The 57,206-nt window shown below is 61.2% G+C and carries 54 protein-coding genes; 2 read left to right on the forward strand and 52 right to left on the reverse strand.

The window, feature by feature from the left end; translation table 11 throughout:
* On the forward strand, positions 1 to 234 hold a 234-nt coding region (locus ACTJK7_RS15575; RefSeq protein WP_440780653.1), incomplete at its 5' end, for a DUF6124 family protein.
* 18 nt (positions 235 to 252) lie between these two features.
* Positions 253 to 456 (forward strand): hypothetical protein, encoded by a 204-nt coding sequence (locus tag ACTJK7_RS15580; RefSeq protein ID WP_108560270.1) that lies wholly within the window; start codon positions 253 to 255, stop codon positions 454 to 456.
* A gap of 7 nt (positions 457 to 463) precedes the next feature.
* Here ACTJK7_RS15580 and flhB read toward each other — a convergent pair whose 3' ends face one another.
* The 52 genes from flhB to ACTJK7_RS15840 form a co-directional block, all read right to left on the reverse strand.
* Positions 464 to 1,603, reverse strand: a complete 1,140-nt coding sequence (gene flhB / locus ACTJK7_RS15585; RefSeq protein ID WP_064378621.1) for a flagellar biosynthesis protein FlhB — start codon at positions 1,601 to 1,603, stop codon at positions 464 to 466.
* Between the two features lie 3 nt (positions 1,604 to 1,606).
* Positions 1,607 to 2,392, reverse strand: a complete 786-nt coding sequence (gene fliR, locus ACTJK7_RS15590; protein WP_440780652.1) for a flagellar biosynthetic protein FliR — start codon at positions 2,390 to 2,392, stop codon at positions 1,607 to 1,609.
* A gap of 3 nt (positions 2,393 to 2,395) precedes the next feature.
* Positions 2,396 to 2,665 carry a flagellar biosynthesis protein FliQ gene (gene fliQ, locus ACTJK7_RS15595; RefSeq protein WP_007951951.1) on the reverse strand — a complete coding sequence of 90 codons (270 nt, stop codon included), beginning with the start codon at positions 2,663 to 2,665 and terminating at the stop codon, positions 2,396 to 2,398.
* The gene (gene fliP, locus ACTJK7_RS15600; RefSeq protein WP_039765605.1) at positions 2,662 to 3,420 is read right to left on the reverse strand and encodes a flagellar type III secretion system pore protein FliP; all 759 of its coding nucleotides are present in this window, start codon (positions 3,418 to 3,420) and stop codon (positions 2,662 to 2,664) included. The genes fliQ and fliP overlap by 4 nt, the downstream gene beginning before the upstream one ends.
* Entirely contained in the window at positions 3,420 to 3,878 is a 459-nt protein-coding gene (gene fliO / locus ACTJK7_RS15605) for a flagellar biosynthetic protein FliO (RefSeq protein WP_108560268.1), read from the reverse strand. Before fliO ends, fliP begins: the two co-directional genes overlap by 1 nt.
* The gene (gene fliN / locus ACTJK7_RS15610) at positions 3,879 to 4,337 is read right to left on the reverse strand and encodes a flagellar motor switch protein FliN (RefSeq protein WP_007951948.1); all 459 of its coding nucleotides are present in this window, start codon (positions 4,335 to 4,337) and stop codon (positions 3,879 to 3,881) included.
* 57 nt (positions 4,338 to 4,394) lie between these two features.
* Complete coding sequence (fliM, locus tag ACTJK7_RS15615) at positions 4,395 to 5,363, reverse strand: flagellar motor switch protein FliM (RefSeq protein WP_003222890.1); 969 nt, start codon at positions 5,361 to 5,363, stop codon at positions 4,395 to 4,397.
* Positions 5,364 to 5,372: 9 nt separating this feature from the next.
* Positions 5,373 to 5,876, reverse strand: coding sequence for a flagellar basal body-associated protein FliL (fliL, locus tag ACTJK7_RS15620; protein WP_011333056.1), 504 nt, complete (start codon positions 5,874 to 5,876; stop codon positions 5,373 to 5,375).
* Between the two features lie 237 nt (positions 5,877 to 6,113).
* The gene (locus ACTJK7_RS15625) at positions 6,114 to 7,475 is read right to left on the reverse strand and encodes a flagellar hook-length control protein FliK (protein WP_440780651.1); all 1,362 of its coding nucleotides are present in this window, start codon (positions 7,473 to 7,475) and stop codon (positions 6,114 to 6,116) included.
* Positions 7,476 to 7,580: 105 nt separating this feature from the next.
* On the reverse strand, positions 7,581 to 7,928 hold the full coding sequence (locus tag ACTJK7_RS15630; protein ID WP_007951942.1) for an Hpt domain-containing protein: 348 nt from the start codon (positions 7,926 to 7,928) through the stop codon (positions 7,581 to 7,583).
* Between the two features lie 30 nt (positions 7,929 to 7,958).
* Positions 7,959 to 9,662 (reverse strand): ATP-binding SpoIIE family protein phosphatase, encoded by a 1,704-nt coding sequence (locus ACTJK7_RS15635; RefSeq protein ID WP_011333054.1) that lies wholly within the window; start codon positions 9,660 to 9,662, stop codon positions 7,959 to 7,961.
* 5 nt (positions 9,663 to 9,667) lie between these two features.
* Complete coding sequence (locus ACTJK7_RS15640) at positions 9,668 to 9,973, reverse strand: STAS domain-containing protein (protein ID WP_039765597.1); 306 nt, start codon at positions 9,971 to 9,973, stop codon at positions 9,668 to 9,670.
* 101 nt (positions 9,974 to 10,074) lie between these two features.
* Complete coding sequence (fliJ, locus tag ACTJK7_RS15645; RefSeq protein WP_011333052.1) at positions 10,075 to 10,524, reverse strand: flagellar export protein FliJ; 450 nt, start codon at positions 10,522 to 10,524, stop codon at positions 10,075 to 10,077.
* 6 nt (positions 10,525 to 10,530) lie between these two features.
* The gene (fliI, locus tag ACTJK7_RS15650) at positions 10,531 to 11,889 is read right to left on the reverse strand and encodes a flagellar protein export ATPase FliI (protein ID WP_011333051.1); all 1,359 of its coding nucleotides are present in this window, start codon (positions 11,887 to 11,889) and stop codon (positions 10,531 to 10,533) included.
* Positions 11,879 to 12,685 carry a flagellar assembly protein FliH gene (gene fliH / locus ACTJK7_RS15655; protein WP_440780650.1) on the reverse strand — a complete coding sequence of 269 codons (807 nt, stop codon included), beginning with the start codon at positions 12,683 to 12,685 and terminating at the stop codon, positions 11,879 to 11,881. Before fliH ends, fliI begins: the two co-directional genes overlap by 11 nt.
* A 4-nt stretch (positions 12,686 to 12,689) precedes the next feature.
* Positions 12,690 to 13,709: a flagellar motor switch protein FliG gene (fliG, locus tag ACTJK7_RS15660; RefSeq protein ID WP_007958288.1), complete on the reverse strand. Its 1,020-nt coding sequence runs from the start codon at positions 13,707 to 13,709 to the stop codon at positions 12,690 to 12,692.
* Positions 13,702 to 15,489, reverse strand: a complete 1,788-nt coding sequence (gene fliF, locus ACTJK7_RS15665) for a flagellar basal-body MS-ring/collar protein FliF (RefSeq protein WP_064378617.1) — start codon at positions 15,487 to 15,489, stop codon at positions 13,702 to 13,704. Before fliF ends, fliG begins: the two co-directional genes overlap by 8 nt.
* Before the next feature lie 15 nt (positions 15,490 to 15,504).
* Positions 15,505 to 15,834, reverse strand: coding sequence for a flagellar hook-basal body complex protein FliE (fliE, locus tag ACTJK7_RS15670; protein ID WP_011333048.1), 330 nt, complete (start codon positions 15,832 to 15,834; stop codon positions 15,505 to 15,507).
* Between the two features lie 128 nt (positions 15,835 to 15,962).
* Positions 15,963 to 17,354 carry a sigma-54-dependent transcriptional regulator gene (locus ACTJK7_RS15675; protein ID WP_440780649.1) on the reverse strand — a complete coding sequence of 464 codons (1,392 nt, stop codon included), beginning with the start codon at positions 17,352 to 17,354 and terminating at the stop codon, positions 15,963 to 15,965.
* 5 nt (positions 17,355 to 17,359) lie between these two features.
* Complete coding sequence (locus ACTJK7_RS15680; protein ID WP_011333046.1) at positions 17,360 to 18,571, reverse strand: sensor histidine kinase; 1,212 nt, start codon at positions 18,569 to 18,571, stop codon at positions 17,360 to 17,362.
* 110 nt (positions 18,572 to 18,681) lie between these two features.
* Entirely contained in the window at positions 18,682 to 20,157 is a 1,476-nt protein-coding gene (locus ACTJK7_RS15685; RefSeq protein WP_039765583.1) for a sigma-54 dependent transcriptional regulator, read from the reverse strand.
* A 172-nt stretch (positions 20,158 to 20,329) separates the two neighbouring features.
* A complete protein-coding gene (locus ACTJK7_RS15690) occupies positions 20,330 to 20,626 on the reverse strand; it encodes a flagellar protein FliT (protein ID WP_108560262.1) in 297 nt (98 codons plus the stop codon).
* A 10-nt stretch (positions 20,627 to 20,636) separates the two neighbouring features.
* The gene (gene fliS / locus ACTJK7_RS15695; RefSeq protein ID WP_007958302.1) at positions 20,637 to 21,035 is read right to left on the reverse strand and encodes a flagellar export chaperone FliS; all 399 of its coding nucleotides are present in this window, start codon (positions 21,033 to 21,035) and stop codon (positions 20,637 to 20,639) included.
* Between the two features lie 129 nt (positions 21,036 to 21,164).
* Complete coding sequence (gene fliD / locus ACTJK7_RS15700; protein WP_108560260.1) at positions 21,165 to 22,631, reverse strand: flagellar filament capping protein FliD; 1,467 nt, start codon at positions 22,629 to 22,631, stop codon at positions 21,165 to 21,167.
* Between the two features lie 80 nt (positions 22,632 to 22,711).
* On the reverse strand, positions 22,712 to 23,068 hold the full coding sequence (locus ACTJK7_RS15705; RefSeq protein WP_108560258.1) for a flagellar protein FlaG: 357 nt from the start codon (positions 23,066 to 23,068) through the stop codon (positions 22,712 to 22,714).
* Between the two features lie 71 nt (positions 23,069 to 23,139).
* A complete protein-coding gene (locus ACTJK7_RS15710; protein WP_007958307.1) occupies positions 23,140 to 24,000 on the reverse strand; it encodes a flagellin domain-containing protein in 861 nt (286 codons plus the stop codon).
* A gap of 243 nt (positions 24,001 to 24,243) precedes the next feature.
* Positions 24,244 to 24,510 (reverse strand): hypothetical protein, encoded by a 267-nt coding sequence (locus tag ACTJK7_RS15715; protein WP_064378614.1) that lies wholly within the window; start codon positions 24,508 to 24,510, stop codon positions 24,244 to 24,246.
* The gene (locus tag ACTJK7_RS15720; protein WP_108560256.1) at positions 24,507 to 25,799 is read right to left on the reverse strand and encodes a motility associated factor glycosyltransferase family protein; all 1,293 of its coding nucleotides are present in this window, start codon (positions 25,797 to 25,799) and stop codon (positions 24,507 to 24,509) included. The genes ACTJK7_RS15715 and ACTJK7_RS15720 overlap by 4 nt, the downstream gene beginning before the upstream one ends.
* Positions 25,800 to 25,885: 86 nt before the next feature.
* The gene (locus tag ACTJK7_RS15725) at positions 25,886 to 26,812 is read right to left on the reverse strand and encodes a ketoacyl-ACP synthase III (protein WP_007958310.1); all 927 of its coding nucleotides are present in this window, start codon (positions 26,810 to 26,812) and stop codon (positions 25,886 to 25,888) included.
* A gap of 227 nt (positions 26,813 to 27,039) precedes the next feature.
* The gene (gene pseI / locus ACTJK7_RS15730; RefSeq protein ID WP_108560252.1) at positions 27,040 to 28,092 is read right to left on the reverse strand and encodes a pseudaminic acid synthase; all 1,053 of its coding nucleotides are present in this window, start codon (positions 28,090 to 28,092) and stop codon (positions 27,040 to 27,042) included.
* Positions 28,089 to 29,591 carry a UDP-2,4-diacetamido-2,4,6-trideoxy-beta-L-altropyranose hydrolase gene (pseG, locus tag ACTJK7_RS15735; RefSeq protein ID WP_108560250.1) on the reverse strand — a complete coding sequence of 501 codons (1,503 nt, stop codon included), beginning with the start codon at positions 29,589 to 29,591 and terminating at the stop codon, positions 28,089 to 28,091. The genes pseI and pseG overlap by 4 nt, the downstream gene beginning before the upstream one ends.
* Complete coding sequence (gene pseF / locus ACTJK7_RS15740; protein WP_108560248.1) at positions 29,588 to 30,283, reverse strand: pseudaminic acid cytidylyltransferase; 696 nt, start codon at positions 30,281 to 30,283, stop codon at positions 29,588 to 29,590. The genes pseG and pseF overlap by 4 nt, the downstream gene beginning before the upstream one ends.
* The gene (locus ACTJK7_RS15745; RefSeq protein WP_108560246.1) at positions 30,280 to 30,900 is read right to left on the reverse strand and encodes a pseudaminic acid biosynthesis-associated methylase; all 621 of its coding nucleotides are present in this window, start codon (positions 30,898 to 30,900) and stop codon (positions 30,280 to 30,282) included. Before ACTJK7_RS15745 ends, pseF begins: the two co-directional genes overlap by 4 nt.
* 31 nt (positions 30,901 to 30,931) lie before the next feature.
* Positions 30,932 to 32,089 carry a UDP-4-amino-4,6-dideoxy-N-acetyl-beta-L-altrosamine transaminase gene (gene pseC / locus ACTJK7_RS15750; RefSeq protein WP_440780648.1) on the reverse strand — a complete coding sequence of 386 codons (1,158 nt, stop codon included), beginning with the start codon at positions 32,087 to 32,089 and terminating at the stop codon, positions 30,932 to 30,934.
* Complete coding sequence (gene pseB / locus ACTJK7_RS15755; RefSeq protein WP_064594325.1) at positions 32,086 to 33,087, reverse strand: UDP-N-acetylglucosamine 4,6-dehydratase (inverting); 1,002 nt, start codon at positions 33,085 to 33,087, stop codon at positions 32,086 to 32,088. Before pseB ends, pseC begins: the two co-directional genes overlap by 4 nt.
* A gap of 30 nt (positions 33,088 to 33,117) precedes the next feature.
* Entirely contained in the window at positions 33,118 to 36,033 is a 2,916-nt protein-coding gene (locus tag ACTJK7_RS15760) for a TIGR00180 family glycosyltransferase (RefSeq protein ID WP_236196597.1), read from the reverse strand.
* A gap of 54 nt (positions 36,034 to 36,087) precedes the next feature.
* Positions 36,088 to 36,825, reverse strand: coding sequence for a cephalosporin hydroxylase family protein (locus ACTJK7_RS15765; protein ID WP_323150873.1), 738 nt, complete (start codon positions 36,823 to 36,825; stop codon positions 36,088 to 36,090).
* Positions 36,826 to 36,842: 17 nt separating this feature from the next.
* Positions 36,843 to 37,916: a class I SAM-dependent methyltransferase gene (locus ACTJK7_RS15770; RefSeq protein WP_108560240.1), complete on the reverse strand. Its 1,074-nt coding sequence runs from the start codon at positions 37,914 to 37,916 to the stop codon at positions 36,843 to 36,845.
* Positions 37,913 to 38,764: an NAD-dependent epimerase/dehydratase family protein gene (locus ACTJK7_RS15775; RefSeq protein WP_323150872.1), complete on the reverse strand. Its 852-nt coding sequence runs from the start codon at positions 38,762 to 38,764 to the stop codon at positions 37,913 to 37,915. The genes ACTJK7_RS15770 and ACTJK7_RS15775 overlap by 4 nt, the downstream gene beginning before the upstream one ends.
* The gene (locus ACTJK7_RS15780; RefSeq protein WP_323150871.1) at positions 38,761 to 39,987 is read right to left on the reverse strand and encodes a class I SAM-dependent methyltransferase; all 1,227 of its coding nucleotides are present in this window, start codon (positions 39,985 to 39,987) and stop codon (positions 38,761 to 38,763) included. The genes ACTJK7_RS15775 and ACTJK7_RS15780 overlap by 4 nt, the downstream gene beginning before the upstream one ends.
* Positions 39,984 to 40,544, reverse strand: coding sequence for a dTDP-4-dehydrorhamnose 3,5-epimerase (gene rfbC / locus ACTJK7_RS15785; RefSeq protein WP_007958330.1), 561 nt, complete (start codon positions 40,542 to 40,544; stop codon positions 39,984 to 39,986). Before rfbC ends, ACTJK7_RS15780 begins: the two co-directional genes overlap by 4 nt.
* Positions 40,541 to 41,623: a CDP-glucose 4,6-dehydratase gene (gene rfbG / locus ACTJK7_RS15790; protein WP_221615213.1), complete on the reverse strand. Its 1,083-nt coding sequence runs from the start codon at positions 41,621 to 41,623 to the stop codon at positions 40,541 to 40,543. The genes rfbC and rfbG overlap by 4 nt, the downstream gene beginning before the upstream one ends.
* Positions 41,605 to 42,378: a glucose-1-phosphate cytidylyltransferase gene (rfbF, locus tag ACTJK7_RS15795; protein ID WP_440780647.1), complete on the reverse strand. Its 774-nt coding sequence runs from the start codon at positions 42,376 to 42,378 to the stop codon at positions 41,605 to 41,607. The genes rfbG and rfbF overlap by 19 nt, the downstream gene beginning before the upstream one ends.
* A 245-nt stretch (positions 42,379 to 42,623) precedes the next feature.
* Positions 42,624 to 44,657 carry a calcium-binding protein gene (locus ACTJK7_RS15800; protein ID WP_323150870.1) on the reverse strand — a complete coding sequence of 678 codons (2,034 nt, stop codon included), beginning with the start codon at positions 44,655 to 44,657 and terminating at the stop codon, positions 42,624 to 42,626.
* A gap of 223 nt (positions 44,658 to 44,880) precedes the next feature.
* Complete coding sequence (locus ACTJK7_RS15805; protein WP_323150869.1) at positions 44,881 to 48,474, reverse strand: glycosyltransferase; 3,594 nt, start codon at positions 48,472 to 48,474, stop codon at positions 44,881 to 44,883.
* Between the two features lie 117 nt (positions 48,475 to 48,591).
* Positions 48,592 to 50,163 carry a flagellar hook-associated protein 3 gene (locus ACTJK7_RS15810; protein WP_323150868.1) on the reverse strand — a complete coding sequence of 524 codons (1,572 nt, stop codon included), beginning with the start codon at positions 50,161 to 50,163 and terminating at the stop codon, positions 48,592 to 48,594.
* Between the two features lie 13 nt (positions 50,164 to 50,176).
* A complete protein-coding gene (gene flgK, locus ACTJK7_RS15815) occupies positions 50,177 to 52,222 on the reverse strand; it encodes a flagellar hook-associated protein FlgK (protein WP_064378598.1) in 2,046 nt (681 codons plus the stop codon).
* A gap of 21 nt (positions 52,223 to 52,243) precedes the next feature.
* Positions 52,244 to 53,536, reverse strand: coding sequence for a flagellar assembly peptidoglycan hydrolase FlgJ (gene flgJ / locus ACTJK7_RS15820; RefSeq protein ID WP_323150867.1), 1,293 nt, complete (start codon positions 53,534 to 53,536; stop codon positions 52,244 to 52,246).
* A gap of 11 nt (positions 53,537 to 53,547) precedes the next feature.
* Positions 53,548 to 54,636 carry a flagellar basal body P-ring protein FlgI gene (locus ACTJK7_RS15825; RefSeq protein ID WP_039765528.1) on the reverse strand — a complete coding sequence of 363 codons (1,089 nt, stop codon included), beginning with the start codon at positions 54,634 to 54,636 and terminating at the stop codon, positions 53,548 to 53,550.
* Positions 54,637 to 54,663: 27 nt separating this feature from the next.
* A complete protein-coding gene (flgH, locus tag ACTJK7_RS15830) occupies positions 54,664 to 55,359 on the reverse strand; it encodes a flagellar basal body L-ring protein FlgH (protein ID WP_011333018.1) in 696 nt (231 codons plus the stop codon).
* Between the two features lie 53 nt (positions 55,360 to 55,412).
* Entirely contained in the window at positions 55,413 to 56,198 is a 786-nt protein-coding gene (gene flgG / locus ACTJK7_RS15835; RefSeq protein WP_011333017.1) for a flagellar basal-body rod protein FlgG, read from the reverse strand.
* Between the two features lie 45 nt (positions 56,199 to 56,243).
* Positions 56,244 to 56,984 carry a flagellar basal body rod protein FlgF gene (locus ACTJK7_RS15840; protein WP_007958343.1) on the reverse strand — a complete coding sequence of 247 codons (741 nt, stop codon included), beginning with the start codon at positions 56,982 to 56,984 and terminating at the stop codon, positions 56,244 to 56,246.
* Positions 56,985 to 57,206: the final 222 nt, after the last annotated feature.

Here is a 57,206-nt window from a genome sequence, read left to right on the forward strand (position 1 = left end):
AAAAACCGCAGAATGTATGCCGTCACCGCGGACTTCAAAAACGAAGAGCTGCTGGCCGATGCCTGCGAAACCCTGGCCTCAGCCAGAACCATCGTCAATGACTTCACCCACCTCATGCCCGCCTCGCAGCGCAGGACGCTGGTGGGGATTGCGCAACTGATCATGCTCGGCGAACTGGCGGTGAATCGGGTGCTGGATAATCTGGAAATACCGCCGTCGCAGGTCTCCGTGTAAAGGCTTGATAGATGTGTCGTGGCGACTGACGCCTTCGCGGGCAAGCCCGCTCCCACAGGGATCGGTGGCGCGTGCACAGTCGATGGCATCAACGAAAAACCTGTGGGAGCGGCGGTGCGACGATTCGACTTGCCCGCGAAGGCGGCCTCACAAGCACCACAGATCATCGGGTATGAAAAAACCGCCATCAGGTTCAACCGGATGGCGGTTTTTTTTGTTTGATCACAAATCAGGAATCGCGCCGCAGATCCGGCGGGATCGGCAGGTCGTCCTTGAGCGGTTCCGGGAACTTGCCCTTGCCCGCGCGGTGCTGGCGGATCTGGTAGACGTAAGCCAATACCTGGGCGACCGCCAGGTACAGGCCGCCGGGGATTTCTTCTTCCAGCTCCGTGGAGTAATAGATCGAACGCGCCAGCGCTGGCGATTCCAGGAGCATGACGTTGTTGGCCACGGCGATTTCGCGGATCTTCAGCGCCAGGAAGTCGCTGCCCTTGGCCAGCAGCATCGGCGCCCCGCCCTTCTCGGCGTCGTACTTGAGTGCCACGGCGTAGTGGGTCGGGTTGGTGATGACCACGTCGGCATCCGGGATCGCCGCCATCATCCGCCGCTGCGACATCTCGCGCTGGAGCTGGCGAATGCGCTGTTTGACCTCCGGGCGACCTTCCTGGTCCTTGTGCTCGTCGCGCACTTCCTGCTTGGTCATCTTGAGCTTCTTGATGCTTTCCCAGATCTGCACGGGCACGTCGACAGCCGCGATGATGATCAACCCGCAGGCCAGCCACAGCGAACTCCAGCCCACCAGTTGCAAGCTGTGAATGATCGCCCGGTCCAGCGGCTCATGAGCGATGCGCAGCAGGTCGTCAATGTCCGAATTGAGCACCACCAGCGCCACACCCAAGGTGATAAGGAACTTGGCCAGCGCCTTGAGCAGTTCGACCACGGCCTTCATCGAGAACATCCGCTTGAGGCCCGCCGCCGGGTTCATCCGGCTGAACTTGGGCGCCAGCGAACCAGCGGCAAACAGCCAGCCGCCCAGCGCAATCGGCCCGAGGAATGCCGCCAGCAACAGAGTGATCATGATCGGCTGAATCGCCAGCAATGCCTGCAATCCGGAGTTCATCAGGAACGTCGCCATGGAGCGCTCGTCCATGATCACTTCCCGCGACAGCGTGAAGTTCTGGCGCATCAGATCCATCAATTCCTGCGCCAGCATCCCGCCAAAAATCAGCAGTGCGGCAGAGCCGGCGAGCATGATCGCCAGCGTGTTGAGCTCCTTGGAACGGGCAATCTCACCCTTTTCCCGGGAGTCCTTTTTGCGCTTCTCCGTGGGGTCTTCTGTTTTGTCCTGACCGCTTTCGCTCTCAGCCATGACTCAGCGCGCCTGTGCCAGTTCGCGTAAAAACTGCAGGGCCTCGGTGGCCAGCGGTTGATACTGATTGAGTATGTCCGCCAACCCGACCCAGACAATGAACAGGCCGAGTACGAGGGTCAGCGGAAAGCCGATGGAGAAAATGTTGAGCTGTGGCGCGGCGCGGGTCATCACGCCAAAGGCAATGTTGACCACCAGCAGCGCGGTGACCGCCGGCAGCACCAGCAACAACGCGGCGCCCAGCACCCAGCCGAGCTTGCCGGCCAGTTCCCAGTAATGCGTGGTCATCAACCCGCCGCCGACCGGCAGCGTGGTGAAGCTCTCGGTGAGCACTTCGAAGACCACCAAATGCCCGTTCATCGACAGGAACAGCAAGGTCACCAGCATCGTGAAGAACTGCCCGATCACCGCCACCGACACGCCGTTGGCAGGGTCGATCATCGAAGCGAAGCCCATGCCCATCTGGATCGCGACGATCTGCCCGGCCACCACGAAAGCTTGAAAGAACAATTGCAGCGAGAAACCCAGCACCGCGCCAACGAGAATCTGTTCGGCGATCAGCAGCAGACCGCTGAGATCCAGAGGGCTGACCGCCGGCATCGGCGGCAGGTTGGGCGTGATCACCACGGTGATCGCGAAGGCGAAGTACAGACGGATCCGCCGGGGCACCAGCGTGGTTCCGAAGACCGGCATCACCATCAACATCGAGGCGACGCGAAACAGCGGCAGCATGAACGTCGCCACCCAGGTACTGATCTGGGTATCGGTCAGCTGAAGCAGCGATTGCATGGCTTAGCCGATGACCATCGGAATGTTTTTGTACAACTGGGTGATGTATTCCATGAACGTCTGCACCAGCCACGGGCCGGCGACGATCAGCGTCACCAGCATCACCAGCAGACGCGGCAGGAAGCTCAGGGTCTGTTCGTTGATCTGGGTCGCGGCCTGGAACATCGACACCAGCAGGCCCACCAACAGACTCGGCACCACCAGAATCGCCACCATCATGGTGGTCAGCCACAGGGCTTCGCGAAAGATGTCGACCGCTACTTCTGGCGTCATGGCGATACACCTCCGAAACTGCTGGCCAGGGTGCCGATGATCAGCGCCCAGCCATCCACCAGCACGAACAGCATGATTTTGAACGGCAGCGAAATGATCAGCGGCGAGAGCATCATCATACCCATCGCCATCAGCACGCTCGCGACCACCAGGTCGATGATCAGGAACGGGATGAAGATCATGAAGCCGATCTGGAACGCGGTCTTCAGTTCAGACGTCACGAAGGCCGGCACCAGAATCGTCAGCGGCGCAGCATCCGGCGTCGCGATGTCGGTGCGCTTGGACAGGCGCATGAACAGCTCCAGATCGCTGGAGCGGGTCTGGGCGAGCATGAAGTCCTTGATCGGCACCTGAGCCTTTTCCACTGCCTGCTGGGCCGTCAGCTTTTCCGCGAGGTACGGCTGCAAGGCATCGTTGTTCACGCGATCGAACACCGGCGCCATGATGAACAGCGTCAGGAACAGCGCCATGCCGGTGAGAATCTGGTTCGACGGCGTCTGCTGCAAGCCCAGGGCCTGACGCAGGATCGAGAAGACGATGATGATCCGGGTGAAACTGGTCATCAGGATGACGGCGGCCGGAATGAAGCTCAGCGCCGTCATGATCAGCAGGATCTGCAGGCTGACCGAATATTCCTGCGCGCCCTCGGCGTTGGTGCCCAGGGTGATCGCCGGGATCGACAACGGATCGGCGGCGAATGCCAGCGGCGCGGCCAACATCAACGCCAGGGTCAAGACGATGCGCAACGCACCCATTACTTCTTATCCTTCTGATCCTTGCCGAGGATCTTCAACAGATGCTGGGCAAATTCCGGAGTCGCTTTGTCGGCGGTGCTCGGCACCTCGACCGGCTCTTTGAGCACGTGCAGCGCAGTGATGGTTCCGGGGCTGAGGCCGAGCAGGATCTGCTCGTTGCCGACCTGCACCAGCATCAGACGGTCACGCGGCCCGAGCGCGCGGGAACCGATCAGCTCGATCACCTGGCCCTTGCCGGCGGGACCTGCCTGCTGCACCCGGCGCAACAGCCAGGCGAGGAAGAAGATCAACCCCAGCACCAGTAACAGACCCAGCACCAATTGCGTCAGCTGTCCTGCCACGCCGCTGTTGACGGCCGGTGCAGCCGCCGCTGCCGTGGTCGCCATCGGCTCGGCCGCCAGCACGCTGAACGGCAACGCCAGCGCCAGGCCGAACAAAGCTCCCAGAACCTTTTTCACTCAGCGCAGCTTCTTGATGCGTTCGCTCGGGCTGATCACGTCGGTCAGACGGATGCCGAACTTTTCGTTGACCACCACCACTTCACCGTGAGCGATCAGGGTGCCGTTGACCAGCACGTCCAGCGGCTCGCCGGCCAGACGATCAAGCTCGATCACCGAACCCTGGTTGAGTTGCAGCAGGTTGCGGATGTTGATGTCGGTGCTGCCCACTTCCATCGAGATCGACACCGGAATGTCGAGAATCACGTCCAGGTTCGGGCCGTCGAGGGTCACCGGGTCGTTGTTCTTCGGCACGCTGCCGAACTCTTCCATCGGCAGACGGTTGGAGCTCGAAGCACCTGCATCGGCGGCCAGCAGCGCGTCGATGTCGGCCTGCCCGGCTTCACCGGTTTCTTCCAGGGCGGCAGCCCATTCATCGGCCAGTGCCTGATCGTCCTGGGTGTTCATATCGTCGTTCATCATTTGTCCTCGGCGGGCAAAAAACCGGTAAAAAAATCAGGGAGTGAAAGCGCCGCTTCAGCGGCGCTCGATCGGCTCGATCACCTGCAACGCGAGGTTGCCTTTGTGCGAGCCCATCTTGACCTTGAAGGCCGGCACGCCGTTGGCGCGCATGATCATGTCTTCCGGCATCTCGACCGGAATCACATCACCCGGCTGCATGTGCAGGATGTCGCGCAACTTCAACTGGCGGCGAGCCACGGTGGCACCGATCGGCACGTCGACATCCAGCACGTCCTGGCGCAGAGCGTTGACCCAGCGTTCGTCCTGGTCGTCGAGGTCCGACTGGAAACCGGCGTCGAGCATTTCGCGCACCGGCTCGATCATCGAGTACGGCATGGTCACGTGCAGGTCGCCGCCACCGCCGTCGAGTTCGATGTGGAACGTGGAGACCACGATCGCTTCGCTCGGGCCGACGATGTTGGCCATGGCCGGGTTCACTTCCGAGTTGATGTACTCGAAGTTGACTTCCATGATCGCCTGCCAGGCTTCCTTCAAATCGACGAACGCCTGCTCCAGCACCATGCGCACCACGCGCAGTTCGGTCGGGGTGAATTCACGCCCTTCGATCTTGGCGTGACGGCCGTCGCCGCCGAAGAAGTTGTCCACCAGCTTGAACACCAGTTTGGCGTCGAGGATGAACAGCGCGGTGCCGCGCAGGGGTTTGATCTTGACCAGGTTGAGGCTGGTCGGCACGTACAGCGAGTGCACGTATTCGCCGAACTTCATCACCTGTACGCCACCGACGGCAACGTCCGCCGAGCGGCGCAGCATGTTGAACATGCTGATGCGGGTGTAGCGGGCAAAACGCTCGTTGATCATTTCCAGAGTCGGCATGCGTCCACGGACGATGCGATCCTGACTGGTCAGGTCGTAGCTTTTGACACTGCCGGGTTCGGCAGCGTTATCGGTCTGTACCAGACCATCGTCGACGCCATGCAACAGCGCGTCGATTTCATCCTGGGACAGCAGATCCTGCACGGCCATGTCGTGTTCCTACTGCAGTACGAAATTAGTGAAAAGCAACTGTTCGATCACCACTTTGCCCAGCTCTTTCTGCGCCACTTCCTGGACGCTGGCTGTAGCCTTCTGGCGCAACATCTCTTGACCGACCGGGGTCGCCAGCGTGGCGAAATCCTGACCGGAGAAGAGCATCACCAGGTTGTTGCGGATCACCGGCATGTGCACTTTGAGCGCTTCCAGATCAGCCTGGTTGCGCGCCAGCATGGTGATGCTCACCTGCATGTAGCGCTGACGGCCGTTCTGGTTGTAGTTGGCAACGAAGGCTGGCGCCATTGGCTCGAAAATCGCCGGTTGCTTGCCGACCGGGGCCGCTTCGGCGGTCGCCGCTGGCTTGCTCTGGGCACTGTGCATGAAGAACCAGGTCGCCCCCACGGACGTGCCGATCGCCAGCAACAGACCCAGCACGATCACGATGATCAGTTTGAGTTTGCCTTTGGTTGCGGGGTCTTTTACTGCTGCAGCTTCGCTCTTCGCCATGCCAATAATCCGTCACTAATCGGGTTTTCACAGTCGCACGGCAAGGCAAGAGCAAGTGTTATGCCAGAAGTGTCGGAGGGGAGAACGAGAGGGAACCGCGAGTCGATGCAAGTCCTTGTGGGAGCTGGCTTGTCGGCACGCCGCATCGCAGCGATAGCGATTTATCTGACACATTGGTTTTGAATGTGCCGCCGCTATCGCTGGCAAGCCAGCTCCCACAGGTCTCAGGGTGTTGCGTCAGGCGTAGTAGTCAACGGCGCTGGAGCCGATCACGTGAGTGGCGGTGGCCGCGGCTTCAGCGACAGCCGTCGGGGTCAACTCTTCTTCAGCCGAATCCAGGCGACCGCCGGCAGCGCTGGTGCGACCGCTCTGCCCCTGCTGCGCCTGTTCCTGGCCCTGGCCCTGCCAGCCACGGTTCTGGTCGGAAACGTTGACGTCGACCTGCCCCATGCCTTGCTGGTTGAACATGTCGCGCAGGCGGTGCATCTGACCGTCGAGGGCTTCACGCACGCTCGGATGCGCGCTCATGAAGGTCACCTGGGTCTGCTGGTCCGGGACCATGTTCACCCGGATATCCAGACGCCCAAGCTCCGCTGGCTGCAACTGGATGTCAGCCGCCTTCAGGTTGTTGCTCGACAGGTACATGACCCGGTTGACCACTTCTTCGGTCCAGCCGTTCTGGTGCATGGCAATCGGTTGGTTCACCGGCACCGCGTTGGCGGTTTTCGGCGTAGCAGCCTGGGTCAGCGCCGCCAGACGGTTGGCGAAATCATCCACGCGGGTGTCGCTGGTGGCGGTCTTCAGGTCCTTCAGGCCGTCATCGATCAAACCGCTGAACGCCTTTTCACCGCCCTGGCTGGTGCTGTCCTTGTCAGCCTGCACATCGAGCATGCTGGCCATGCCGGCAGCGAAGTTCTGCGCCGAGGTCAATTCGCCGTCAGCCTGAGCCTGGGCCGGGGTGGCCTTGGGCTGGGACTGGCTGGAAGCAGAAATGTGACCACTCTGCTCCATGGCCATGCGCACGGCGGGCAGTGAATCGAGCGGATCCGCCTCGGGGTCGAAAGCCGGGTCAGTGGCCGGCGCCGGATCCTTGACCATACCCGGCAATGCCGCCACCGCGGGTTTGTCGGTTTCAGGCTTCGCGGCAGTATCGACGACTGGAGTGGCGACTACGGGCGCCGTGACGACCGGCTCTACCGCCGCCACTAACGCCGGGGCCACCGGCGCCGTATCGACAACGGGAGCCGGCGCGGTGTCGGCCGAGTCATCATCAGTAGCGGTCTTGTCGTCCGTTGCCGCCGTCGCCGGTTTGTCGGCGGGCAAGGCTTTGCCGCTATCGGCAACCGCCGGCTCCGGGGCGGCAGACTGATCCTTGCCCACGTCTTTCTTGCCGCTGTTGTCGGCCACCTTGTCACGGGCAGGTTTTGCCGAATTGTCGACGGTCACCGAGGGCTTGTTCGGGCCTTGATCGGCGAACACCTGAGCGAAGCTGGAGGCCTTGTCCCCGGGCTCTGCGGCCACTGCCGATGATTTGGTCGAGGCAGCTTGCGCCTTGGCCTGGGCGGCGGTCTGAAGAAGAATGTTGGGGCTTGCAGGCATGGCACGGTCTCCGCTGCACTGGGATCGTAGGTACAGTTGGGATAGATGACTGCAAGTGCCGGGCCAGTTTCGTCAGAAATCCGACAAAACCGCCCGACGGCAGGATCAGTGCGTCAGCGAGCGCTGCCGCTCGGCGACATAAACGGGCCGCACATCGGCGAATTCGCTATGAATATCGGCGACCAGTTTGATGATCTCGGAAGGGCTTTTGTCTTTGGCATGCTGTTCCAGCTCCTGGCACAGCACGGCAAGACGGGTCGCGCCCATGTTGCTGCTGCTGCCCTTGAAGCTGTGCGCAACGGAAGACAATGCGTCGGCATCGGCAGTCTGCTGCAACTCCCGCAGGCGGTTTTCGGAATCGGCGAGGAAGGTATCCAGCAGTTCCGGATAGCTGTCTTCCATCACTTCCCGCAGCGCGCTCAGCGCCTCGTGGTCCACATGTGTATCAGCCACTTGTTCACTCCCTGATCAAGAATGCGCGGATTATGCCAGAGCCTCCCAGAAAAACTCCACGCGAGCACTGCGACCATCGTCTGACCAGCTGGCATTTCGGGCCAATTGCCGGATCAGGCTGACTCCGCGTCCCGACAGACGGACACCGTCCAGCGGCCGCTCCATCACGCGCGAGACATCGAATCCCTGGCCGCTGTCTTCGACCCGCACCACCAGACAACCGCCCTCGCCTTCCGGCCGCACCTGCAAATGCACGCGCACATAACCGTCCTGCAAGGCTTCGAGACGGGCATTGCGCTGCTCGTAATATCGGGCGAAACCCGACGCATCGCGCTTGAGGCTCGAATCCAGGCCCAGCACGCCATGCTCCAGCGCGTTGGAATAAAGCTCGGCCAGCACGCTGTACAGTGCGCCACTCTGCGCCCGCAATCCATGCACCTCAAGCAGTAACTGCAACAGGTAAGGCAGCGGATTGAAGCGCTTGAGCGTGGCACCGCGAAATTCGAAGCTCACCGACCAGTCCAGCGGACAGGACTGACCACTGTCCGAATACACCGGCGCCGGCGGGTTGACCTGCTCGGCTTCCAGCAGGCTGACCTCGACCATGCTCACATCGTCCCGGGCCTCTCCGCGAAAGTCCTGCAGCGCCTGCTCGATGTCCTCGAACAGCCGATCCGGCTGGCGATTGGCGGCGAACACCTTGTGCAAGCGCTCGACACCGAACAGCTGGTCGTTGGCATCACAGGTATCGATGACCCCGTCGGAGAGCAGAAACACCCGATCGCCCACCGCCATCGAGTGAACCTCGGTGCGGTCATCGAAGGTCTGCGGGCTGAGCACACCCAGCGGCAAGTGGCGCGCCGCCAGTGGCTTGCGCTCCCCGGTGGCGAGGCAATGCAGGTAACCGTCGGGCATGCCGCCGTTCCAGACTTCCACCGAGCGCCGCTGAAAACTCAGGCACAACAGCGTCGCGCAGCAGAACATGTCCACCGGCAGGATGCGCTTGAGCTTGGCGTTCATTTCCCGCAGGGTTTCGGCCAGGCCGTAACCCTTGGCAGTCATGCCGTAGAACACCTCGGCCAACGGCATCGCGCCGACCGCCGCCGGCAAGCCGTGACCGGTGAAGTCACCGAGCAACACATGCATGTCGCCGGCCGGAGTGTATGCAGCCAACAACAGATCGCCATTGAACAGCGCATAGGGCGATTGCAGGTAACGGATATTCGGCGCGCTCAGGCAGCCGGAATGGGCCACCTTGTCGAATACGGCCTTGGCGACCCGCTGTTCGTTGAGCAGATAGTCGTGGTGTTTGGCGATCAGGTCGCGCTGCTGAAGAACCGTGGCCTGCAAGCGCCGCAAGCGATCCATCGCCTTGATTTTGGCGGCGAGGATCACCTGGTTGTAGGGCTTCGCCAGAAAGTCGTCACCGCCGGCCTCAAGACAACGAGCCAGGGCTTCGCTTTCCGTCAACGACGTGAGAAAGATGATCGGCACCAGGTTCTCACCCGCCAGCTTCTTGATCTGCCGTGCAGCTTCGAACCCGTCCATCACCGGCATCATGGCGTCCATCAACACCAGATGCGGCTTTTGTCGGATAAATGCCTCGACCGCCTCCGCACCGTGGGTGGCCGTCAGCACTTCATGCCCCTGACGACGGACGATGGTCGACAACAGCAACCGGTCAGCGGCGCTGTCTTCGGCAATCAGGATCGTCAGCGGCTCTTGCGGCTGCATGGCCGTCAACTGATGTCGAACAGTTTGTCGAAGTTGGAGATGGCGAGGATCTTGCGCACATCCGAATTGCTGTTGACCACCCGCACATCCGAGTCGTCACCGCCGGCGTGATCACGCAACAGAAGCAACATGCCCAGGGCCGAACTGTCGAGATAGGTGGCATCCTTGAGATCCACCACAATGGAGTCAGGCTTTTTAGTGAGCCGCTCGTAGGACTCGCGAAATTCCTGATGGCGACCGAAGTCGAATCGGCCCTTGACGGAAATCGTCAACTTTTGCCCATCCGCAGACACTTCTGTAACGACTGACATGTACTGGCTTCCTTGTCATTGACGAACCTGTACAAGGTTTAGCACTTGGAGGGGCCATGGGCAAGGAGCGATGGCGTCGGGATTTGTGCGAGATCTGCCCGTCAAAACGCCTCGTGGCGCGGCAAACGCTGGGACAACTCGTCGAGCAGCTTCTGCTCACGCTTGTCTTCGGCACGCTGGGCTTCGTCGCGGTAGCGTTGTACAAGTTTGCGCAGACCTTCGACCCGGGCGAATGCCTGTTGCCAGGCATCACGGGCCTTGTCCAGATTGTTCTGGTGCCACTGCAGGCTCTGGCGCTGCTGATCGACGGCGGTGTCGAGTTGCGCCAGAAAGCCCTGAAAACCCAGCAGCCATTGGCCGGTCACGCCGGTGCTGCCGCGCACGATCCACTGCTGCGAGTAATCCAGACGAAAGGCGTTGAGGTCGGCGAGTTTGCTCTCGGCGACTTTAACCTGCCCCTGAAAATAACCCAGGCGCTGCACGGCGGTTTTTTCGGCCTTCTCGGCCATGTCCACCACCGGCGCCAGACGCGCGGCGCGACTCAGGGCCATGACCGGTTACCCGCCGGCCGCCGGGGCGAAAATCGTTTCGAGGTACGCCTCGCTTTCACCCAGGCTGATTTTGTCGTTGAGACCCTGACGCAGGTATCTGACCAGTTGTGGTTGCAGATTGATTGCAAGGTCAGTCTCGCGGTCACCGCCAGCGACATAGGCGCCGACGCTGATCAGGTCGCGGCTCTGCTGATAGCGCGACCACAGCTGCTTGAAGTATTGCGCGCGCTGCATGTGTTCCGGCGCCACGACTGCCGGCATCACCCGGCTGATCGAGGCTTCGATGTCGATGGCCGGGTAATGACCTTCCTCGGCCAGCCGCCGCGACAGCACGATGTGCCCGTCGAGCACGCCCCGTGCGGAGTCGGCGATCGGATCCTGCTGGTCATCGCCTTCGGACAATACGGTGTAGAACGCGGTGATCGAACCACCGCCCTTCTCCGCGTTACCGGCACGCTCCACCAGTTTCGGCAGTTTGGCGAATACCGACGGCGGATAGCCCTTGGTCGCCGGCGGCTCACCGATGGCCAGGGCGATTTCCCGCTGGGCCTGGGCGAAACGGGTCAGGGAATCCATCAGCAACAGGACGTTCTTGCCCTTGTCGCGGAAATATTCGGCGATCCGCGTGCAGTACATCGCCGCACGCAGACGCATCAGCGGCGCATCGTCCGCCGGCGACGCGACCACCACGGAGCGCTTGAGGCCTTCTTCACCGAGGATGTGCTCGATGAATTCCTTAACCTCACGACCCCGCTCACCGATCAGGCCGACGACGATGATGTCAGCCTCGGTGAAGCGGGTCATCATGCCCAGCAACACCGACTTACCGACACCGGTACCGGCGAACAGACCCAGACGCTGACCACGACCGACCGTCAACAAACCGTTGATACTACGAATGCCGACATCCAGCGGCACGCTGATCGGGTCACGGTTGAGCGGGTTGATGGTCGGGCCGTCCATCGGCACCCAGTCTTCGGCCTTCATGCCGCCCTTGCCGTCCAGCGCACGTCCGGCGCCGTCCAGCACACGACCGAGCATGCTCATGCCCATCGGCAGGCGGCCGGTATCGGCCAGCGGCACGACACGGGCGCCCGGAGCAATGCCCGCCACGCTGCCGACCGGCATCAGAAATACCTTGCTGCCGGAGAAGCCCATGACTTCGGCTTCAACCTGGGACGGGTGATAGGTGTCGTCGTTGATCACCATGCAGCGGGTGCCCATGGCGGCGCGCAGGCCTTCGGCTTCCAGCGTCAGGCCGACCATGCGCAAAAGGCGCCCTTCGAGAATCGGCGCACCGGCGATTTCGGTGGCCTCGGCGTAGGTGCTCAGGCGCTTGGCGAAGCTGGTGCGTTCAAGGCGCATCGGGGGCGTCCGCGAGCGGCTCTTCTGTAATCGGTGCCGGTTTGGGTGTTTCCGGCAGGTCCAGGCTCAGGTCCGGCTCGGCCGGGTGCAGGGCCTGTTCGTGCAACTGGTCGAACAGCTTGGCCATGACCTGGCTGACGCGGGTTTCGATGCTGGCATCGATCCGGCTGTGGTCGGTCTCGACCCGGCAACCGCCCGGCAGCAGGGATTCGTCTTCGACGATGCGCCAGGTTTCCTCATGACGTTCGCGCAGGGCTTTGACCTGCTCGAAATCCTGCGGATTGACGTACAGCCGCACATTGCCCACGCCCAGCGGCAACAGCTTGAGCGCGTCGCGCATGACGTGTTCGATCTGCGTCGAGTCGATGGCCAGTTCGCGCTGGATCACCTGTTTGGCGATGTGCTGCACGAGGTCGACCAGCGACTTTTCGATCTGGGTGTCTTGCTCGGCGATGGGCTCGAACAGGTGGCCCATCAATTGCTCAAGGCTGTTGACCTTGGCCGTCAGGACCACTTCGGCTTCCTGGCGCACCTTGAGGGTGGTGCTGTGAAAGCCTTCCTTTTCGCCGATGGCGAAGCCCTCGTTGTAGGCCTCCTGACGGATGCTTTCGAGTTCTTCCAGGGTCAGTGGCTGGACTTCCTCCAGCGGCACCTCTTCCATTTCCGGCGGTTCAGGCTCCGGTTCCGGCTCGGGCTCAGGTTTCGGCGGGTCGAAGCTGGGCAACGCCCAAGATTCGAAACCGCGGACGTCCCGGGCACGGATCAGGTCCGTCACATCGTCGTCATGCTTGTCCATGGGCTTAGATCATTTCCTCGCCGCCCTTGCCACCGAGCACGATTTCTCCGGCTTCGGCCATACGGCGGGCGATGGTGAGGATTTCCTTCTGTGCGGTCTCCACGTCGCTGACGCGCACCGGGCCCTTGGCCTCGAGGTCGTCGCGCAGCAGTTCGGCGGCACGCTTGGACATGTTCTTGAAGATCTTCTCCTTGACGCCTTCGTCCGAACCCTTGAGGGCCAGCACCAGCACATCGGAAGACACTTCGCGCAACAGCGCCTGGATCCCGCGGTCGTCGACATCGGCCAGGTTGTTGAACACGAACATGAGGTCTTCGATCTGACCGGACAGGTCTTCGTCGACTTCGCGGATCGAGTCCATGAGCTGGCCTTCGATCGAGCTGTCGAGGAAGTTCATGATGTCCGCCGCGCGCTTGATGCCACCCAGGGTGGTGCGCGAGGCGTTCGAGTTGCCGGAGAACTGCTTCTCGAGGATCTGGTTCAATTCTTTCAGCGCGGCCGGCTGCACGGTGTTCAACGACGAGACGCGCAGGATGATGTCCAGACGTACCTTGTGGTCGAAGTTGCCCAGCACTTCACCAGCCTGATCCGGATCGAGGTACGCGACCACGATCGCCTGGATCTGCGGGTGTTCGTAACGGATCACGTCGGCAACGGCGCGCGGCTCCATCCATTTCAGGCTGTCGAGGCCACTGGTGTTGCCGCCCAGCAGAATGCGGTCGATCAGGCCGTTGGCCTTGTCTTCACCCAGGGCCTGGGTGAGCATTTTGCGCACGTAGTCGTCGGAGCCGACGCCCAGGCTGGTCTGATCGCCGACGATGTCGACGAACTCGCTCATGACCTGCTCGACCTGCTCACGGTGGACGTTGCCCATCTGGGCCATGGCCACGCCGACTCGCTGGACCTCTTTGGGGCCCATGTGGCGCAGCACTTGTGCGGCATCGGTCGAACCCAGGGACAGCAGCAGAATCGCGGCTTTATCGACCCGGGACAGTTTGGCGACGGCGGCTCGGTTATCACTCATCTGCGTTAATCCACTCTTTCACGACCTGGGCCACACGACCCGGGTCTTCTGCCACCAGACTCTTGATTGCGTTCAACTGAGCGTCATAACCCTCGCTCGGGCTCGGAAGCAGAATGCTGGTCGGGCCGCCGAGGCTGACGCGATCGTTGGATAGTTCACCATCCAGACCGCCCATGCCACCGAGTTCCATGTCACCGCCCAGACCGGCCAGCTCCTTGCTTTTGCCGCCACCGGTGATGTTGTTGAGCACCGGACGCAGCACGCCGAACACCAGCACCAGGATGAACAGCACACCCAGCACTTGTTTGACGATGTCCCAGAACCATGGCTGGGAGTAGAACGGAATGTCGGCGATCACTTCGCCGCGCTCGGCGGAGAACGGCATGTTGATCACGCTGACGCTGTCGCCACGGCTGGCGTCGAAGCCGACGGCGTCCTGTACCAGACGGGTGAAGCGCGCCAATTCGTCGGCGCTCCACGGCGCACGGGTGGTTTCACCGTTGGCCGGGTTGATTTTGACCTGATCGTCCACCACCACCGACACCGACAGGCGATTCAGGCGCCCCTGCTGCTGTTTGGTGTGGCTGATGGAACGGTCGAGCTCGAAGTTCTTGGTGGATTGTTGACGCTTGTCCGCCGGGTACGGCGCGAGCATCGGCTGGCCGGTGGCCGGGTCCATGATCTGCTGACCGTTGGCATCAACCAGTGGCTGGCCTGGTTGCACCATGCTCGCCGGGGCGGCCGCGCCACCGGTGGTTTGCGGTGCCGAGGCCGGTGACGGCGGCTGGTTGCTCAGGGCACCCGGCACACCTTGCGGGCCATTGCTGGCAGTGCGTTGTTCGTTGACCGACTGTTCGCTGCGCAGCGCCGGTTGATCCGGGTTGAACTGCTCGGCAGTCGATTCGACGGCACTGAAATCAACGTCGGCCGAGACTTCAGCCTTGTAGCGATCGTTGCCCAGTACCGGTTGCAGAATGTTGTGCACGCGCTGGGTGAGCATGCTTTCCATGCGGCGGCTGTAGTCGAACTGCTTGCCGGCCATGGTCATTTCGGCGTTTTCCGCCTGATCCGACAGCAGGTTGCCCTTCTGGTCGACGACGGTGATCTGCGATTTGCTCAACTCGGGAACGGAAGTCGCCACCAGGTTGATGATGGCAACGACCTGGCCCGGCTCCAGCGAACGACCGGAGTACAGCTCGACCAGTACCGAAGCGCTTGGCTTGCGTTCGTCACGCACGAATACCGAACTTTTCGGAATCGCCAGGTGAACGCGCGCGCCCTTGACGTTGTTCAGGCTGGAAATGGTGCGGGCCAGCTCGCCTTCGAGGCCGCGACGATAACGGGTCGCTTCCATGAACTGGCTGGTGCCCAGACCCTGTTCCTTGTCGAGGATTTCAAAACCGATGTTGCCGTCGCTGGGAGTGACACCAGCGGCCGCGAGCTTGAGCCGCGCACGGGACAGGTCATCGGCCTTGACCAGCAAGGCGCCGGAATTCGGTTCGACGGTGTAGGGAATGTCGGCGGAGGCCAGGGTGTCCATGACCTGCTTGGCGTCCATGCCGGCAAGGCTGCCGTACAGAGGCCGGTAGTCCGGTTGCTGCGACCACAGCACCACGGCAAAGCCAATCGCCACGCTCGCGGCCAGGCCGACCAACAGGCCCACCTGACGCAGCATGGTCATCTCGGAGAGGTTTTCCAGGAAGGACAGGCCGAACAGCGGCGGTTTGCCGTCTATCGGGGTGGCCTTGGCCGGAACGTTATCGGCGACTGCTTCTGCCATGACTCAATCTCGTCCTTAAACCGGCATCTGCATGATGTCTTGATAAGCCTGAACCAGCTTGTTGCGCACCTGGGTCAGGGCCTGGAACGACACGCTGGCCTTTTGCGAGGCAATCATCACGTCCGTCAGATCGACGCCGCTCTTGCCGATTTCGAACGCGTTGGCCAATTGGCTCGACGCCTGTTGGGTATCGTTCACTTTGTTGATGGCCTGACCGAGCATGTCGGAAAAGTTGCTGCCTGCCACTTCCGGGACAGCGGAAGTCGATTTCGGCTTCGACATGGCGTCCATTTGCATGGCCTTCATGTCCATCATCAACCGATTAAATTCAATACCTTGGCTCATGGTCTACTCTCTTGGGCGGCCCGCAATTTTTTGACACTCACTCGGCGGGTACTCAGGTGTTAGCAACAACGGTGCCAGCTCATGGGCACCGCTTGGAGAAAAGCCGTTTCAAACGTTTGCGCCACCCGTCAGGTTGCGAACAGGTAGCCTTCGACATCCATGCCCGCATCGCGCATTTGCGCCAGTTTGTACCGCAGGGTGCGCGGGCTGATGCCGAGTTTTTCCGCTGCTTCCTTGCGTCGACCGCGCTCGGTACGCAGGGTGTCGATGATCATCTGGAACTCGCGACGACGCAGGTCATCGCCCAGCGCACCGGCCGAATCCGCGTCGATTTCGACCTCTCGAATGATCGACGCGGCGGGCACCACCGCCGGCAATGGCGCAAACAGCGCAGGCCCGGAGAGACAGAAATCCTGCGGCTGGATCAACCCGCCCTGCTGCAGAATCAAGGCGCGCTGAACCGCGTTATCCAGCTCGCGCACGTTGCCCGGCCACGGATAACCGATCAGGCACGCTTGCGCCTCGGGCGAGAATTTCGCCGTCGCATGCTTCATTTTATTGACGTGTTTGGCCAACAGACGCTCGGCCAGTGGCAGGATATCGGCGGTGCGCTCGCGCAACGGACGCCAGGCCAGGGGAAAAACCGATAGACGATAATAGAGGTCTTCACGGAATCGCCCCGCTGCCACTTCACCGGCCAGATCACGGTTAGTGGTGGCCACCACGCGAATATCGAGGGTGATCGGCTTGCGTGCGCCGACCCGCTCGACTTCCCGCTCCTGCAACACCCGCAGCAGCTTGGCTTGCAGGCCGAGGGGCATTTCGGAAATCTCATCGAGCAGAATGGTGCCGCCGTTCGCCTGTTCGAACTTGCCGGCCTGGGCCGCGATGGCGCCGGTGAACGAGCCCTTTTCGTGACCGAACAGGGTGGCTTCGAGCATGTTGTCGGGGATCGCCGCACAGTTGATCGCAATGAACGGCTGACTGGCGCGATGGGATTGCTGGTGGATGTAGCGCGCCAGCACTTCCTTGCCGGTGCCGGACTCGCCGGAAATCAGCACGGTGGAATCACTGCGTGCAACCCGCGCCGCCAGATCCAGCAATTGAGCACTGGCCGGCTCGACCGCGACCGGGCCTTCGGCGTCGCTGGCGCCAAGGCTGCCCAAGGCGTGACGCGCTACCAGATCCAGCAGAGCCTTGGGCTCGAACGGCTTGACCAGATAATCCGCCGCGCCCTGGCGCATGGCATCGACCGCGCGCTCGACCGCGCCATGGGCGGTCATCAGCAGCACCGGCAATTGCGGTTGCCGTGCGCGCAGCAGGCCGAGCAATTGATGGCCGTCCATGCCCGGCATGTTGACGTCACTGACCACCAGACTGAACGCTTCGCGCTCGACGGCGTTCAGCGCCTCTTCGGCCGAACCCACCGCGTGATAGTCGTGACCGGCCAGCAACAGCGTATCGGCCAGCGCTTCGCGCAACGAGCGGTCATCCTCGACCAGCAGAACCTTGATGCCCATGACCTTCACTCAGCTCCCTGTACAGCAGAAAACAACGGCAGGATGACCTGCGCGCACGTACCGCGCCCGACCCGCGAACGCAGCTGCAATTCTCCCTGATGCGCACGCGCCACGGCCTTGACCACGGTCAGGCCCAGGCCGGTGCCGGTGACTTTGGTGGTGAAAAACGGCTCGCCCAGCCGCGCCAGCACCGCCGCATCAATACCGCTGCCACTGTCACTGACACACAAACGCAGGGTGTTATCGCGGGTATAGCAATGCACTTTCAGACGCACCTCACCGGCACTCGCCTGAATCGCGTTTTCAATCAGATTGAGCAGCGCGCCGACCAGCGTGTCGCGATTGCACAGCAACTCGCCGGCATGGCTGTCGCACTGCCAGCGGATCGGCAGGTCCTGCACGTGGGTCAGCGCCGCGGCCTGCAGCGACTGCATCAAGGCATTCGGCGTGACACGGTCGGTCAGCGGCAGCTCGCCACGGGCGAACACCAGCATGTCGCGCACCTGATGCTCCAGCTCGTGCAGACGCTCCTTGAGGCGACCGGCAAAACGCTGCTGGGTCGCGACCGGCAGCTCCTGCTCGGTCAAATGACTGGCGTACAGCAACGCGGCGGACAACGGTGTGCGGATCTGATGCGCCAGCGACGCGACCATCCGCCCCAGGGACGACAGGCGCTCGTGGCGCGCCAGCTGATCCTGCAAGTGACGGGTTTCAGTCAGGTCGTTGAGCAGCACCAGCTGCCCCGGCTCGGCATCCAGCGAGCGGGTGGCAATCGACAGGCGTCGACCGTTCTTCAAGGAAATTTCGTGACCGTCATCTTCACGGGGCGCGAAGCAACGGGCGATGACATGTCGCCACAGTTCGCCTTCCAACGGCAGGCCGAGCAATTCGATGGCGGCAGGATTGGCCTCGCACACAATGCCGTGACCGTCGATGACGATGACGCCACCGGGCAACAGATCGAGGAGGTTTTGCAGACGGTTGGCCAGGCGTTCTTTTTCCGCCAGTTCCTGCATGCGCTGGGCGCTGACCACGGCCAGCTCGCCCTTGAGCTCGGTGACCCGGGCTTCGAGCATGCTGTAGGAGTCGGTCAACTGGCTGGACATCTGATTGAACAGGGCGAATGCCTGCTCAAGCCCCTGGCGGCTCGCCTGCTCTACGGACGGCAGTTGCCCCGAGGACTCGGGAACAGAAGACATCTGGGAGGCTTGGGGCATTGTGCTCTCTCGCTTGGCTGACCGTCAGTTAAACGGAACGTTGCGAGGGATGTAGCAATACCCGTGCCTAAAAAAAACCGCTTATAAATGAAGCATTTGAAAAACAGGCGTCAATCATCCGCCTGTTCATCACCTTCACGACGGCTCATGCCGTACTTGCGCATCTTCTCTACCAGCGTAGTGCGGCGGATCCGCAGGCGTTCGGCGGCGCGGGCCACGATGCCGTTGGCATCGTCCAGCGCCTGCTGGATCAGGCCCTGCTCCAGACCACCGAGGTAATCCTTCAGATCCAGACCTTCCGGCGGCAACAGGGCGTTGGCGCTGAAGTCCGGCGTATGGCCGTTGATCGCCACGCGCTCCTCCAGGTCGCTGCGCAGGCTGTCGACCATTTGCTCGTCTTCGTCGTCGACGTAGCGGAATTTCTTCGGCAGCTCGACCACGCCGATCACCCCGTACGGATGCATGATCGCCATGCGCTCCACCAGGTTGGCCAGCTCGCGAACGTTGCCCGGCCAGCCGTGGCGGCACAGCGACATGATCGCGGCGGAGTTGAAGCGGATCGAACCGCGCTTCTCGTGCTCCATGCGCGAGATCAGTTCGTTCATCAGCAGCGGAATGTCTTCGACGCGCTCACGCAGCGGCGCCATCTCGATCGGGAACACGTTCAGGCGATAGTAGAGGTCTTCGCGGAAGGTGCCGATCTCGATCATGCTTTCGAGATTCTTGTGGGTCGCGGCAATGATCCGCACGTCGACGCTCTGGGTCTTGTTGCTGCCCACGCGCTCGAAGGTGCGCTCCTGCAGTACGCGCAGCAGCTTTACCTGCATCGGCAGCGGCATGTCGCCGATTTCGTCGAGGAACAGCGTACCGCCGTTGGCCAGCTCGAAGCGGCCGGCACGGCTGGTGATCGCGCCGGTGAAGGCGCCCTTCTCGTGACCGAACAGTTCGCTTTCCAGCAACTCGGCCGGGATCGCCCCGCAGTTGACCGGTACGAATGGCGCGTCACGACGCTTGGAATGGTAATGCAGGTTGCGCGCAACCACTTCCTTGCCGGTCCCGGACTCGCCGAGGATCAGCACGCTGGCATCGGTGTCGGCCACTTGCTGCATCATCTGACGCACGTGCTGGATCGCGCGACTGGTGCCGACGAGACTGCGGAAAAGGTTGGGTTCGCGATGACGGCCGCGCTCGCGGGCCTGGTCGTACATCTCGCGATAGACCTGGGCACGGTGCAGGGAGTCGAGCAGCTTGCTGTAGCTCGGCGGCATTTCGAGGGTCGAAAGCACCCGGCGGCGCTGGTCTTCGGGCAGGTCCACCGAAGAATTATCGCCCATCAGCAAAACCGGAAGGAACTCATCCCAGGTTGAGAGTGTCTTTAGCAAGCCCAAAAGCGCACCAGGAGCATTGACCGTCCCGATCAGTACGCAAATGACCTCACGACTAGACGACAAAGAGCCGACTGCCTGCTGCCAGTCATGGCTTCCGCAGGGTAAATTTTCTTCGCCAAGAAAATTTAAGATCACCGCCAGGTCGCGGCGGCGGACGCTATCGTCATCGATCAGCAGAATTTTGGTTTCACGCCACATGCAATAGCAACTTCCCTAGTCAACTCAATGCCCAAAATGAGGGGCAAGCGAGACGCTTGCAGGACACCTTGTGCCTGTAGACGCCTGAAATCTGAAAACAGCCACTAGTTAAGTCAAAAAACCGTGCACAGTCAAATTTATGGCGCACATGTCTGGATTAACTGAGGGTTAATTAACCAAACAGATGGTAAACCTTTGCCGCGTTCTGCGCTTGGGTGATCTGCGACATCTCGTCGACTATCGCCTGACGCTCACCCATCGCCACTTCAAGCAGCTGCTTGTAGACATGCAGCAACTCTTCGAGATTATCGCGCAACGCAACCTCGTCCACCGAAGCTTCACTCAAGACATCTTCCATGCAGGAACGGCAATCCAGATCCAGTTGACCGATCGCCTCCCAATTGCGCTCGGCCAGGGCTCCGACCAAGGCTGCTCGGGTTTCTTCGATTCGCTGCAATACAAGATTCATGGTGATCTCCTCAGAACTGCGGAGCAGGCGCAGGTGCGATCGCGTCCCAGCCTTCCTTGACGGTGCTCAGCAAGCCGGCTACCTCATCAAGAATGCGCGGATCGCTGCTGATGTTCGCCTCGGCGAGACGCTTCATCATGTAGATGTAAAGACCGTCCAGATCAGCCAGCGTGTCCGCGGAATTTTCCAGATCCAGACCTTCACGCAGTCCGCTGACGATGCCGATGGCCTTGCTGATCGACGTGCACTTGGCTGGAATATCCTTGCGCTCGATCGCACCTTTGGCCTGAGCGATACGGTCCAGGCCGCCTTCCATCAGCATTTGCACCAGGCGATGAGGGCTCGCTTCAGATGTCTGAGCGTGCGCACCTACTTTCTGGTATTGCCGAAGGGCTAACATCGGATTCATGTTCTACCTCATTTGCCACAATGACTCGTATGAACAGTGTATCGCCAGCGAGTCGAAAAACTTTAGACCACAAGACAAAAACCCGGCACACGCTCGAAAGCGTAGCCGGGTTTTTGTCGCTCTTGCATGTTACTTCGCGGATTGCTGTGCGTTGAGCGAGGCGAAGAACGACGTAATACTGCTTGCCGTAGACTTCATCTGACCTACCAGCAAGTCCATGGCGTTGTATTTTGCAGTCAACGTCTTGGTCAGGTTGGCAACACGCAGATCGAGCGCCAGTTGCTGACTGGTCAGGCTCTTGGTGTTGTTGTTCAGGATACCCATGCGCTGATCAAGCAGGCCCTTGGCGGTAGGGAGACTACCGGCAGGAGGCTTCAGATACGGATCCACAGCCTTGCTCATGCGTGCCAACAGACCGTTGGTGTCATTGGTACCAGTAAACATCTGCTGGACCTGACCGGTCATGCCCGGCGTGGACATGGCCTTGTTGAAAGCAGTCGTATCGAGCGACAGGTTGCCGGTGAGTTTGTCGGTCATCACACCCAGCTGCGACAGATAGGCCATCGGGCTCCCCGCAGCAGCGGCACCCGGAGCTGTCAGCTGCCCACGAATATCGGCAATCAACGAACGTGGCAGAGAGTCACCGGTGAAGGCCGCCTGAACGGTCAGTTTGCCATCCTCATCCGGTGTTGCCTTGGACAAAGTGTCAATGGTGCTCTTCAAGGTATTGTAGGCATCAACGAATGCCTGAACAGACGTCTGCAAGCCCTTGGTGTTGGTATCGACAGTCACCGTGACCGGCGTCCCGGGCGTCGCCGGAACAGTCAGCAGGTTCAATGTCAGACCGCTGATTGCACCGGTCACCGTGTTGCTCTTGCTGGTTACCGCCAGACCGTCAATGGTCAACGAGGCATCCTGAGCGAGGCCGCCGACCGATCCGGACGCGCCCGCCGCCGGAGCAGCGCCCATCACCTGGGTGCCATCGATTTCCAGACCGGCAATACCGCTGACCGAGAGGTCGGAACCTGCACCCGTCTTGCTCGAACTGATCACCAACCGGGAAGCACCGCTGCTGTCGGTGACGATGTTGGCGGAAATACCGTTGGAGCCCTGAGCCGTGTTAATGGCGTCACGAGTGCTCTGCAAGGTCGCGTTGGCCGGAATCGTGACATTGTAATCAGTGCCATTCTGACTGATTTTCAGGGTACCACTCGGAATGGCACTGGCCGCACCGCCGGCAAAGGATGCACTGGCTACTTTCGAACCGGTGGCCAGTTTACTCACGACAACACTGTAAGTACCGGAAACTGCGGTGTTATCCGAAGTCACACCCAAAACCGCAGGCGTACTCGACGTGGCGGTGTAGCCGGCAAATGCAGGATTGGTCTTGCTGCCAAGGTTCGTCATCGCCGTCTGGAAGGCGGTCAGCGCACTCTTCAGCGTACCTACACCGGAAATCTTCAGCGTGTTGGTTTTCGTCGCATTGTCGATCTGCGTCTGCTTCGGCGACTTGTCGGCGTTGACCAGCGCAGTAACGATTGCACCGATGTCCAGGCCGGAACCCAGGCCCGAACCCGGTAAAATTGGACTTGCCATGTGCATCTCCCTTGGGTTGTTGCCAGTCTTTTGACCACTACCTGCGTCTAAAGAACTTCAAACACTATTCATGCCAGCTATCAGACTTTGGCGTCGAACAACACGTGACTTGCGTTGGCGAGGCTGTCTGCCAGCTTGAGGGCTTCTGCGGAAGGGATCTGTCGTACGACCTCGCCCGTCTCGCTTGCGATCACCTTGACGATGACCTTGCCGGAATGCTCGTCGATCGAGAATTCCAGATTGCGCTTGATCGACTGAACGAACTTCTCGATCTCCTGCACCGCCAGCTTCAGCTTGGTTTCATCTGCTTCCTGGCTCTTTTTCGAGACAGGAACCGCTTCAACGGCCTGAGGCTTGGTCTCCGACGGCTTGTCGGTGACGGTATTGGCTGGCTTGGGAGCCGGATAAGACACGTTAAGCTTGACGCTCATGTCCATGCTCATCACCTCATAACGTAAAAAGCGAGAGAGCACGCAAGCGCACTCCCCCGCTAAAACTCATTCCGAAATTACTGAAGCAGCTTCAGTACAGCGGAAGGCAGTTGGTTGGCTTGAGCCAGAACAGAGGTCGAAGCCTGTTGCAGGGTTTGCTGCTTGGTCAGGTTAGCAGTCTCTGCGGCGAAGTCGGTATCTTGTACGCGACCTTGTGCAGCAGTGGTGTTCTCGGTGATGTTCTGCAAGTTCTGGATGGTGCTGGTCAGACGGTTTTGCGAAGCACCCAGGCTGGCACGAGTTGCACCGATTGCAGCGATAGCGGCGTCGATTGCAGTGATCGCGTTGTCGATGTTCTGCGAAGCAGAACCAGCGCCAGTACCGGTGGTACCGGTCAGAACTACAGTACCGCTGCCTACGGACAGGCTGACGGCGTCGAACTTGGAGCTCAGTACCAGGTCGATGTGGTTAGCCGAACCGGTGTTTGCGCCCACTTGCAGGGTCACAGTACCAGCCGAACCGTCCAGCAGGTTTTTGCCGTTCAGGTTGGTAGCAGCCGAGATACGGGTGATCTCGTCGGACATCTGAGCGAATTCAGCGTTGGTAGCGGTCTGGTCAGCAGTGCCGTTGGTACCGTTACGTGCTTTAACAGCCAGTTCACGCATACGCTGCAGAATGTCGGTCGAAGCTTGCAGAGCGCCTTCAGCGGTCTGGGCAACGGAGATACCGTCGTTGGCGTTCTGGATTGCCTGGGTGTTACCGCGGATCTGGGAAGACATACGGTTGGAGATCTGCAGGCCAGCGGCGTCGTCTTTAGCGCTGTTGATTTTCAGGCCGGAAGACAGGCGCTGCATCGAAGTCGACAGAGCGTCGGAAGCGCGGTTCAGGTTTTTCTGAACGTTCAACGACGTGGTGTTGGTGTTTACTGTTAAAGCCATGACGAATTCCTCGTTGGTTGGGTACTGCGGCTTCCGGCCCTGGCAACCGCCGGGTATGGCCTAGAGAACCTTCGTAATAGTTATCGTCGGGTTTGCAGGTTGCTTGAGGGCTTTTTTGAAAAAATTTGCCATCACCCTGCCACCCCCTAGAAAACAAAGACTTAGCAGCACTTTACCCTCGAAAAAATGACGTCATAAAACCGTCCATGGCGCAAACCTGCGGGCCAGCGCCTTCGCCCCTCGTCAGGCGGACGATTCTTCCAGCAATCGAATCAACTCGTACTCCATGAAATCGGCAAGTCCCAACCAGTCCTGACGCTCCTGGCACTCGAGCATCTGCGTGAGCAACTGCGCCCAGGCGTGCTGCTTCTGTACACCGGCCGACTGCAATGACCGCTGCGCGCCCTCGAATACATCGACCATGGTCAACGCGGCCTCGACGTCACGTCCCAAGCGGAACAGCCCGGCACACTGGTGGCACTCGTCTACCCAGCCTTTCAGTGCAGTCATTGCACAAACTCCTGATTGAACGCTGTACCGGCAATCTGCGCCCCCGCGCGGCTGCTGTTGAAGAACGCCACCTGCGGCTGACTGGCGATGTATCGCTCCAGCACGCACAGGTAACCGCGAAAATTGAGCTGGGTACTGACACGCTGGCCATATCCGTCACGCACCCAGTGCCGCGCCTGATTCACCGACGGCCCGAGGTCACCGTCATTCCAGCCGGCATGGGTTTTGTTCATAGGGAAGGCAAAATCGGCGCCGAACAGGGTGATGCGTGCAGCGCCCATCTTCACAGCCAGGTCCACGGCCGGGTGAATCACGCTGCCACCCACATGCAGCAGCGCCCTCGGGTGCTGCTCACGCAATGCCGCATAGACCGGACTTGCCGAGTAAGCGCCATAACGCTTGCCCTTCCAGGCCCTCAGCACCTGCGGGTCACTCATGGGCAGATACACCAGCGGGATGCCGTCGGATTCCTCGAAGGGCAAATGCCGGAAGCTGATGCGCTGATCGATACTCACCACATAGTCGGGCACGATCCCGTGTTCGCGCAGCGGCCGGTACGCGGTATCGACACAAATGAACAGCGGACGCTCCGCCCGCTCGCGAATCGCCGCCAGACGTTCGAAGTGCTGCTCAAGGGTCGGCCCGGTGCCGATCACGAAAATCTCCCGACCGGCACAGGTGCCGAACAGCGTCGCCACATCATCGTCAGCCAGCAATACCGGCAAGCAGTCCTGCAGACGCTGCTGAATGAACGGTGACTGCGGATCGAACTCGCGGTTGTTGAAGCTCAGATGCACTTCGCTGACCAGCCGATCACGGATCTTCGCGTTGAAGTCATCGGCCAGCAGCATCTCGGCAGGCAATGCGAAAAACGGTGTGCAGATGTCGGGCAGGTCGCTGGCGTACAGTAATTCGACTCGCGGATCCCGCAGCCACTCCCGCTGGTCGAGCAGTTGCAGCACCAAGGCGAACAGCGCGCCGTTGAGGATGTGCACATATAGCCGCTCAAGCCCGGAGCGTTCCAGCAGCACCGTGGGCAAATCCCCGAGTCCGGTGCCGTAGACATGCAGTTGCGGCTTGTCTGCCGGCAGGCTGGCAGCCTGAATCTGCGCTTCGCGGACACGGTCATGCCGACTGGTGAGCTGAATGCCGCCAACGCTCAGCGTCGAGCCCAGCCCCTGCGTCAGTTCGGCCTCGATTGCCGAACTGTCTTCGTTCAGCAATCGGGCGAACAGCGCCGGCCAGCGTCGTTCGATGACTTCAGCGTTGGCCTGGAAAAACTCACTCATGGCGCCTCGCGCTCCCTTCAGGCAAAAAAATAGCGTTCAAGGTTAACCCTTGAACGCTATTTTTGTATCCGCCGCTTTTAACCGATTCAAGGACGATAAATAATCGCCGAACCCCACGACAGACCGACGCCGAAACCACTGATCGCGATGCGGCTCCAGTCGGAATCCATCACGTGTTTTTCCAGCAGCAACGGCACACTGGACGACACGGTATTACCGGTCTCGACCATGTCCTTGATGAACTTCTCTGGCTCGCCTTCGAAGCGCCGCGCCACGGCATCGACAATCGCCGCACTGCCCTGGTGAATGCAGAAGGCGTCGATGTCATCGGCCTTCAGGCCGGAATCGTCAAGCAACTCATGCAAGTGCGCCGGGACTTTGAGCAGTGCGAAGTTGAATACCTGGCGGCCGTTCATGAAGAACACGCCATCGGTGACTTTCAGGTGCGGTGCGCCGGAACCGTCGGTGCCAAATTTGGCCTTGCCGAGTGCCCAGACCGGGTCTTCCCCCATCCAGGTCGCGGTAGCGGCATCGCCGAACAGCATGGTGGTGTTGCGGTCTTCCGGATCGACGATCTTCGAATACGGGTCGGCGGTGATCAACAGACCATTCTTCAGGCCGGCGGCTTCCATGAAGCCCTTGATCGCGTAGATGCCGTAAACGTAGCCGGAGCAACCCAAGGAAATATCGAACGCCGCGACATTGGTCGGCAGCCCGAGTTTGTCCTGGACGATGGCAGCGGTGTGCGGCAGGCCTTCTTCGTCACCGTTCTGGGTGACGACGATCAGCGCATCGATGGATTCACGTTTCAGTTCAGGGTTGTTGGCAAACAGCGCATTGGCCGCTTCAACGCACAGATCGGAGGTTTCCTGTTCCGCGTCTTTGCGTGGGAGGAAGGCCGAACCGATCTTGCCGAGGATGAATTCTTCATCCTTCTCGAATTTTGCACCTTGTGCGTAATTGTCCACGCCGGCTACAGGAACGTAGCTCGCAATGCTTTTTATGCCAATCATTACGGCTTCCCAATAATAAACAGCCCAATACCACCGCTCGCAAGGATTCGAGGGGCGCCGACAAACAGAAAACGGCCGCCACAACGGGCAGCCACGGGGAGCGCAAAGGGCTACCACTGGGACCGAAAAACGGGCCAGGCGCCATCTCCCCGGTCATTACAATACAGTGAAGATGCGCGTTATGACTCGCAGGTCACGCTATTTTGCCGAATCGGTGGCAGATTGGCTCATTCGACCAATGACCAGTCCAGCGGCGTACCGCGCTTGATCGGCTGGCGCGCACGGCGCCCGAGGACGGCATCGGTGTGCTTGGGCGGCAGACCGAGACCGGGCCGAATGGCACGCACATTGGCCGCCGTGAAGGGTTCACCGGCCGCCATATCGGCCGTGACGTAAAGCGACCGGCGGTAAACCAGCGATTTTTGCTCAGCCTCGGTGACGCCGTAATGCACCTGACCCATGGCCTGCCAGGCGCGCTCGGTTTCGACCACCAGACTGGCCAGTTCCGCCGGCTCCAGCGAGAAACTGGCGTCAACCCCGCCGGCCGCACGGTCGAGGGTGAAGTGTTTTTCTACCACCGTCGCACCGAGCGCCACCGCCGCCACCGACACGCCGACGCCCATCGAATGGTCTGACAGCCCGACCTCACAACCGAACAACTCACGCAGATGCGGGATCGTGCGCACGTTGCTGTTGGTCGGGGTCGCCGGGTAGGTGCTGGTGCACTTGAGCAGCACCAGATCCTTGCATCCCGCCTCACGGGCGGCGCGCACGGTTTCGTCGAGTTCGGCGAGGCTGGCCATGCCGGTGGAAATGATCAACGGTTTGCCAGTCGCTGCGACACGGCGGATCAACGGCAGATCGGTGTTCTCGAAACTGGCGATCTTGTAGGCCGGCACATCGAGGCTTTCGAGAAAGTCCACGGCGCTGTCATCGAACGGTGTCGAAAACGCAAGCATGCCCAGCTCTTTGGCCCGGGCGAAGATCGGCGCATGCCATTCCCATGGGGTGTGGGCCTTCTCATACAGGTCGTAGAGCGAAGTACCGGCCCACAGGCTGTTCGGATCCTTGATGAAGAACTCGCCTTCCGCCAGATCCAGGGTCATGGTATCGGCGGTGTAGGTTTGCAGCTTCAAGGCATGGGCACCGGCCTGTGCCGCCGCTTCGACAATCTGCAGGGCGACGTCCAGCGACTGGTTATGGTTGCCGCTCATTTCCGCGATGATGAACGGCGGTGCATCGGCACCGATCCGGCGGTTGCCGATCTTGAAACTGCTCATTGACGGGATTCCTTCAAAACCTTGGTGAACGCGCAGGCACTCTGGGTGAACCCGGCGTCACGAAAAACATTTATCGAGGGCTGATTGGCCGGTAAGACCTGGGCGGTGATGGCGGTCATCTGCGGCCAGTGTGCAGCCACAAAGGCTTCACCCTGCGCCAGCAGTGCCCGGCCCCAACCCAGACCAAAACGCCCCTCGAACAGATACAGCGAAACCTCTGCCTCAAAGCCGCGCAAATCGTAGCGCAGGACGCCGACCGGGCCGTCATCCGCCTCGGCCACCAGCAGCAACCGCTGAGGATTGCGCAGGCTCGCGCCCAGCCAGTTCACATGTTGCGTCCAGTCAATCGCCCCGCTGTCCAGCGACCAGCGGCGTACCACCTCGGCATTGCGTCCGTCGAACAGCAACTGCGCATCCTCCGGTGTCGCCAAGCGCAACTTGAGCACCGCGCCGGCCAGTGCCGCCGCCACACGCAGCGCACCGCGTCCGTCGACCAATTGCCGCGAACGCTCGGCCAGGCTCTGGCGCAGATAAAAGTTGCCCACGACAAAGCCGATCGCATCGCGCAGTTGCTCGACGCTGACCTGCTCCCGCGCGCCCATGAACACATGCGCCCCGGCCGCCGCCATCACCTCACCGTTGGCCTGCTGGTTGTTCGACACCGCAATGCAGATCGTCGGCAGGCCCAAGGCCGCGCGCTCCCAACTGGTGCCGCCGCCGGCGCCGATAAACAGGTCGGCCTCGGTCATGCGTCGATGAAAATCGCTGACGAAACTGTGCAGACGCCAGTGCGGCCGCGTTTCGGCCAGTGCCTGCATCTCTGCCCAGGCCGGGTTGTCGGCGCCGGCGACAAAATCCACTTCAAGCGCCGAAAAATCCGCCAGCGCCAGCATGGCGTGATGAGTCTGGCGTGCCGCATCGAAGCCGCCAAAATTCACCAGCACCCGGCGCGCCACCGGTTTGATCTCGATGGCCGGGCCACTGAATTCTTCGCGCAGCATGGCGAAGCGCGGGCCGAGCAGTGCTCGGCAACCGGCCGGCAGCAGCGGCTGATAATTTTCGCTGAGCCCGGAGAGGTTCTGATTGAGCAACAGGTCCACGCTGTAGCGGCGGGTCGCCAGATCATCGACGGCGGCGATCCGTGGTGCGAAGCGACGAGCTGCGGTCTGCCAGTGATGATCGAGGCCGTAATGATCGGCGATGACCCAGTCAAATCCGGGCTGCCCTTCCAGCTGCGTCGCCAGTGCATCGATATCCGCTTGCCACGGCAGCATCGACTCGATGGCCTGCTCCGGGTCTTCACCGGCATAGCGATCCGGCAACGCGAAGGTCTCGAAGCCTTCGCTTTGCAACGCATCAAGCCGATGCCCCGGCAAACGACGACAGGCGAACGCAACGTGACTGCCTTGCGTGCGCAGTACTCGCGCCAGTGTCAGGCACCGGGCGATGTGGCCACTGCCGATGGTCGGCGAGGCGTCGGCGCGGATCAGCACTCTCATTGCAGTTCTCCACCAGCCTTGAGGGCGGCGTAAAGGTACTCGGCGCGCTTCCAGTCTTCGGCGGTATCGATGTCCTGCACCAGATGGCGTGGCAGGATCACCGGCAGACTGGCCGGCGAATACAACACCTCGCCACCCAGCCAGGCCTCACTACGGCCCCAATAGAACTGGCCGGCATCTTGAAAGGCAGCCGGCAGATCCTGCGAACGGGTATTGCGAAACTCGGGATACAACGCCGTCAGCGCGCCCTGCCCGTCGAGGGTCAAGGCGCGCTGCACCGGAAAGCCGAAATCGGTGACTGAAAAAGCAAAGGACTTGTCCGGATGCTGCGCCAGCAATTCCAGTCCCTGACGCAGAAACCGTGCCTGCAACAGCGGCGCCGTGGCGTACACACAGCAGGCGTATTCGAAGGCCGGCAGTTGCTGCAAGGCATGCACGATGACCGCCGCAGTGCCGGTGAAATCATCGGCCAGTTCCGCCGGACGCATGAACGGCACCTGAGCACCATTGGCCCGCGCCACGTCTGCGATTTCCGGGTCGTCGGTGCTGACCACCACTTGCTCGAACAACCCTGAATCGAGGGCCGTACGAATCGAACGGACAATCATCGGCACACCGTCGAACGGCGCAAGATTCTTGCGTGGAATGCGTTTGCTGCCCCCGCGGGCCGGGATGATTGCGACGTTGTTCAAGGACGTTTGTCCAGCAGGAACCAGGTGATGTCGTCCACCGGAAATTGCGGATCGCGGTGATAACCGAAGCCGTAATCCAGCAGTTGCAGATCGGGATAGCGATCGAGCAGTTCCCCGGCGAAGTCGCGCTTGAACAGCTTGCCGCTGTTGCCGCGATAGGACACTTCCACCGGCGACGGATTGTAGTATTCGGCGATCAGGATGTAGCGCGAACTCAGCTCGTACAACTGCGCATAAGCGGTCGGCAACAGCTCCGGCGCCAGATGGATCAGCACGCCTTTGCTCAGGGTCAGGTCGTATTGGCGCTCACGGGGAAAGTCGAACAGCGAACCGTGCCAGATGTTCGCAATCTCCAGCGCACACGCCTGAGCGCAGGCACTGGCATTGATCTCGACCCCGAACAGCTCGCAACGCGGCAGCAACTGACGCAGCGCCTGCAAGTTGTTGCCGGCATTGGTGCCCAGCTCCAGCAGGCTGTCGATCCGCCCGGCCCGGGTCAGCGCCTTGGCGAACAACGCCAGATTGGCCGCCACCAGTGGCTGACCGATATTGCGATCCACGTACTGGTTACCGAATTCGCCCTGCCAGAATTGTTCCTGCTCGCTCAGATCACGCATCACCGTTTTCCGTTCACCGCCGCGGCGGCAATCATTCGGTCAACCGACGCAATTGCTCGACCACGTAGTCCTGCTGCTGATCGCTCAGCAGCGGGAACAGCGGCAGGCTGATCGCTTCGGCGTAATAACGCTCGGCCTCGGGGAAGTCACCCTCGGCAAAACCCAGATCACGATAGTACGGCTGCAAATGCAGCGGAATGTAGTGCAGGTTCACGCCGATGCCAACGGCGCGCAAGCCTTCGAATACCTGACGGTGGCTGAGGCTGATGCGTTCGGTCTGCAAACGCACCACGTAAAGATGCCAGGCCGACTCGGCGTCCGGCTGGGGGCTCGGCACGGTAACCGGCAGGTAAGCCAGCAAGCGATCGTAACGCGCGGCCAACTCCCTGCGACGGGCGATGAACCCGTCCAGTTTGCCTAGCTGTGACAGGCCCAGCGCGGCTTGCAGATCGGTGATCCGGTAATTGAACCCCAGCTCGACCTGCTGGTAGTACCACGGGCCGTGACTGGGTTCGGTCATCTGTTGCGGATCGCGGGTCATACTGTGACTGCGCAGGCGTTGCAGGCGCTCGGCCAGTTCCGGGCGATTGGTCAGCACCATACCGCCTTCGCCGCTGGTGATGATCTTTACCGGGTGGAAACTGAACACGGTCATCGCGGCAAACTCACCGCAACCCACCGGTCGTCCGGCATAACTGGCGCCGACCGCGTGGGAGGCGTCTTCGATGACCGTGAAGTTGTAGCGTTCGGCCAGTTCGGCAATTCGCCGCATGTCGCAGCTCTGCCCGGAGAACGCCACTGCCACCAGCACTTTGGGCAGCGTGCCGTCGCGTTCGGCCGCATCGAGTTTGCTCGCCAGGACTTCGGCATCGAGGTTCCAGGTCAGCGGATCGATGTCGACGAAATCAACGTCGGCACCGCAATAACGGCCGCAGTTGGCCGACGCGAGAAAGGTGTTCGGCGTGGTCCACAAGCGGTCGCCCGCGCCGAGCCCTGCCGCCAGACAGGCAATGTGCAGCGCCGCCGTGGCGTTGCACACCGCCACGGCAAAGTCGGCCTGACAACGCTCGGCCATCGCCTGCTCGAAGCGTTCGATGGTCGGCCCCTGGGTCAACCAGTCGGACTGCAACACCTCGAGCACTGCGTCGATGTCCGCCTGGTCGAGGCTCTGCCGACCGTAGGGAATCATACCGACAGCTTCGCGTGCAGGTCGGCGATCTGACCCACCGAGAGGAAGTGCGGGTTGGTGTCGGAGCGGTATTCGAAATCTTCGCCGACCGGCACGCCACGCTCACCAAGTTTGTCCTCGGCAAAATCCACGTCGACGCTGGTGAAGCGAATCGACGGCTGGATCGTGTAGTGGTCGGCAAATTCCAGGGTCATCCGCGCATCGTCCAGCGGCACCATCAACTCGTGCAGCTTCTCGCCCGGACGAATGCCGACGTTCTTGTGCGGCAGATGCTCGGCCATGCCACGCGCCAGATCGACCACGCGAATCGACGGGATCTTCGGCACGAACACTTCGCCGCCGTGCATCCGCGCAAAGCTGTCGAGCACGAACTGCACGCCGTGATCGAGGGTGATCCAGAAGCGGGTCATGCGCTCATCGGTGATCGGCAGCTCAGTCGCACCGTCAGCGATCAGCTTGCTGAAAAACGGCACCACTGACCCGCGCGAACCGGCGACGTTGCCGTAGCGCACCACGGCAAAACGTGTCTGCTGTTCGCCGGCGATATTGTTGGCCGCGACGAACAACTTGTCCGACAGCAACTTGGTGGCGCCGTACAGGTTGATCGGGCTTGCGGCCTTGTCGGTGGACAGCGCGACGACTTTCTTTACCCCGTTGTCGATGGCGGCAGCGATGATGTTTTCCGCGCCGTTGACGTTAGTGCGGATGCATTCGGTCGGGTTGTATTCCGCTGCCGGCACTTGCTTCAAAGCTGCGGCATGCACCACGTAATCGATGCCGCGCATGGCCTGGCGCAGACGGTCGGCGTCGCGCACATCGCCGAGGAAGTAGCGCATGCACGGCGCATTGAACGTCTGCTGCATTTCGTATTGCTTGAGTTCATCCCGGGAGAACACCACCACGCGCTTGGGCTGGTATTGCTCGAGCAGGCGCGCAATGAATTTGCGCCCGAACGAGCCGGTGCCGCCGGAGATGAAAATCGATTTTCCGTTGAACATGTCTTGAGTTCCGTTCCTTGTCCGCCAGACCTAGGCGATCAACTGCGCCCAATTGAGCGAAGCGCTGTCGTTCAGCACAAAGCCTTTGCCAGTCAGGCTCAGGTTGGCGTTGTACGCCTGATCCTGGGCGAACGCCGCCGCCCATTTTTCCTGCAACGCAGCCAGTGCCTGATCAGCCTGGGCGATATCGCCCTGATGGATGACTTGCACCGATGGCGTCCAGACCGTCAGATAGCCGGCCTGGCCGGCCTTCAGGCACAGGTCGACATCGCTGAAGCCAGCAGCGAACGTGCTGTCGTCCAGACCGCCCAGCGCCTCGAACAGCTCCTTGCGCACCATCAGGCATACGCTCGAAACCGCCGAGTAGTTCTGGTCCACGGACAACCGGTACAGGTAGCCTTCGGCGTCGTGTTTCTCGCCGATGAATGCAGAGCCGACCCCACCGTTCATGCCCAGGATCAGGCCGGCCTGGCTGATCTTGCCGTCGCGATTGACCAGTTTGGGGCCGACCACACCGATTTCCGGGCGCAGGGCATGGTTGAGCAACGAGTCCAGCCAGTTCGGATTGACCACTTCCGCATCCGCCGCCAACAGCACCAGAAATTCGCCCTGAGCCTGCTGGCTGGCCGCGTTGCACAGCGCAGCCGTGCTGAGTGATTGATCGGCACGCAGCACGCTGACTTTCGGGTGCTGATAAGTCCCGAGCCAGTCATTGACCTCGGCCGATTGCGAAGCCGTGGTTGCTATCAGGATTTCGTACTTGTGATAGCGGGTGCGCAACAGTACGCCTTCCAGGCAGCGTTGCAGAGCAGACAGATCGTCCCCGGCCGGGATAACGATCGAAACCAGAGGGCGATCGCTATGGTGATAATCGATCTGGTAGAGCCCCGGCACCGCCGACGTGACCTTGGCCTTGTAACCGCGATTGCCCAGATGACGCAGCAATGCCAGACGCTCATGCGGATTCTCTTCCAGCTCCGGCGCCTGTGTGATCAGCAGCGGCTCATCGAGGTGCGCCAGGCTGTTCAGGCCACCCTGTTCAATAATGCGCAGCAGCAGATCGAACTCCAGCGCCTTGCTGAAATCGGCGCGGTAGCCGTCAACTTCCAGCAATACTTCACGCCGGATCAACCAGTGCCGCGCCATCAGGCCTGGCAGGCTCAGCAACAGGTCGAGATTGAAGCCTGGACGGAACACATCCATCAGCGCACCGTTTTCCCGGCGCTGAATCTCGTCCGTGGAAACAGCGCTGATACCACCGGCGTTCATCAGCTCCAGACTGGCGCGCAACAGGCCGCCGGCAGTGAACTCATCTCCCGCCTCAGCCAGCAGCAACCAGTCGCAAGGCGACTGACGAGCACTCTGGTTGAGCTTGTCGACGAGATTGTCGGGCGTCACGCGGACAAAGTGCAGGGTGTTCTGCGCAGTGGTCGCCGCCGGTGCTTCACCGGTGGTGAACACGACAATGCGGAACGCCTTGCATTGACCTTCGAGCAGGCTGTCGAGGCTGACCTGCAGCTTGTCGATGTCGTCATCCATATCCAGCAGGAAGATGGCGAACTGCGGGCCACCACCGTTCACGGCCAGATGTTCGGCAATCGCTTCGATCTGCCCCGCATCGGCTTGACGCGTCTCCAGCCACTTCAGCAGACGGCCGGACTGCATCTGGTCGAACACCTGATGGTGATCGGCGACAGTCAACGTTTCCAGACGTGCGATCCAGTCACGCATCGTCTGCGCTTGCTCATCCTCACCAGACAGCTCCAGTTGCTCGGCCAGGCGCTTGGCTACGGTGCGGTTGAACGCATTGAGGTCATGGGCCTGCCACAGGCGGTCGAGCACGCTTGCCGGCGTATCGTTGTTGCGCGCCTGGATCAGGTGCGCCTGACGCGTCCACACGCCCTCGAGTTTCTCCAGTTGAATACGCCCTGCCGGCATCGCGTGCAGCATGAATTCGAACTGTTCGAGGCGATCGAAGAAAGCCTGGTTGTAGAACGGCATTTCGACGTACTGCAGGGGGCCGAAGCGGCGGTCCGGGCGCTTGAGTTCATGGTTCCAGGTCGACTGAATAATCAGCTCCGCCGTCAGAGCGCGGCCGCTTTGCAGACTGTCGACCATCGCCTCGAAACTTTGCAGGGCAAACGCCTTGCCCTGCTCTGCATTCAAGTCCTTGATACCGGTCGGCAGACCCGCCAGGAATTCGGCAAAGGCTTCGCGTTCGGCCACGGATTTGGCATCGATATAGGTCAGCGAGTGGTAGACCTCGGTGCTGTGCTCGGAGTTGCCATAGTTGATCTCACGCACCACATACGGGATCGGCAGGATCCGTGCCTTGGCACTGGCCAGCAGGAAGTACACGTGGCCGATCTCCTGCCACTGGAAGCTGGTGCCCGGCGGCAATGCCGAATGCCAGGTTTTCATCAGGTCGGTACGGGTCACCGCGTAGAACGGCGGGATGTACTGACTCATGTAGTCGACGACGCGGTCCTGCGCCCGCTCGGACGCATAGTCCTCCTGCACTTTCTTGTCGCGGCGGTAGTAGCTCACGCCACCGCCCAGCGTCAGGTACATCATGCAGTAGCCGTGGCACATGCCGTAATCCGGATTCGCCTGCAGGAAGCCCACCGACTCGGCCAGCGAGTCGTGCAGGATGAAGTCGTCGTCGGCTGCCAGCACCATGTACGGCGTGGTCAGTTGCTCCACGCCATAGGCCAGCTTGGCCTGCATGCCCCAGTAGGCGAACTGCGGCACGTGGTGGTAATCGACTGCGCAGAAGTCGCCTTCCGGCCGCTCGGCCGTGGAGTCCAGCACCATGATTCTGCAGGGCAAGCTGCTGTAATACTTCACCGCCCGACGCAGGAACGCCGGACGATTGTGCGTAATCAGCACCACGGTCAACAGCTCGTTGAGCGGTAGCGTCAATTCAGAACTGAACTTGCCTTGCATAACTTTCTCCACAACCGGCGATCCGCCGAGACAACGCTTGGGTGATGTTGCGAATTAACGAACGCGACGCAGATAGCCGTCCGGCGCCACGGTGATCAGCAGCTTGTTCTGCAGCTGAACGTCGATCTCAAAATCCTTGTTCTCTTCCAGGTATTTCCACACGGCGGTCTTCGGGTTGTCGCCCGGGCCCCATGGACGATCCGGGAAGAAATCGGCCGGCATGTCTTCAACCACGGTGTCCATCACCACGCAGTAGCTGTCGACCGAAACCAGTGGCGCGTAGAGGCGCAGCTCTTCGAGCACGTGGTCGTGGGTGTGGTTGGAATCGAGCACCAGAATGACTTTCTTGCCTTCGGCGGCAGCGCGAACCTGGGCGGCGATGGCCGGGTCGATGCTCGAACCTTCGATCATCTTGATGCGCTTGCTCATCGGGTGGCTTTCGATGGCTTCACGGTTGTGCGCACGGATGTCCAGATCAATGCCCAGCACTTCGCCGTGACCTTGCAGCTCCAGCAGGGAGGCGTAGTAGATGATCGAACCGCCGTGGGCGATGCCGCACTCGATGACCAGATCCGGCTTCACCTGCCAGATGATTTCCTGCATGGCCATCATGTCTTGCGGCAGCTGGATGATCGGACGGCCCATCCACGAGAAGTGGTAGCTGTACTTGTGCTTGGCCGATTCGTTGAAGAAATCACGGGCCAGGCCGGTGAGTTTCTGGTCGTCACCCTGCTGGGCGATCTGCTCGCGGCATTCGGCTTCGAAAGCTTCGTTGATGCTGTTGTCGGTCATTTTCAAAATCTCAAGGGTCACTGGAACGAAGCGCTGTCGACGGCGTGATAGACGTAACGTCCACCGGTCATCCGCTTGATCTCTTCGAGGTAATTGGAATTCATCACAAACAGGTTGGCGCCCTCGGGCAAGGCGTCCATCGCCTCTTGCGGCGAGGATACCCGGGCGCCGCTCAGGGGCAGGTAACGCCCCTGCTTGGCCGGGTTGATATCGACCACGCGATCCACCGCCACGCCGGCGCGTTGCAGGAACAGCGAATAGATCACGCCTTTGGACGAGGCGCCCCAGATCGCCGAACCCTGCCCGGGTGCGCCCTGGATGATTTGCACCGCGCGCTTGAGGCTGGCGGTGAAATCGTCCGGCAACGCCAGGCGTGGCACCGGTTGTTCCGGGGTCAGGCGCAACGTGGCAAGGTCAGCAACGATGTACAGGTATTGGCCACCGAACAGGTGACCGGCCTCATGCACCGTGCCGAACATCCGGCGCAGGTCATCGAGGCGGAAGTAATTGACGTGCTCGTAGAACAGGTCGAACCAGGCGCGGTGTTCGAGGATCCAGTCGAAGCACGGCACTTCGATGTAGATCTGCCCGCCGCCCTGATTGGCTTCGGCGATCACCGCCAGAAAGCCCAGCGGATCCTGGATGTGCTCCAGCACATGGCGCAGCACGATGGCGTCCGCCGCAAGGCCCAGGCCTCGGGTGAACGGGGCCTTGATCACGTCGGCGTTCTCGCCTTCGTAGGCCGGGTCGATGCCGGTGATGTGGTAACCCAGGCCCTTGAGCAGCTCCAGGAAATAACCTTTGCCGCAGCCGACTTCGATCAGTTCCTGGCCCTTGAAGTGCCGGGCGATGATGCCTTCGACATCGCTCAGGTGTTTCTGGAACTGGCCGGAATGCGCCTGCTCGTTCTGGTAATCAGCGTCATAGCTGAGCTTGTCGGCGTCGAACGCCGCATTGAAGATCAGACCGCTGCGTTCATCCTGCACCAGCAACATGTCGGCGCTGGCCGAGGCCTTCGCCGATTCGGGATCGGCAAAGGTGCGGTTCTGCAGCACCGGCAGGTCGGTGACCCGATACAACTCGTGCCTCATTGCAGCTCTCCCAATAACTGTTGCAAGCGCTCGGTCACCGCCCAGAACGCCAGCGGTTCGTGGGTCGGATACGGGTAGTGGCCGAGGTTCAGGCCGATGGTCGCGCCGCGCTCACGCACGCGCTGTTCGACCAGCGCCCGCACCGAAACCGGCTGGCCGCTGGCGCAGTTGATCGTGCCGTCGAAATCTCGTTGTTGCAGGATCGCGGCGAGGTGATTCGCAGCTGTCCGGATCGGCAGAAAATCTCGCAACTGCTCGCCCGCCGACATGTTGAACGTCGCATCGCCGGCATCGATGGCCCGGTCCAGCGCCGCCAACAGACTGTTGGGGTTCTGCCCTTCACCGTGCAGGTAGAACAGCCGTACCCATTGCAGGGTGAACGGATGCTCCTGCTGCATACTTTGCAAAAACAGGTGCAGGGTGTGCTTGGCCAGACCGTAGGGATTGGCCGGCTGCGCGTCGTTCTGTTCGCTCAACGGACCGCTCTGCATGCCGTACTCGAAGCACGTGCCGGTCACCAGCACCTGTTTCACGCCCGCCTCTACCGCGCCTTTGATGAAGCGGTAGTCGGCCATCAGGTTGTGCTCGAAATGAAACAGCGCCCGATAGTTCGGCAACCCCGGCCAGGCCAGGTGCGCGAGTGCATCGACGCCCTCGGTCAGCGCCGCGACATTCAGATCCGCCGCGTGAATATCCGCGCTCACGAACTCGACGTCCTTGATCCACGGCATGTCCGCGGCTTTCTGCGCGTCGCGTGAAACCGCCCGCACCGTGCAACCACGGGCCAGCAATGCCGCGACCAGATGACGACCGACGAAGCCCGTGGCCCCGGTGACCAGAACCTTCACAGCACGCTCAACTCAGGCACGGCGATCACGAAGCGGCCATCCCACTGACGCACCTGAGCCAGTTGCTGGCTGACTTCGTGAAGCAGGTTCCAGGGCAGTACCAGCACGTAATCCGGTTTTTCGATGTCGATCTGAGCCGGCGCGACGATCGGGATGCGGCTGCCCGGCAAAAACTTGCCCTGTTTGTGCGGGTTGGCATCGGCGACCCAGGCCAGCAGGTCCGGTTTGACCCCGGCGTAGTTGAGCAAGGTGTTGCCCTTGGCAGCGGCGCCGTAGCCGACCACACGTTTGCCGTCGGCCTTGGCCTGCAACAGGAAGCGCAGCAGATTGTGCTTGATGCGTTCGGCGGCCGGCGCCAGCGTGGCGTAGTACCCGGGGGTTTTCACACCCGCATCGAGTTCGGCCTGCAACTGCTGTTGCACGGCAGGCTGCACGGCGCGGCGTTCGCCGTCCTTGCGCTGGACGAACACCCGCAGCGATCCGCCATGGGTGGACAACTGGCTGACGTCAAACACTTCCAGACCATTGCGCTCGCACAGGGTCTGCACGGCGGTCAGGGACAGATAGGAATAGTGTTCGTGATACAGCGTGTCGAACTGCGCGCCAGCCATCAGCGTCAGCAGTTGCGGGAATTCGAAAGTGGCGACGCCGGTCGGTTTGAGCAGCGCGGCGAAACCACCGAGGAAATCGTTGATGTCCGGCACGTGGGCCAGCACATTGTTGGCGGCCATCAGGTCGGCGGCCCAGCCTTCGCTTTTCAGCTGGGCGGCGGTGTCGCGACCGAAGAACAGTTCACGGATCTCCAGGCCTTTTTCCCGTGCTGCCTGCGCGGTGCTGCGGGTCGGCTCGACGCCCAGGCACTTGATACCGCGAGCAGCCACGTACTGCAGCAAGTAGCCGTCATTGGCGGCGACCTCAACCACGCGGCTGTCGGCGGTCAGGCCGAAGCGCTCGACCATCTCGGCCACGTAGCGCTCGGCGTGAGCCAGCCAGGTGCTGGAGAACGAACTGAAGTAGGCATAATCGGCGTCGAACAGGCTGTCGGCGCTTGTGTAATCCTCGGTCTGCACCAGCCAGCATTGCTCGCAAACAGCGACCTTCAGCGGCACCCATTGCTCGGCCTGCTCGATTCGATCGGCGTGCACGTAGGCGTTGGACGGTGGCGAGGTGCCGAGATCGATCAGCGGCAGGCTCAGCGGTGCAGCGCACCCACGACAGTTCATAGACGCACTCCAGCAAAGTGTTGATCGAGCGCGGGATGGCTGGAATCCCGGGCTGACAAATTATTGACAGGCAACGGCCAGGCGATCGCCAGCCGTGGATCGTTCACCGACAGACCGCCCTCGTGCTCCGGCGCGTAATCGGCGCTGTGCAGATAAAGCAGTTCGGCGTCTTCGGTGAGGGTCTGGAAACCGTGGGCGAAGCCGGCGGGAATCAACAGGCTGCGACCGTCGCCGGCCTTCAGGTGCTCGGCGTGCCAGTGCAGGAAGGTTTCCGAGTCCGGGCGCAGATCCACCGCCACGTCCCACACCTCACCGCGCAGGCAGGTGATCAGTTTGGCTTCCGGCGCATTGGCATTCTGATAATGCAGACCGCGCACGCTGCCCTTTTCGCGGGTGCAGGAATGATTGATCTGTCGGATGTGAAACTCACTGCCGAATGCCTTCAGACTGCCTTCGCAGAACAGCCGGGCGAAGTGCCCGCGCTGATCTTCGAAGCGTTTGTGCTGAACGCTGAACAACCCGGCCAGGGGCAACGGTTTCAAGGAAAACTCGCTCACAGCGCGCCCCGGTACAGGTTCAGTTGGCCGAGAGTCACGGTGCGCATGTCGTCGCCGTTCTGCCACGCCAGGTGCCAGTCGAGGGTCTGGGTCAGGCATTGCTGCAACGTCCAGCGCGGTTGCCAGCCCAGCACCTGACGGGCGCGACTGCTGTCCAGACGCAGCAGGCCGGCTTCGTGCAGGTCACTCTTTTCGATACGCAGGCCGCGGGCCTGAGGCCAGCGGTTTGCAAGCAGTTCGACCACTTCGCCGACGCTGCACATGTCCGCTTCACCCGGGCCGAAGTTCCACGCGCCGGCGTACTCCGGGCCTTGTTCGTAGAGCCCGGCGGCCAGTTGCAGATAGCCGGCCAGCGGCTCCAGCGCGTGCTGCCACGGGCGCACGGCTTGCGGGTAACGCAGGGTCACCGGCTCGTCGGCCGACCAGGCTTTCAGTACATCGGGTATCAGCCGTTCAGGGGCAAAATCACCGCCGCCCAACACGTTGCCGGCGCGCGCAGTGGCCAGGGCCAGACCGTGCTCGGCGTACTTGTCGGCCGGGAAGAACGATGCCGCGTAAGACTGCGCCAGCAACTCGCAGCAGGCCTTGCTGCTGCTGTAAGGATCGTGGCCACCGAGGGCTTCGTCCTCGCGGTACGGCCACAGCCATTCCTTGTTGGCGTAGACCTTGTCGGTGGTCACCAGCACGCAGGCCCGCACGCAACCGACCTGACGAATCGCTTCGAGCAGATTCAAGGTGCCCATGACGTTGCTGGAATAAGTGCCGAGCGGATCACGATAGCCTTCGCGCACCAGCGGCTGGGCCGCCAGGTGCAGGACTATTTCCGGCTCGGTGTCGGCGATGATCTCGAGCAAGGCGCCCAGATCACGCAGGTCGCCGCGCTGATCATTGATGCCTTCGCTCACGCGCGCCAGTTCAAACAGGCTCGGCTCGGTCGACGGGTCGAGGGAAAAACCGCTGACGTGCGCGCCGAGGCTTTGCAGCCACAGGGTCAGCCAGCTGCCCTTGAAACCGGTGTGCCCGGTGACCAGAACCCGCTTGCCGCGCCAGAACTCAGGACTCAGGCCCATTGCTTCCATGGGGCCTCCCCGCTCTGCCACAGCGCTTCGAGATGGTTCTTGTCGCGCAGGGTGTCCATCGGGTGCCAGAAGCCTTCGTGCTCGAAGGCTTTCAGTTGTTCGTCCTGAGCCAGTCGAGCCAATGGCTCCGCTTCCCAGGTAGTTTCGTCGCCAACGATGTACGACAGCACTTTTGGCGACAGCACAAAGAAGCCGCCATTGATCCAGCCGCCGTCGCCGCGCGGTTTTTCGGTGAAGCCGAGGACCTGATCGCCCTGCCGCTCAAGGGCGCCGTAGCGGCCCGGCGGCTGCACGGCGGTGACGGTCGCCAGACGGCCATGAGCCTTGTGGTAGTCGACCAGTTGAGCAATGTTGATGTCGGAGACGCCGTCGCCGTAGGTGAAGCAGAACGCTTCTTCGTCCTTGAGGTAACGGCCGGCGCGCAGCAGACGACCACCGGTCATGGTTTCCTCGCCGGTGTCGATCAGGGTGACACTCCACGGCTCGCTGTAGTTCTGGTGAACGTCCATGCGGTTGTTGCGCATGTCGAACGTGACGTCGGAGGTGTGCAGGAAGTAGTTGGCGAAGAAGTCCTTGATCGCGTAGCCCTTGTAGCCGAGGCAGATCACGAAATCATGAATTCCGTGGGCGGAATACTGCTTCATGATGTGCCAGAGAATTGGCTTGCCGCCGATCTCGATCATTGGCTTGGGCTTGAGGTGCGACTCTTCACTGATGCGCGTGCCGAGGCCACCCGCCAAAATTACTGCCTTCATCGTCTCCCCTCTTCTACGTCACAGGGCTCGGCCTCGCTGTTGCAGGCCTTTGCGGCTGAACCTTTGCCAGTCCGGGCGCAGGTGAATGACCGCGAGCGCTCGTTTTATGGCGATTTGAGGGGGACTTGCAGGAAACGCGCCAGCTCCGCCAGCCCTGCGTCGGCGGGACATCCGGACATGAAAAAGGGATGAGTCCGTTGCCGGAATCATCCCTCTCATCAAGCTACTTCAGTGAATCGAACGGATCAGCCAAACATCGCGAATCCATCGATCGTGGCCGGCAGGTCGTAGACCTGGCCGTCAGCGGTCTGCAGATGCTCGATTTTGTTGTACCCGGCATACCCGGCATACCCGGCATACCCGGGATACCCGGCAGACTCGGCGTACCAGCCTTGCAGTTTCACGCCGCTGTAAGGAACGCCGACGCTGCCGTCGTTGGCGCCATGCAGATAGGCGTCATCACCGATGCGAGTGACGTTCAGCTGGCTGAGATTGGCGACAGTATTCAGGATCAGCGTGTCATTGAGGTCCCAGCCTTCGTCCTGAATCGTTACCAGCCCGGTGGTGTTCACGACATAGGTGTCATCACCCGTACCGCCGAACGCGAAGCCGCCACTGCCGGACTGGCCCGCAAGGTTGAGAACCAGCACGTCATTACCGCTGTCACCGAACAGCATGTAGTTGCTGCCGGTCCCGGTCAGCACGTCATTGCCTTCATCACCGTAGGCAACGCCGCGGTTGACCGTGACGGTGTCATCGCCCTCGTCTCCATGGGCCAATGTACCCAGGTCATTCACGACACTGACGATGACGTCATCGCCCGAACCGCCAGACAGCAAGTCGGCCTGCGCGACATTTGTGTCGAGACCGGATTTCAGTCCGCCATAGAGATAGTCATTGCCATCGCCACCCACAATCTGATCACTACCAGACCCGCCTTCGAGGACGTTGTCACCCGAGTCGCCTCGCAGGAAGTCATCGAACCGGCTACCGCGCAGCCCTTCAATATCGACGTAGGTATCGTAGAGCGCGATACCGCTTTGCGGCCCCCAGCCCAGCGAGGCGCTCAACCCTTCGTTGCTGTCGTCGTAGCTGACGATGTCGATACCGGCTCCGCCCTCAAAGCGATCACCGCCCGCGCCACCCGACAGGACGTCATTGCCGGCACCGGAGATGATTCTGTTGTCTTCGTCGTTACCGTATCCGGTGAAGTCCGCAGTGCCGGTGTAGGTCATGTTCTCGATGAACGCAGCCATGTGCATCGATGACAGGCTGGTGTTCAGTTGATCGAGGCCACCGGGGAAATTCTGCTCGACGATGGTCACACCCTCGCTGTTGATCGTGTACACATCATCACCCGCGCCGCCCTCCAGGGTCAGGCCGCCGACGTTGGCGGTGAAGTGGTCAGCGAACGGCGTACCGATGACTTTCTCCACGTTCAGCAACGTGACATCCGGAGCACCTGCCTGCTGACCAATGCCGATATTGACGCCGTCCCAGGAGAGGCGGTAGCTCACGGTGTCGTAACCATCAGCTCCATCCACGATCATGGCGTTATCGAGCAGATACACCACGTCATCGAAATTCGATCCCTGAATCGCCTCGATACCGGTGAAGGAGTCGCCAGCGGCGATGGACAATGCGTCGAAGTTCTCGAAGTCCAGGACTCTCACTCCTTCGAGGCTGTCGGAATAGCTGACGGTATCGAAGCCTTCGCCACCCACGAAGTGATCAGCGCCGGCGCCGCCCCACAGCCAGTCGTTGCCGGTGCCACCGATGATCTCGTTGTCGCTGGCATTGCCGTAACCCTTGAAGTCGCCCGTGCCGGTAAAGGTCAGCTTCTCGATGAACGGGTCCATCTTGATGGTGTTGAGACTGGTGCGCAGCTCGTCGTAGCCGAGATAGTTTTCCTCGATGATCGTCACACCTTCGCTGCCGACGATATACACATCGTCACCGACACTGCCTTCCAGCGTCACGCCGGCCACATTGCTGGTGAAGGTGTCATTTTGAAAAGTGCCGAAGACCTTCTCCACGCCGATCAGCGTATCGACCTTGCCGTCAGCGGCAGTGACGGTCGTCGAGGTATCGTTGAACTCGACGCTCACCCCCGAGGACAAGGCGTAATAATTCGCCGTATCAAACCCGTCACCGCCATCCAGTACGTCTGATCCCGCAGTGGCGAACAGCAGATCATCCGACTCCAGTCCATAGAGTTCGTCATTGCCATCGGTGCCCCACAGGCCGTCCGCATCACTCGTTCCATTCACTACTGACATTTGCGTCTTCCTTGCGTTGTTGTTGAATCGGGAAACCTGCCTCCCGGGCACAGGCCGATCACGCCAGCAGCAACCGTCCGAGGTCAGCGAATAGAGAAGTATCGACAGGAAAATCCCGATTCTTGAGGCTCTGCGGTGAAAAAAGTATCGATACTGATACAAACGGAATGTTGAAGACGCAAAAAAGGCGACTCGAAAGTCGCCTTTTTTTCAGCAGTGCCGGTCAGTCGGCCAGCCAGCCGTTTTCCCAGTACCGCAGGTTGTCGCCGCGCAGCACGTAGTCGCGCAGTACGACTTCTCGCAGTTCATCACCCATGCGATAGCTCGCATCGGGATCGGCCAGGTGCATGCGGATTGCCTGCAGCCACTCGTCCGTGGAGTTGGTCTTGACCCGGGTGCACGGCAGATAACCCTGATAGGCCTCGGTATCGGTGCAGACCACCGGATAACCGCACGCGCCGTACTCCAGCAGGCGCAGGTTGCTCTTGCAATCGTTGAAGATGTGAAACTCCAGCGGTGCCAGGGCCAGGTCGAGGTTGAGGCTGGCCAGTTTCGCCGGATACACATCCAGCGGGATCACGCCGTGGAACTCATGCATGTACGGACGCAAGTCATCCGGGCACATACCGAAGAACACCCAGTCGACCTCGTTCGCAAGTTCACGGACCACATCGGCAATCACCGCCAGATCTCCGTGGTGGCTGGTGCCGCCGCCCCAGCCGACCCGCGGTTTTTTCGAGGTGCGACGCTGGCTGCGCAGGTCAGTCCACAAGTGCCGCGACAACATGTTCGGTACGACCCGGATGTCGTGATGCATGTCCGACAGAACGTTGGCCAGCGGCTGGGTAGACACCACCACACGATCGCACAGGCCGATCGCCCGCCGCACCAGCCGCTCCATTTCCTGCTTGTTCGGCATGTTGCGAATGTGCGCGTTGCGATGAGGGACATCGATGACATAGTCATCAAGTTCGTAGATCCGCCGGGCGTTGAAAAAGTTTTTCAACGGCGGAATTTCTTCGATGGCACCTTCCGAGTAACGCCCTTGCAATACGATCACGTCGGGGGCCTGGCGCTCGATGTCGATGATCGAAGGCAAGCCGTAGCAGATCCGCCCTTCGACACGATTGGCCGCCTCCAGCTCGATCATCGGCTGGCTGATGCGATAGTGACCGATGGCGGAAGCGTTGATAGGCACCGCCAGCACATTCGGCAACTGCTTGCGTGAAAACGGGCTCCAGCCGGTACGCAGGCCCGGTTCCAGACTGAAGCTGGTCGCACCTACCCCATGCACCGCCAGATTGACGTTGAACGCAGGATCGCGCGCAATCAGTGGCAACCAACGCTTGTAGAACGTTTCGTGCTCCTGAATCTGCAGTTGCTCTTCTTCTGCCGTGGCCTCGGCCGTCGGCCGCGCGCCCAGGGCCAGCATGGCATAAGGTGTCCAGACCACCAGGTAACCTTCCCGGCCGACGCGCAGACACAGATCCGCCACATTCAGAGCCTGCGCCAGATCCTGCTCGTCGAGCCCGTCGACAGTTTCATAGACAGCCTTGCGAATCATCAGGCAATCGCCGCCGACAGCACTCAGGTCATGCACCGCCTGCAAGCGGAACATGTACCCGTCCGCCTGCAACGACTGACCATAGAAGGGCAATCCCACGGCACCTTGCATGCCCAGAATCAGGCCGGCATGCAGCACGCAACCGTCCGGATTGTACAACTTGGCGCCGACGACCCCGACTTCCGGGCGCTGCGCATGGTTGAGCAGTTCGTCCAGCCAGTCGGTCTGGGTGATCACCGCAAAGCTATTGAGCATCAGCACGTATTCGCCGCGGGCCTGCCCTACCGCAAAGTTGTGTGTGGCGGCTGCATTGCCCTGTTGCGCAAAGCTCAGCACACGAACCCGGTCGCTGCCCAGTTGCGCCATGCCGTCCAGCCAGGCCAGTGCTTCGGCGCTGGTGCTGCCGTTATCGACCAGCAACAGCTCGTATTCGGTGTAGGCGGTTTTTTCCAGTAGCGTCTCGACGCAGCGCTGCAAGGCGGCAGTCTGATCCCGGGTCACGATGATGATCGATACCAGCGGACGCCGGCCGTGGTGGTAGTCGACCCGATTGAGCAGTTCACAGCTGCCACGACGGATGTCATGGGCCAGACCAAGGCGCTGCAGATGCGCTTCGAGCACCCGCGGATTCTGTTCGAGGACACCCGGGGCCACGAGCCACTTGGACAGGTCGAACGGCGACTCCAGCATGACCTCGGCAATGTGGCCGACAACCTGTGTGCCATCGCTCTCGACCAGACGCCACAGCACATCGTGCGGCGCGAGCTGTGCGAAGTCAGGGGCAAAACCACCGAGCGCCAGAAAACGCTCACGCTCGAATGCCAATGCCCGACCGACATAGGGGTAGCTGCGCATCAGGTCGAGGTTGAAATCCGGCTTGAACGCAGGCTCTGCCGACTCCCCGTTACGCAAGCTGCCCTCGTCGCTGTACAGACATTTCAGTGACGGGTAATGCACGATGCGCTCGGCCATGACCAGCAACGCCGGTGCCACCAGCCGATCACCGGCCTGCAGCAGGTAGAACCAGTCAGCCCCCGCCAGTTGCGGCAGCAGGGTATTGATCTGCGCCATGCCATCGTCCTGCAAAGGCATGCGGAACACTCGCCCGTCCAGCTCAGTATCGGTACACGAGGCAGACAGGACAAGGATCAGCTCCGGCGGATAATCCTGAGCGGCAAGCGATGCCAGCGTGCGTTCGACACCGTCGCGACTGCCCTGCCCGTCGATGACGATCGGCACGATCCGGGGTTGATGCGTCCAGCCGGCGAGGGTTTCGGGCAGCAGCGTGCGCTGACCTTCGGTCAGTACCCGGCAGTTGAGCCACTGAGCGTAGAGTTCGGCAAAACTCCAACTGTCGATGCCGACACTCCACTCCTGACGACTCTGTTTGGTGCCGAGCGTACGACTCAGCGGCAACTCCTCCCAGACCCTGGGCAGATCATCAGCCTTGGTCAGAGGGATGTAACGAACCCAGCCCGGTGCAGGCGCCGACTCGCCGCTGCGCGCCTTGAGCATCTGCGTCATCCACACACGCTCGACCTCAAGCGCATCTTTCATCGGCTGTTGTGCACTCAGGCGCTCAGGGTACAGCCGCTCGGCGCTTAGCACATTGTTGGACACCGCCAGATTGCCGCGCCTTAGCAGGCAGACATACAGGGCAAAATCCAGCGACGCGACGAAGCAGTGACCTTCCTGAGTCAGCGCCGGCAACAACTCTTCAACGTCGACACGCCGGAACAACGCGTTGGTAAACCCACCGAGGACATTGACCGGGAATTTCTCGAAGATGCCCAGCAGGTCATCGCCCTTGAACAGACCACTGTGCGGCGACAACGACGTGTTTTCCAGGCGCGCGGGCAGAATGATGTCCTGCTCATCCCAGAGCAGCCGCTGGGCCAACACCAGACTGACCTCGCCACGCATCATCTCGTGGGCCTGCTGCCGGATGCAGTCGGCATACAGGTGATCGTCGTCGCACAGGAACTTGATGAACTCGCCCTGCGCCTGACTCAGGCAGGCCTTGAGGTTGCCGACCATTCCCAGGGTGCGCGGATTGCGTATGTAGCGCACGCCCACACCGGACTGTTCGATGACCGACGCAACGATGCGCTCGATCTCGGGCCCCCGACTGTCATCGCAGACGATGATTTCCAAAGGGCTGTAAGTCTGGCTGACAGCACTGTTCAATGTCCGCTCGAAGAAGCGCGGATTGAAGGCAGGAATGACGACGCTGACAAGAGGAAGTGAATTCACGGCGAACTCGCAAGCGGCGGGAACCCGCCCGGAACAGCGAGCCCTTTGAAACCGCAGAAAAAGACAAATGATACAGAGCGATCGGAGCAGGCGGGCGCTTGCGCGCCCGCCCAGGCTTCAGATCTTGTTGAACAGGCCCAACTGAGAGATTTTGCTGAACGCCAGCTGCGATGCCTGCAGCATGGTTTGCTGCAAGGTCAGGCGGGTCATCACTTCGGCCGGATCCGAATCACGGATCGTGCCCTGGGTGGTGGCGTTTGCCAGTTGCAGGCTCTGGTTGGTGGTGCTCTGGTCATCCAGCGACTGCCCGCGGGCGCCGATGGACGTTACCGCACTGCCGATCTGGTTGGCGGCACTGTCGATGTTGCCCAGTGCCGACTCCATTGCCCCCTGGAATTTCTGCTTGGCGACCGGATCACCGTCGATCGGTGTATTCAGCGCCGCGACCATCTGGCCCAGGGTGTCGAGCACGTTCTGGGTCTGGTGGTTGTTGGACTGGATCGAAAACTGATCACCGGCGGCTGGCGTGCCGCCAAGAGCGAAGGTCACGCCTGCTGCCGTGGCGTTGCCGCCGGCCACGGTACCCGACGAGATCGGCTTGCTGTCGGCAGTGACAGGGGCTGCGTACAGGTCGAAGTCAGTCGCGCTGGTGAACTTCAGCACCGCACCGCCGCCCGACGGGAAGGCCGCGTCGTAGGCTGCCTGGTTGGTCACGCTGGAACCGGTGATGACCGCAGTCGACGGGTTGCCTGGGCTGCGTGCGGTGGTGAACGAGTCCGGCGTGGCCGACAGCTGGAAACTGTGACCGGCAATGACGGCGTCCGGGTTGGTGTCACCGGTCTTGAGGTTGATGTTCAACTTCAAGTCGACGCCACGGAAGCTGACCGTCTGGTTGGCGCCGTTGCTGTTGCTGATCAGACCGTTCTGGCTGGCTTCGGCCGTCACATCGTTGCCCAAGGCATCGGTGATCTTCAACTGAGTGCTGCTGATGAAGTCCACGGTGTATGGCTGGCCGGCCGCGAACTTGGAGTTATAGGTCGCGGCGTTGCCAACGATACCGTTGGTCAGCACAACGCGACCGTCATCAACGGCCGGAGCCGTCATATTGGTCTGGGTGCGCGCAGTATTGATGGTCTGCTGGAAAGCATCCCAACCGGTAGTGTTGGTGGCCACCGACAAACCGTCGCCAATGCCCAGGTTGATCTGGGTCTGGTCACCGTTGTAGGTGTAGGTGCCATCGGCATTCTGCGAGTACGGCGCGGTATCGGTCTTCGAGCCGGAGAACAGGTAGTTGCCGTTGGCGTCCTTGGAGTTCATCAAGCCCAGCACTTGTTGCTGGATCTGGCCCAGTTCGGCGGCGTAAGCCTGGCGGTCCTTATCGGTGGCGATGCCGTTGTTGGCTGCCAGCCCGATTTCCTTGGCGCGCTGCAAGGCGTCGGTGATGGCCGTCAGCGTGGACTCCTGAACCGTCAGCGAACTCTTGGTGGTGTCGATGTTGCCTTTGTACTGATCGAGCATCGCGGCCTGCTGACCCAGACGGAGCAAACGACCCGCCCCGATCGGATCGTCGGCGGCGGTGTTGATGCGCTGCAGGCTGCTGGCTTCGTTGGCGGTCGCGACCGTCTTGCTGTAGTTGCGCTGATATTGGGCAGCTTGTGTCGCGTAATACTGGGCGGTGGAAATGCGCATGAATTACGGCTCCTTAAAGGCTGTTGATCAGCGTGGCGAAGGTTTCCTGCGCAGCTTTGATGATCTGCGAAGACGCTGTGTAGTACTGCTGATACTTGACCAGGTTGCCGGTCTCTTCATCCAGGTTGACCTGGGACAGCGAGTCCCGCGCACCCTGGGCCTGATCCAGGATCACCGAGGTGGCTGCGCTGTCGGACTTGCTCTGGGCGGCCTGGGTACCGACGTTGGTCACCAGTTTGTTGTAGGCGTCGGTCAGGCTGATGCCTTTGCTGGCGGTGCCGGTGTCCACGGTCTGCTTGGTTTGCAGGCCGACCAGTGCCTGGGCGTTGCGGTTGTCCGAAGAAGCCGCACCGGTCAGGTTGATGGTGAAGGTTTCGCCGGACTTCGGCGTCGCGCCCACGGTGGTCTGCACGGTGAAGGTCTTTTGCACGTTCGGGATGACGGTAGTGTCCATCACCGGAGCACCGGTGGAGTCGACCATGCCGATCTTCAGGTTCAGGGTGTTGGCCTGCCCCGGCACAATGGTCCCGGTGCCGATGGTGTTGCCCTTGGCGTCGACCATATTGTACGACTGGCTGCCACTGGCGACTGCACCGAACACCAGCTTGACCGGAGTCGAATACTTGAGCGCGTTCTGCAGCTCCGCCTGGGACGCCGGATTGTAGATGTCGACGACGTCAGTCAGCGTCGGCTGGGTGTAGGTGCCCGCGTTGTTGGCACTGGCCACGCCGGTCAACGGTCCGGCTGCCGCGATTTTCTTCGGGTCGGTAAGCACGGTCTGAATGCTGGACGCCGCGTTGCGGGTCGGGGTGACCTTGAACGTATCGCCGGCGCTCAGCGCACCACCGTTAAGGGCCAGGGTAAAGCCGTCGATCACCGGTGGCGGCGTGGTCGTGGTACTGAACGAACCCATGTCGGTGCCGTCGGAGCGCTTGACCGTGTAGTTGGTCGCGCTGGTGAAGGTGACCTGGTAGTCGCTGGTGGTCAGCTTGCCGGTGTCCTTGATGGTGACATCAAGGTTGCCCGAACCTGCGCTGTTACCGGACTGGGCAATACTGCGCTGGCTGATCAGGGCGGCACTGTTGATGTTGTTGAAAATCGCTGCGCCGAAGTCACCGTTCTTGTCGATGCCCTGGGCTTGCTGGCGGTTGATCTGGTCGGCAACGACCAGTGCCACGCGGCCCAGCTCGTTGAGTGCCGGATCAAGCACTTCCTTGCGATAAGTCAGCAGGCCGCCGATTTCACCACCGGTCATCGCCGAGGTGATGTCGATGGTGCTCGAACCACGATCCATCTGGATGCCCATGCGCGATGGGTCATCCTTGAGCGGCACGGTGCTCAGGGTATTGGTGGTATTGCCGATGACCAACGGCTGGCCGCTGCCGATGTAGATGTCGAAGCTGGTGCCACGCTCAACGACTTGCGCGCCGGTCAGCTCGGAGAGCTGACGCACGGCTTCGTTACGGCTGTCGAGCAGATCGTTCGGCTGGCCGCCGCTGGTGGAGATCTCGCCGATCTTCTGGTTCAGCGTGGCAATCGAGGTTGCCAGCTTGTTCACCTGGGACGCCATGTCGGACAGGTTGCCATTGAGCGTGGCGTTCTGATCGTTCATCTGCTTGGCCAGCGCATTGAAGCGACTGGTCAGGGCCTGGGCGCCGGTCAGCACCGACTGACGGGAAGTGTCGTCGGTGGCCGAGGTCGACACGCCTTGCATCGAGGTGAAGAATTTCTGCAGCACACCGGTGAGGCCGGTGTTGGTGTCGGACAGCGAGCCGTCCAGCGCGGTCGCCTGCGCACCGAAGGCGGCGGATTCGCTGTTGAGCGATGTGGCGGTACGCAGCTGCGATTCAAGGTAGGAGTTGTACACCCGACGCACGTCGGCCAGGGTCGTACCGGTACCGATGAACACGTTACCGTACTGAATCGAGGACTTGGTGCCCTGCACGGTTTGCTGACGTGAATAACCGGCGGTGTCGACGTTGGCAATGTTGTTACCTGTCACAGCCAGAGAGGACGAACTCGCGGCCAACCCCGACATCCCGATATTGAGCAAACTCATGATTCAAACCTTACCTTGTGTTTATAAGGGCGTTGTTGAAACGCCGGCCGCAGCGTAGTTCTGATTGACCGTCATCTGCCTGGCAATCTGCGAAATCTTCGTCGCGTAGTTCGGGTCGGTTGCATAACCGGCCTTTTGCAATTCGCGTACAAACTGTTCTGGGTTATCGGCCGACTTCAACACTTCTTGATAGCGATTATTGCTCTGCAACAACGTCACCAGATCGTGGAAGCTGTCCTTGTACGAGGCATAGGAACGGAACTCGGCCGTCTCCTTGACCATCTGCCCGTTGCGGAATTCGCTGGTGATCGCCCGGGCCGAATCGCCCTTCCAGTTGCTGCTGGCCTTGATGCCGAACAGGTTGTGACTGCTGCTGCCGTCCTGGGCGCGCATGACCGATTTGCCCCAGCCGGTTTCCAGCGCAGCCTGAGCCACCAGATAACGCGGATCGACGCCGATGCGAGCTGCGGCCTCCTGCGCCATCGGCAGCATGGTGTTGACGAATTGGTCGGCGCTGCTGAATGCACGCTTGGCTGGCGCCAGCGGGATCTGCGCCATGGCGCGGCCGTAAATCTGCATCTGTCCGCCAGAGGCCTTGTCCGCCTCGGCACGATCCAGCCAGTCGCCGTTGTACAGCGGGCCGGCGCCGGTGGCAGCGACGGTCGTGGCGCGTTGCGGCAATTGAGTGGCCGCTGCCGGCGTGGCCGACGGCACAAGACCTGCGAGCAAGCGATCCGCCAGTTTCGGCGGCAACGCCAGACGACGCTGGTTGATCATTTCCATGTCATTGCGATGGGTCAGTTCAGTGTTCGGCGCATGCACCGAACGCGACGCCCACAGCGGACGCTCGCCATTGAGTCGCGACAACGGACCATTGGCAGCCACGGTGCCAGCGGCAATCGGCGTGGCCACGGCAGCGGCCTTGGCCCTGGCTTCTTCCTGCTTGGCGGCGGACGCGGCCGCAGCCTCGCCCGGCGCCATCGGTTTGTTCTTCGACATCTGCTTGATCAGCACGTCGGCCAGGCCAATACCACCGCCCTCGCGGGACAGGGAAACCGCCAGTTGCTGGTCATACATTTCCTGATACTGCTTGGCTGCCGGCGTATTGAGCGGGTTGTCCTGCCCCAGCGCTTCAGTGGCCGAACGCATCGACTTGAGCATTTCACCGAGGAACAGCGATTCGAATTCCTGCGCAACCTTGCGCATGTTTGCGTCGCTGTTCTTGTCGCCGACCTTCAGCTGGTTCAAGCGATTGAGGTCGGAGTACGAACCCGAATCGCTACTGCTGACCAGACCGCTTTTGCGCATATCCATGATCGGCGTCCTCAGATCACGATCAGGTCGGCTTGCAACGCACCGGCCTGCTTCAGGGCTTCGAGGATGGCCATCAGGTCACCCGGCGCAGCGCCGACCTGGTTCACCGCACGGACGATCTCGTCGAGGGTGGTGCCCGGGCCGAACTTGAACATCGGCTTGGCTTCCTGCTCGGCATTCACACGCGAACGCGGCACCACGGCGGTCTGGCCATTGGACAGCGGGCCCGGCTGGCTGACGATCGGGTCTTCGGTGATGGTCACGGTCAGGCTGCCGTGGGTCACGGCGGCCGGCGATACCTTCACGTTCTGGCCGATGACGATGGTGCCGGTACGCGAGTTGATGATGACTTTCGCCACGGCCTGACCCGGATCGACTTCGAGGTTCTCCAGGATCGACAGGTAGTCGACACGCTGGCTCGGATCGAGCGGCGCGGTCACGCGGATCGAACCGCCGTCGATGGCCTGGGCCACGCCAGGGCCGAGCATGTCGTTGATCTTGTCGACGATCCGCTTGGCGGTAGTGAAGTCGGAACGGTTGAGGTTCAGCGTCAGGCTGTTGCCCTGGTTGAAACCACTCGGCACCGAACGCTCGACCGACGCACCGCCCGGGATGCGACCGGCCGACGGAACGTTGACGGTGATCTTCGAACCGTCACGACCTTCAGCGTCGAAACCGCCAACCACCAGGTTGCCCTGAGCGATGGCGTAGACGTTGCCGTCGATACCCTTGAGCGGGGTCAGCAACAGAGTGCCGCCGCGCAGGCTCTTGGAGTTACCGATGGACGACACGGTGATGTCGACCTGCTGACCCGGCTTGGCGAACGCCGGCAGATCGGCACTCACCGATACTGCCGCGACGTTTTTCAGCTGCACGTTGCCCGATCCCGGCGGCACCTTGATGCCGAACTGCGAGAGCATGTTGTTGAAGGTCTGCAGGGTGAACGGGGTCTGCGTGGTCTGGTCGCCGGTACCGTTAAGACCGACCACCAGGCCATAGCCGATCAACTGGTTGGAACGCACGCCAGAGATGCTGGCGATGTCCTTCAACCGTTCGGCTTGTGCATTGAAGGCCGCCGACAACAGGAACGCGGCCACCATGAGACTTCTGAAATTCAACGTAGCCACCTAGAAAGGGAACAGCGGGCTGAGGAAGAAACGGTCGAACCAGCCTGGCTGACTCGCATCGGCGAACGAACCGGTGCCCGAGTAGGTGATGCGCGCATCGGCGACACGGGTCGAGGACACGGTGTTGTCGGTGGCGATGTCATCGGCCCGCACGAGACCGGCGATCCGCACCAGCTCGTCGCCGGTGTTGAGGGTCATCCACTTCTCGCCACGCACGGCGATGATGCCGTTGGGCAGCACGTCGGCGACGGTCACGGTGATCGAGCCGGTCAGGGTGTTGCCCTGGGCGGCCTTGCTGTCACCCTTGGTCGCGCGGTCGCCGCTGTAACCGACATCCAGGCTCAGGTCGTTACCGCCCAACGGGTTGTTGGTGGTGGCGCTACCGCCGAACAGCGACGTCAGGCCGATGCCGGTCTTGCTGTTCTTGGCCACCTGCGAGTTGGCGTTCTTGCTGGCCTGGGTCCTCTCGTTCAGGGTGATGGTGATGATGTCACCGACCCGGAACGCCTTGCGGTCGCTGTACAGGTTCTGCTCGAAACCGGCCTGATAGATCGAGCCGTTGTTGGCGGCCGACGGCAACGGTGTGCGCGGCAACACCGGGGCGTAGTAAGGATCATTGGGCTTGGGCGTCGGAGCGACGCAGCCCGCGAGCGAGACGACCCCGCTCAATGCCACAACAGATACAAAGCGTTTCATGACCCTTACCTCACGGTGTTGCAGGCGACCTCATGGCCGCCTCATAGACTTGATTACAGATTCTGCGTTACGAACGAGAGCATCTGGTCGGCGGTGGAGATCACCTTGGAGTTCATCTCGTACGCGCGCTGGGTGGTGATCATGTTGACCATCTCTTCCACGGTGCTGACGTTGGAGGTTTCCAGGGTGTTCTGCAGCGTGGTGCCGAAACCGTTCAGGCCCGGAGTACCGACTTGCGGCGCACCGGAAGCGGCGGTTTCCAGGAACAGGTTGTTGCCCACCGCTTGCAGACCGGCCGGGTTGATGAAGTCAGCGGTTTGCAGGTTGCCGATCACCTGAGCGGCAGGGTTGCCGGCGACGGTGATCGACACGGTGCCGTCACGACCGACCGTGAAGGTCTGGGCGTTGTTCGGGATGACGATGGCCGGTTCCAGGGCGAAACCGCTGGCGTTGACGATCTGGCCGTTGGAGTCGAGGTGGAAAGTACCGTCACGGGTGTAGGACGTGGTGCCGTCCGGTTGCAGGATCTGGAAGAAACCGCGACCGTCGATGGCCATGTCCAGCGGCTGCTCGGTGGTTTGCAGGCTGCCGGCGGTGAAGTTTTTCTGGGTGCCGACGATGCGCACACCGGTACCCACTTGCAGACCCGACGGCAGTTCGCTGTCCTGGGTCGACTGGGCGCCTGGCTGACGCTTGATCTGGTACAGCAGGTCCTGGAACTCGGCGCGGTCACGTTTGAAACCCGTGGTCGACACGTTCGCCAGGTTGTTGGAAATGGTGGTCAGGTTGGTGTCCTGGGCGGACAGACCGGTTTTGGCAACCCATAGAGCCGGAAGCATTCGATTCTCCTCGTGCGCCTGTTTTACGGCGCGACGTTCTGATAATTAGCTGATCTGCAAGACCCGAGCCATGGCCTGGTCGTCGTCTTTGGCGGTGTTCATCATCTTGACGTGCAGTTCGAACTGCTTGGCCAGAGCCAGCACCGACGTCATTTCTTCCACGGCGTTGACGTTGCTCGACTCCAGGAAACCCGACACCAGTTTGACGTTGGCATCGGCCGGCGCAGGCTGGCCGTCCTTGGTATAAATCGAACCGTCCAGGCCCTTGTTCATGTTCTTGATGTCCGGGTTGACCAGCTTGATCCGGTCGACTTCGGCCATGACGCGCGGGCCTTCGCCCATCGCCCGAATGCTGATGGTGCCGTCTTCGCCGACTTCCACCTGCTGCTCCGGCGGCACCGCGATCGGCCCGCCGTTGCCCATGACCGGCATGCCATTGCCGGCACGCAATACGCCAAGTGCGTCGATATTCAGGCTGCCGGTGCGCACGTAGCTTTCGCCGCCGTTGGGGTTCTGCACGGCGATCCAGCCGTTGCCGGACACAGCCACGTCGAGGTCACGACCGGTCTGCACCAGCGAGCCCGGCGTGAAGTCGGTGGCGGGCCGTTCGCTCATCGCAAACGCACGCGCCGGAAAGCTGTCACCGAACACCGGCATCGAACGCGCCTGTTCCAGGTCGCGCTGAAAACCGTTGGTGGAGATGTTCGCCAGGTTGTTGGCATGAGCCTTTTGCGCCAGTGCGTTCTGGCTGGCGCCGGTCATTGCCACATAAAGGTACTTGTCCACACTCTTTCCTCTGCATGCCGGACGTTTGCCGCCCACCGCTGTACTGCTGAGCCATAAGCAATTTGCAGACCAACTTTTTTCTGACGGCCGAGGACCCGGTAAACAAAGGACTTGAGGGATTAGGCGGGGATGAGGGCAATGTATCGAAGACGAAAAACCGGCGGTGTCATGCCGCTTGGCGGCAAATACCTGATCCTGATTGCTGATCGCGGATCGTTCCCA

It is taken from the genome of Pseudomonas sp. 22085, assembly GCF_052045815.1.
In the GTDB taxonomy this organism is placed as follows: domain Bacteria; phylum Pseudomonadota; class Gammaproteobacteria; order Pseudomonadales; family Pseudomonadaceae; genus Aquipseudomonas; species Aquipseudomonas glycinae.

What these genes read in the sequence shown, in the direction of transcription:
- flhB (WP_064378621.1), bottom strand. Translation starts at nt 1,603, where the DNA reads ATGGCTGAGAGCGAAAGCGGTCAGGACAAAACAGAAGACCCCACGGAG.
- fliR (WP_440780652.1), bottom strand. Translation starts at nt 2,392, where the DNA reads ATGCAATCGCTGCTTCAGCTGACCGATACCCAGATCAGTACCTGGGTG.
- fliQ (WP_007951951.1), bottom strand. Translation starts at nt 2,665, where the DNA reads ATGACGCCAGAAGTAGCGGTCGACATCTTTCGCGAAGCCCTGTGGCTG.
- fliP (WP_039765605.1), bottom strand. Translation starts at nt 3,420, where the DNA reads ATGGGTGCGTTGCGCATCGTCTTGACCCTGGCGTTGATGTTGGCCGCG.
- fliN (WP_007951948.1), bottom strand. Translation starts at nt 4,337, where the DNA reads ATGAACGACGATATGAACACCCAGGACGATCAGGCACTGGCCGATGAA.
- fliM (WP_003222890.1), bottom strand. Translation starts at nt 5,363, where the DNA reads ATGGCCGTGCAGGATCTGCTGTCCCAGGATGAAATCGACGCGCTGTTG.
- fliL (WP_011333056.1), bottom strand. Translation starts at nt 5,876, where the DNA reads ATGGCGAAGAGCGAAGCTGCAGCAGTAAAAGACCCCGCAACCAAAGGC.
- ACTJK7_RS15625 (WP_440780651.1), bottom strand. Translation starts at nt 7,475, where the DNA reads ATGCCTGCAAGCCCCAACATTCTTCTTCAGACCGCCGCCCAGGCCAAG.
- ACTJK7_RS15635 (WP_011333054.1), bottom strand. Translation starts at nt 9,662, where the DNA reads ATGCAGCCGCAAGAGCCGCTGACGATCCTGATTGCCGAAGACAGCGCC.
- ACTJK7_RS15640 (WP_039765597.1), bottom strand. Translation starts at nt 9,973, where the DNA reads ATGTCAGTCGTTACAGAAGTGTCTGCGGATGGGCAAAAGTTGACGATT.
- fliJ (WP_011333052.1), bottom strand. Translation starts at nt 10,524, where the DNA reads ATGGCCCTGAGTCGCGCCGCGCGTCTGGCGCCGGTGGTGGACATGGCC.
- fliI (WP_011333051.1), bottom strand. Translation starts at nt 11,889, where the DNA reads ATGCGCCTTGAACGCACCAGCTTCGCCAAGCGCCTGAGCACCTACGCC.
- fliH (WP_440780650.1), bottom strand. Translation starts at nt 12,685, where the DNA reads ATGGACAAGCATGACGACGATGTGACGGACCTGATCCGTGCCCGGGAC.
- fliG (WP_007958288.1), bottom strand. Translation starts at nt 13,709, where the DNA reads ATGAGTGATAACCGAGCCGCCGTCGCCAAACTGTCCCGGGTCGATAAA.
- fliF (WP_064378617.1), bottom strand. Translation starts at nt 15,489, where the DNA reads ATGGCAGAAGCAGTCGCCGATAACGTTCCGGCCAAGGCCACCCCGATA.
- fliE (WP_011333048.1), bottom strand. Translation starts at nt 15,834, where the DNA reads ATGAGCCAAGGTATTGAATTTAATCGGTTGATGATGGACATGAAGGCC.
- ACTJK7_RS15675 (WP_440780649.1), bottom strand. Translation starts at nt 17,354, where the DNA reads ATGGGCATCAAGGTTCTGCTGGTCGAGGATGACCGCTCGTTGCGCGAA.
- ACTJK7_RS15680 (WP_011333046.1), bottom strand. Translation starts at nt 18,571, where the DNA reads ATGCCCCAAGCCTCCCAGATGTCTTCTGTTCCCGAGTCCTCGGGGCAA.
- ACTJK7_RS15685 (WP_039765583.1), bottom strand. Translation starts at nt 20,157, where the DNA reads ATGTGGCGTGAAACCAAAATTCTGCTGATCGATGACGATAGCGTCCGC.
- ACTJK7_RS15690 (WP_108560262.1), bottom strand. Translation starts at nt 20,626, where the DNA reads ATGAATCTTGTATTGCAGCGAATCGAAGAAACCCGAGCAGCCTTGGTC.
- fliS (WP_007958302.1), bottom strand. Translation starts at nt 21,035, where the DNA reads ATGAATCCGATGTTAGCCCTTCGGCAATACCAGAAAGTAGGTGCGCAC.
- fliD (WP_108560260.1), bottom strand. Translation starts at nt 22,631, where the DNA reads ATGGCAAGTCCAATTTTACCGGGTTCGGGCCTGGGTTCCGGCCTGGAC.
- ACTJK7_RS15705 (WP_108560258.1), bottom strand. Translation starts at nt 23,068, where the DNA reads ATGGACATGAGCGTCAAGCTTAACGTGTCTTATCCGGCTCCCAAGCCA.
- ACTJK7_RS15710 (WP_007958307.1), bottom strand. Translation starts at nt 24,000, where the DNA reads ATGGCTTTAACAGTAAACACCAACACCACGTCGTTGAACGTTCAGAAA.
- ACTJK7_RS15715 (WP_064378614.1), bottom strand. Translation starts at nt 24,510, where the DNA reads ATGACTGCACTGAAAGGCTGGGTAGACGAGTGCCACCAGTGTGCCGGG.
- ACTJK7_RS15720 (WP_108560256.1), bottom strand. Translation starts at nt 25,799, where the DNA reads ATGAGTGAGTTTTTCCAGGCCAACGCTGAAGTCATCGAACGACGCTGG.
- ACTJK7_RS15725 (WP_007958310.1), bottom strand. Translation starts at nt 26,812, where the DNA reads ATGATTGGCATAAAAAGCATTGCGAGCTACGTTCCTGTAGCCGGCGTG.
- pseI (WP_108560252.1), bottom strand. Translation starts at nt 28,092, where the DNA reads ATGAGCAGTTTCAAGATCGGCAACCGCCGGATCGGTGCCGATGCACCG.
- pseG (WP_108560250.1), bottom strand. Translation starts at nt 29,591, where the DNA reads ATGAGAGTGCTGATCCGCGCCGACGCCTCGCCGACCATCGGCAGTGGC.
- ACTJK7_RS15745 (WP_108560246.1), bottom strand. Translation starts at nt 30,900, where the DNA reads ATGCGTGATCTGAGCGAGCAGGAACAATTCTGGCAGGGCGAATTCGGT.
- pseC (WP_440780648.1), bottom strand. Translation starts at nt 32,089, where the DNA reads ATGATTCCCTACGGTCGGCAGAGCCTCGACCAGGCGGACATCGACGCA.
- pseB (WP_064594325.1), bottom strand. Translation starts at nt 33,087, where the DNA reads ATGTTCAACGGAAAATCGATTTTCATCTCCGGCGGCACCGGCTCGTTC.
- ACTJK7_RS15760 (WP_236196597.1), bottom strand. Translation starts at nt 36,033, where the DNA reads ATGCAAGGCAAGTTCAGTTCTGAATTGACGCTACCGCTCAACGAGCTG.
- ACTJK7_RS15765 (WP_323150873.1), bottom strand. Translation starts at nt 36,825, where the DNA reads ATGACCGACAACAGCATCAACGAAGCTTTCGAAGCCGAATGCCGCGAG.
- ACTJK7_RS15770 (WP_108560240.1), bottom strand. Translation starts at nt 37,916, where the DNA reads ATGAGGCACGAGTTGTATCGGGTCACCGACCTGCCGGTGCTGCAGAAC.
- ACTJK7_RS15780 (WP_323150871.1), bottom strand. Translation starts at nt 39,987, where the DNA reads ATGAACTGTCGTGGGTGCGCTGCACCGCTGAGCCTGCCGCTGATCGAT.
- rfbG (WP_221615213.1), bottom strand. Translation starts at nt 41,623, where the DNA reads ATGGAAGCAATGGGCCTGAGTCCTGAGTTCTGGCGCGGCAAGCGGGTT.
- rfbF (WP_440780647.1), bottom strand. Translation starts at nt 42,378, where the DNA reads ATGAAGGCAGTAATTTTGGCGGGTGGCCTCGGCACGCGCATCAGTGAA.
- ACTJK7_RS15800 (WP_323150870.1), bottom strand. Translation starts at nt 44,657, where the DNA reads ATGTCAGTAGTGAATGGAACGAGTGATGCGGACGGCCTGTGGGGCACC.
- ACTJK7_RS15810 (WP_323150868.1), bottom strand. Translation starts at nt 50,163, where the DNA reads ATGCGCATTTCCACCGCCCAGTATTACGCGACACAAGCTGCCCAATAT.
- flgK (WP_064378598.1), bottom strand. Translation starts at nt 52,222, where the DNA reads ATGAGTTTGCTCAATATCGGGATGTCGGGGTTGGCCGCGAGTTCGTCC.
- flgJ (WP_323150867.1), bottom strand. Translation starts at nt 53,536, where the DNA reads ATGGATATGCGCAAAAGCGGTCTGGTCAGCAGTAGCGATTCGGGTTCG.
- ACTJK7_RS15825 (WP_039765528.1), bottom strand. Translation starts at nt 54,636, where the DNA reads ATGGTGGCCGCGTTCCTGTTGTCGGCGGCCTTCAATGCACAAGCCGAA.
- flgH (WP_011333018.1), bottom strand. Translation starts at nt 55,359, where the DNA reads ATGAAACGCTTTGTATCTGTTGTGGCATTGAGCGGGGTCGTCTCGCTC.
- flgG (WP_011333017.1), bottom strand. Translation starts at nt 56,198, where the DNA reads ATGCTTCCGGCTCTATGGGTTGCCAAAACCGGTCTGTCCGCCCAGGAC.